The organism is Priestia koreensis (assembly GCF_001274935.1).
GTDB classification, from domain to species: Bacteria; Bacillota; Bacilli; order Bacillales; family Bacillaceae_H; genus Bacillus_AG; species Bacillus_AG koreensis.
The window spans coordinates 748,064-805,734 of the sequence record NZ_LILC01000002.1; the positions used below are offsets into that span (position 1 = coordinate 748,064).

The window sequence follows — 57,671 nt, forward strand, 5'->3', positions numbered from 1 at the left end:
ACTATTATCTTGCAAAGTTTTCTACGTACACGACAAGAAAACATGGAAGAATGATTGCAGCCCTAATAGGATTCACGCATGGATTGTTCGCAAGTGTTTGCCTTTCCTATTTATGGGACCAGCCATATCAATATGCTGCTTCAATTGGAATTATTGTTGGTGTAGGAACGGGATGGTATACGGGCATCTATTCAACCTCTACAGCCATTGTAAACGGCGTTATAGCTGGTGTAGTTGGCGGGGGAATAGGAGCATATATAATGGGAAACATTCATCCTTTTTTTGCGCCGCTTCTTTATATGAGTGCATCAATTTTTCTATTTGTCATTTTTTTTCTTCTTTTAGCCTATGTGCTCTATAAAATTCCGGTGGATCAATCTGTTTTCGTCAAACGGATCATTCAGCATCCCTTTTTAGTAGGACCTCTTCTAGTTATCGTATTTTATGGCTATCAGTGGATAGAAAATCGCTGGAATAACAACAAGTAAGTGCCATATATTTCGTGGTTATTCAAACGAATTTTCAAGAAGACGATGAAAGTATTTGACGTCTATCAAAATATATGAAATAATAAGTTTCGAAATCGAGATAACTCAATTGAGGATATATGTTAACTAACTATTATCTCGAACCAAGACTATTTTACAACAAGAACTAGGAGATGAATATAATGGCAAACGTATTATATGTAAAAGCAAATCCAAAAGCAGACGAAGCATCTTTTTCAGCACGTCTTGCAAACCAATTTTTAGATGCTTATTCAACAGAGCATCCAGCAGATAAAGTAGAAATGCTTGATCTTTACTCTACTAATCTTCCATTAATCGATGCTGACGTATTAGGCGCATGGGGCAAACTTGCTGAAGGTGCTGAATTATCAGCTGAAGAAGCGGCTAAAGTAAGTCGTTTAGGTGAGCTTGTGGATCAATTTGTAGCAGCTGATAAAGTTGTTTTTTCTGCTCCAATGTGGAACTTTGGTTTCCCACCGTTATTAAAAGCATACATTGATGCTGTAGCGGTATCAGGGAAAACATTCCAATATACAGAGCAAGGACCTGTTGGTTTAGTAGGAGACAAAAAAGTAGTTCTTCTTGAAGCACGCGGAGGCATCTATTCTGAAGGCCCTGCTGCTGAATTAGAGCATACACAAAGCTTCTTTAAAACGGTAATGGGATTCTTCGGTATTACAGACGTAACGGTTATTGCAACGGAAGGTATGGCTGCTGCTCCTGAACAAGCGGAAGCGATCTTTGAAAAAGCTGTTACAGAAGCAAAAGCAGTTGCAAGCAAATTTTAATTTCTCAACTATCCATTGACAAAGGCGGCCTTTTAGAAGGTCGTCTTTTTTTTATGTGCGCGTGGAAAAAAATCCTTAATTGAAAAAAGGCTGACTTTTTAAAAGAGAAAAACGATTGAAAAAATAGCTCTATTTCATCTATTAAAGATAAGCAAAAAGGTGTAAAATGCTATTGAAAAGTCTGTTCGTTTCAAAATGCATATTTAAAAGCAGCATTGCTATGAATAGCACTTACACAGGTTAATTATTTTATTGAAGAAAAGGTGAGAACATGATGCTTCGATATGGACCTGACCATAAAACCGAAATGTTCTTTTCGTTGTTACGATGGATTTTCCTTACTATAGCAGCTATTATTTTTTATATTCCCTCGTTCCGTCACATGCTGTCACTCGAATTGAGAGCGTTCTCATATTTATTTTGGATGGGTCTTATTTATATGAGCATTACGCAAGTGTGTTTGCGGTGGTATAAGCAAAAGGGACGAATTTTTACCACGATTACATATGGGGGCGTATTGTTTGATTTTGTAGCAGCGATCTGGCTTATGATTCTAACAGGTGGGGTTACGAGCTTTTTCTTCCCCGTTGCTTACTTAATTGTGATGCATGCAACCATTTATTGGGGGAAAAGAGGTAGTTTTATAAGCGTTACAGGCATTATCTGTGGATACGTATTTATTTATTTTTACCTTGAACAATATCAATATGACGATAAAACATTTTTCTTATGTTTAAATCTCAGTTTTTTGGTTTTACTCGGCTTGTTGGGAAGTATGCTAGTGGCAAGAGAAAGACAGCATCATAGCGAGAAAATGTGGTTTCAAGAAGCAGCTCTTCATGATTATTTAAGCGGGTTGCCCAATCACCGTGCATTTCAGGAGGAGCTTCAAGACTCTATTTATGCTAAAAAGCCATTTCTGCTCGTTATGTGTGACTTAGACCATTTCAAAGCAATTAATGATCAATATGGGCATGTTGTAGGTGATGAGGTTATTAAACGCGCGGCTGCTGTGTTAAAAGATTGTGGGCACCTAGCAAAAGGTCAAGCCTTTCGCTACGGGGGAGAAGAGTTTTCGCTTTTACTACCTCTCAAATGCAAAGATAGATTAAGAGAGCTTTTAAAAGAAGCGGGAAGCAGCTTGCAAAATATAACGATACTGGATCATACCTTCACTGTCACCATGAGCTTCGGCGTTGCAATCGGAACGGTGAATCAAACGGCTCAGGAAATTGTGAAGGAAGCGGACGATTTATTATATGAAGCAAAGGAAGCTGGGCGAAATTGCATGGTCATTCAAAATCCAAAAAACTATGAAGTGGTTGGTTTTTAAACCATTACGAGCGTTCGCGGGGGCTTTTCGTTGCGAGGCGACATGAATCGTGGTTAAATTTAACATGTAAATATTTTATGAACTTTCAAAAACATCAGGTCAATCTAGGAGGAATAGAGATGTTCAAAAAACTATTTGGAAAAGAAAAAAAGAAAGAAGACACGTTGATTGCGCCGCTAACGGGCAAAATTGTTTCATTAGAAGAGGTTCCAGATCCAGTTTTTGCACAAAAAATGATGGGGGACGGATTTGCGATTGAACCAGCAGAAGGAGATGTTGTTTCTCCTGTAGACGGTGAAGTTGTTCAATTGTTTCACACGAAGCATGCCATTGGTCTTAAAACAGAGGCAGGAACAGAAATTTTAATCCATATTGGTCTTGAAACAGTCGCAATGGAAGGTGAAGGGTTTCAAGCCTACATTAAGCAGGGCGATCATGTAAAAGTGGGAGATCCACTTGTATCTTTTGATTTGGACTTAGTGAAACAAAAGGCCAAAAGCACCATTACACCAGTAGTCATTACGAATAGTGAGGTTGTAACTTCTTTTGACGTCATTGCTAGTGGGAACGTAGCAAAAGGAAAAACGGAAAGCGCAACTGTAGTACTAAAGTAAACATTTAGACGCGAAGAGTGTGGATATATTACTATTCACGCTCTTTTTTTATTTTTACTTGGAACACTCACAAATTTTATTGGGGTACGTAGGAGTGAACTTTGCATTGTAAATATTCGTTTGGTACAATTCGAACAGGAATTAATGATGTCAATAGCGAATGTTTTTACATAAGTAAGGCGAAATAATGAAAACGTTATGAAAAAATTTCATTATTCTATCGAAAATGTGAAGTGATATGGTACAATGATAGACGATATTGTCAGTGAAAGCGAGTTGTGACATGGAATTGACACATGATTTAATTTTATATATCCCATATATTACGATGATCTTGATCTTTGTAATGGGTTATTACCTCTACGATGGTTCTCGTCGTTCTTTTGTCCACTCTCAGTGTGTACAAGTTCGGCAAGAAGCCTTGGCACATAACTGTACAACACTTATTTTGCAACGTTTATCGCGAATTTCATATATTTTTATCAAGAAACCCGTGAAAGAGCGAAGCAAGTCTAACGGTGATGAGGAAGATCCTTTCCTTCTCTTATACATCTAAATTTAACTGAACTATTTTACCTGGAGGAAAGAGAATGAAGAAAAAGTTATTTTTATTAGTAGGTATGCTGTTGCTAGTCCTGACGGGCTGTAACATGAAAGAACCAATTACACCAGACAGCACAGGTGTATGGAACGAATACTTCGTTTATCCAATGTCTGTCGCGTTACAAAAAGTAGCAGAATTTGCGGGTGGAAACTTCGGTCTTTCCATTATTATCGTTACAATTATTATTCGTCTCGTTCTTTTACCGCTGATCATTAGACAGCAACGAAGCACAATGGCGATGCAAGCGTTACGTCCAGAAATGGAAAAACTTCGTGAGAAATATCCATCTAAAGACATGGAATCACAACAAAAGCTACAAAAAGAAATGATGGAGCTTTATAAAACATATAAAATCAATCCAGTGGCTGGTTGTTTACCAATTTTCATTCAAATGCCAATTATCATGGCGTTCTATTATGCGATTGGTCGTACAAAGGTTATTGCAACGCATGACTTCTTATGGTTCAGTCTTGGTCACCCAGACCCTTATTATATCTTACCGGTCGTTGCAGCTATTACGACGTTCTTACAAATCCGTGTCAGCATGACGGATGAAATGCCGCCACAAATGAAGATTACGATGTATATTATGCCACTCTTCGTTTTAATTGCCGGACTTTCTTTACCATCCGCTCTAGCTCTTTACTGGGTAGTAGGTAACTGCTTCGGTATGGCACAAGGTTTATACTTGAAAAAACGTATGACGCTTTTAAAAGCAAAAGATGCAAACAAAACATCTTAATGAAAAAAGCATTGGGGAACTTTCTCCAATGCTTTTTTCATAACCAGTACGTGATCAGTTGGATAAGCATATGCTGAGAGGATGGAGAGATCATGAATTTTTATGACGGTGCGTTAAGCGTAATGAAAAAGGATAAGAGCGATGAGCAATGGATAGAACAAGTGCTTGAGGAGTACTGGGGTGGGACGACAATGGTCACGAGGGGTGTCTCCCACCATTTACTCCAATATCCTGCTTGGATAGCTAAAAAAGGAGATCAGCCCTCTGGTGTCCTCATTTACCGAATGGAACAGAATGAATGTGAGATTTTATTGCTTCAATCGTTTGATAAGTATAAAGGAGTTGGAACGCAGCTGTTAAGCACGTTCTTGCAAAGCGTTCAGCACGAGGCCGAGCGGATATGGCTCATCACATCCAATGATAATCTGGATGCCCTCCGCTTTTATCAAAAGCGTCATTTTTCATTAACACATGTTAATGTAGGTGCCATTACACGAGCAAGAGAAACAAAGTCTTCCATCCCGCTTACGGGGTATTATGGAATTCCAATTAAAGATGAACTTCAATTAACGTATGATAAACAATAAAACGAACGCCCTTTATCTCAACGGATGAAGGGCGTTTTTCGTTTCAACGGGATAAAATGAACGCTTCTTTTTCACACTAATGAAAAAGAGAAGGGAGCGCGCATATGATACTGAAAAAGTTAAGCGATGAAGATATAGAGTGTTATTGGGAGCTGCGTCTTCGCGCTTTAGATGAAGAAGAAATAAGTTTTGTACAAAGCTACTATGAAGCGAAGAAGCTGGATTTAACAACTGTAAGAGCGGAATTCCCAAAAGACGATGATCACTTTATTATAGGTGCATGTAATGATCACGGGGTTCTTCAAGGGTTTGTAGGATTTAATCGAGAGACTGGAGAGAAAACACGGCACAAAGGGTCCATATGGGGCGTGTACGTTGCACCTGAAGCGCGAGGAAACGGACTAGCGGAGCAGTTAATGAGAGTGATTTTAAGTGAGGCGAAGAGCATTCGAGTCGAGCAAGTACAGCTCGTTGTAGCAGCTTCAAATGAAAAAGCGAAGTCTTTGTATGAGCGTCTCGGTTTTTCAGTTTTTGGCTATGAAAAAAATGCCTTAAAAGTTCACGGTAAATATGTGGATGAAGAGCATATGGTGTTGTTTTTTACGTGAAACCTGCATTATGATTGTGAAAAATAGGGTATGGATAAGAAAAATGTTCCAAAACAAGCATTGACAATGACAAGAGATTGTTGAGACAATAAAAAGATGCGTGATAAGCGTGCTATAGTAGAAAAAAACTGAATAAGAGAGACGGTTTTTGTGATTTTTAGGACGGAGAGGAACTGAGGTAGTAAGTTATGATTTTCTCAGATAATACAAGTGCAATGGATCATAAAGAAGCGTACGAGATGATTCCATTACCTATTATTTTTATTGACTTGTCTGGGCGTATTTTGCATAAAAATCAATATGCAAAAGAAGCTTTACAAACAAGTACATATACGTCTTACGAGACATTATATGACTATATTCATCCCAAGGATCGAGAAGCGTTTCAGCAAATACTCGAACTGCCCCACCGAAAAAAACCGCAGCAAATTTTGATACGATCGGTGCATTTAGAAAGTAAATTGAAGTGGATTGACACGAAGGTCCAGCCTATTCACGTACCCGGTGAGGAGGCTTGTTTCCTTGTTACACTACACGACATCACATCGCGTAAAAATCGCGAATCACTTTTACATATTAAGCAACGCACCGCCAGAAAGATTGTAAATGGAAAGTTATTTAAAACCATTTTAAGCGAACTTTCAATGGAAATAGAGGAGCTATTAGATTGTGGGGTTCACTGCTCCGTTCTCTTATATGACGAGATTCGTCAGAATCTTGTTATGCAGGCTGCTCCAACTCTTCCGGCTTCCTTTATTCAAGCCATCAATGGTCTACAAATTGGTTCTTCTGTAGGGTCTTGCGGTGCCTCTATTGCTCGAAACGACATCGTCATTTGTTCAAATATCCAAGAAGATCATGAACTATGGAGAGGCCCTCAGCGGAAAATAGCGCTTGATCACCACATTCATGCATCATGGTCTGCTCCTATTAAAATTGATCATCAGCCCGTTGGGACATTTTCCATGTACTACGAGCATCCATATGAGCCCGATGAGTTTGAATTAGAGGTCATTGATACGTGTAGCTATTTGGTTAGTCTAGCTGTTGAGCGGGATAAATCAAAGCTATTTTTAGACGAACTCGTCGAGAAGCGCTTCAAAACGTTAATTAACTCCATGACTGATCTTGTTATTGTAGAAGATCAGGAAGGAAACTGGTTAGATGTCAATCATTCGCTTGAGACACTTTTGCGAATGGAGCAACAGTTTTATAAAGGAAAAACAAATGAAGATCTCTCCGCTTTATATCCGAAATATAAGGATCTTCTAGAAAGTTTAACGAGACAAAATGAACGTGCCCGTGTAACAGGAGAACCGATTCAAGCTGAGCATATTATTGAAGTGAACGGAGAACAGTATATATTTGATATCATTAGTTCCGCTTTGTTTTCAGAAAACGGTGACCAGCAAGGAACAGTCATTATTGGACGAGACATTACGTCCCGTAAAGAGATGGAAATGAAGTTAGCGGAGAGTGAGCAGCGCTATAAATCACTCGTGAATTATCACCCAGAAGGCATCTATATGCTAGATCTTAACGGTCATATTTTAGAAATTAACCCCGCTACTGAAAAACTGAGTGGGCTTACAAAAAAAGAGATCGTCAAGCATCACTTTTATGATTTCATACAGCCAGAGAATTATCGTAATACGACGCGTCATTTTCAGAAAGCATTAAGCGGTGAGACGAGTTCATATGAAACCTTTGTTATTTCTAAAAGCGGTGAAAAGCTCATTTTAATTATTACGAACGTGCCTATTGTGGTAGATGGCGCGATCAAAGGCGTATTTGGAATTGCAAAAGACGTGACGAAAAAGCGTCATATGGAAGTCGAGCTCATAGAAACAAAAGAAATTTTAGAATCATTTTTTGAAAATACGTCCGATACGATTGCATTAGCGAAAAAGGACGGAACCATCCTTCGAGTAAACGAAGCGTTTCAGCATGTCTACGGCTGGACGAAGGATGAAATTGTAGGACAAAATATTGCGCTTCTTCAAGGAGACAAGAATTACGAGCTCGTCACATTCATGAATGAATTAGAAACGGGTGCCGTCATTAACGGATATGAAACGACGAGATATCGAAAAGACGGCTCCTCATTTGATGCAAGTATTACGATGAGCCCTATTCGCGACGAAAGTGGGAAAGCAGTCGGATTCTCTGCCACAACGCGAGACATCACGGCACGCAAAAAAACAGAGGATGTGCTGCGAAAATCAAAGCAACTCGCGCTCATTGGTCAGCTAGCAGCGGGGGTAGCTCATGAAATTCGAAATCCTCTTACATCGTTAAAAGGCTTTTTACAGCTGTTAAACGAACAAGGCGAACCGTTCCCGTTTTATCACATTATGTTAGAAGAACTGAGCCGAATTGAGTTTATTACGAATGAGTTTTTAGCGTTAGCAAGACCACAGGCCATCATTTTTGAGAAAAAAGATGCGATTAAAATTATTAAAAGCATCGTGGCGGTGGCGGAAATTGAAGGCGTGCTCACCAACGTTCACATACATACAGATTTCCAAATACAGTCTGCACCGATTTATGCAGATGAAAACCAGCTGAAGCAGGTTTTTCTCAATATTATTAAAAACTCCATTGAATCAATGGAGAGTGGGGGAACGGTGACGATTCAGCTAGCACAACATCAAAATAGAGTGCATATTATCTTTATTGATGAAGGGGTGGGCATTTCCCCTGAGAGAATTAAACATTTAGGCGAGCCTTTTTATAGCACAAAAGAAAAGGGAACAGGGTTAGGTTTAATGATTAGCCAGAAGATTCTAAAAGAACATCACGGAGATATGACGATCAAAAGCAAGCTTCACATCGGAACAAAGGTAGAGATCACGCTTCCTCTGCATTCGTAGGGAAAGAAGCGTACTCATAAGAAGGTTTTTAATAAAATAGGTTACACTAAGTGAGAGAAGGCTTTTTCTTCTCAACAGCTGTTGGTGAATCCTTTGAATAGGGTGATAAATGAATGGAAACAGAACGAGTAGCAAGGAAAGGGTTAACTTTTCAGAAGATAGCAAGTATATTTGCTGTGGCTGTGATCGTTTTGGCCCTTGTTGCATCCGTTGTTTTTTTCGTCTGGTCACACTTTACGTATGAACCATCGTCAAAGCTATATTCACATGTTACTGAAAAGAATATTGTGCAGCGGGACGATTATGTGGCCTTTTTGCCTCAGGGAGATGCGAAGGCGGGTATTATTTTTTATCCTGGGGCAAAAGTAGAAGCGATGTCATACGGATACTATGCGCAGGAACTTGCAAAAAAAGGATATCTTGTGACCATTGCTAAATTTCCGCTTCATATTTCTTTTCTCGGGACGAATATAGCCAGTGATATACAGGCTGATTATTCAGATGTAGGTACGTGGTTTATTGGAGGACATTCGCTAGGTGGAGTTTCAGCAGCAAAATATACCTATAATCATCAAAAGGACCTATCAGGGCTCTTTTTGTTTGCGTCCTATCCAATGAACAAAAATGATTTTTCGCGCGTTGATCTACCGGTACTATCCGTTTTTGCAGAAAAAGACGGTGTGATCAATCGATCAAAATGGAAGCATGGAAAGTCGTTACTTCCAGCAGATACGGAGTATCAAACGATAAAAGGTGGAAATCATGGGCAGTTCGGGTGGTACGGAGAGCAAAAGGGTGATCGCAAGGCGACCATCTCAACGAAACAGCAGCAGGACGAATTAGTTCGCCTAACAGATTCCTGGATGAAGACAGTAGGGAGCAAGTAAAAGGGAGGAATGTCATATTCCTCCCTTTTGCCGTCTTTTATTTTTAGTCATTACAGACAACATTTTCGATCATATTGTGAACGCGTATCGTAATCAAGAATCCAGTCCTGATAATTTTTATATAAGGGGTCCAATGACTGCTCATTATTGGAGACGATGTCTAGTTTTCGATCATCATAGAGATGATAGATCGTTTTCTTTTCCAAGTTAATAAAATAGCAATCCCCTTCAATGAACGGACGGATTTGTAAGTCTCGATTTGCGATCGCTTTTAGCAAGGATTCATGTTTCATATCCGCTAATTGGCACGTAACAAGAAGACGAAGAGACTTTCGCTCCTGATCCTGCTGTTTATCAATCATTATTTCAGTTGAATGTCCAATGGATTTCTTGCGTAAAAAACGTTTCAACGTATGGAGAGCTTTTTTCATATTGTGGGGCTTTTCTGCACGGTTTAAGTGGATAATAAGCATCACATGATCACGACTAGAATGAAGAGCCTCAAATAGAGCAATGGCACGTTTGTACACCCTTGACATATATTCTTGATCCCAAGCTTGATCGGTGTCCCCAAGTTGAAAACGAATGCCATTTGGAGCATGATAAAATAATGGTTTTTCAATATGGATATCCGGAAATGTTTCTTCTAAAAATGATGAACAGTTCATTGTTTTCATTTCAAACATCCCTTTATTTTGTAATTGAGCGAGTAATTATCTTATTACTATCCTACCAAATTATTCGATTACATAACGTCGCTTTTTTTTGAAGTTTTCACTACAATCTTTGCAAAGGTGTAACAATCATTGATGAAATGTAAGAAATGCATCAAAAACACCTATAACTAGATATAGGAGCAAAATACTACAATGAAATCCCCCTTTGGGTCATTCAATCTCTTTCAAAGAAGTGGTATAATATTGAATTATCAAAAAAGAATGACTCTAGGGGGAAGCTTCATGGATATTCGCTTGTTGCAGCCAGATGATGCATCAGCATTTGTTTCATTACTGAAAAAAGTGGATGAAACAGGTTTTATGCTATATGAAGGTGGAGAAAGAGAAACAACGGAGACGAAGCAAAGAGAAAGTATTGAGCGCATTGTCAAAGATGAGCTTTCCACAGCTTTTGTAGCCGAGGAAAATGGGGAGCTAATTGGATACATATTCGGAATGGGGAATCAGTTAAAAAGAAAGCGTCACTGTGCCTACATCGTAATTGGGGTAGTAGACGATCATCAGGGGAAAAAGATTGGCACGAAACTTTTTGAGACGATTATTCATTGGGCAGAAGCCAAAGACTTAAAACGCTTGGAATTAACGGTGATGAAACACAATGAGCGTGCACTAAGACTCTATCAAAATATGGGGTTTGAAATTGAAGGAGAGAAGGTTGCCTCTCTTTTAATTAACGGAGAATTTGTGGACGAGTATTGCATGTACAAGCTTTTATAAAATAGCACAGAAAGAAAACCTTCATTTTTAGTAAAATAGAAGGTTTTTTTTATTTTAGTTCGAACATAACTAGAGAAGGAAACTTTTACTAGGAGGCGCGTATGAAAAAGCAAATTACGCTCGTTGTAGGATTAGTGCTGATTGTGTTTTTTATCTTTTTCGGTCGTCAATTATTTCAAGAGGGTAACCCGCTTCCATATTTAATTGGAATGGTAAAAATAGAAGCTGGAGACCATTCGGTTGTTCAAGTGAAAAATAAGCCTATTTCGTATCTGATGAAGGGAAAAGACTATTTTACCTTTATTGAAGAAATGAAAAAGAAGGGGTGGACGTTCAATCAACAAATGGGTTCGGCCTTTCTATTTGAGAAAAAAGAGCAAGGCATTGCTTTTTTGAGTAAGACGTATTCGGGTAAATACGTAATCATGGAGCAGAAAAAAAAGAAATAACAAGCATTCCATTATTTACATATTAAATTTTGAAACTATTGAAACCCCTTGCAAATAAAGGGGTTTTTAGTCATGGGTCAAAAGAGACCGTTAAAATGGGATAATTTTCACATTGAGAGTTTAAAAGAATTTATGGATTATATAAGTGGGGGTCGTAAAAACAGGAGGTCATGACACATGAAAAAACTAGGAGTTATCTTAGCAGGTGCCACTCTTGCAACAACGACAATGTTTGCGGGCGGACAAGCTGATGCAGCAACACAAACACAACCGACAGTAAAGAAGTATGTGTATACATACAATGCGACAAACATGGATGATTTAGAGAAATGGCTAAATCAATTTTATGGAACATATTCTGTCCCGCAAAAAATAACGCCACAACCAACGCAACCGGTTAAACAAACACAAACACAGCCGGTCAAGCAAACGCAGCCTACTGCACAAGCAACAAACGTAAGTGAATTCGAAAAGCAAGTTGCTACTCTAGTAAACCAAGAGCGCAAAAAGGCAGGACTTTCACCGCTACAACTAGATACAAAATTAAGTGACGTAGCGCGTACAAAATCAAAGGACATGATGACAAAGGGTTACTTTGATCATCAATCTCCAACATACGGTTCACCATTTGATATGATGAAGCAGTTTGGGATTACGTACCGTGCAGCAGGCGAAAACATCGCTAAAGGTCAACAAACGCCTGAAGAGGTAATGAATAGCTGGATGAACAGCTCAGGTCACCGTGCTAACATTTTAAGTGCAAACTTCACTGCTATTGGAGTAGGTTTTGTTAAGGGTAGTAATGGTACAACGTACTGGACACAGATGTTTATCGGCAAATAAAGCAAAAAAAGAATCCGTTTGGATTCTTTTTTTATTCCCAGGGCTTTTGAATGCCAATTTTTTTCGCTAAGCTTTGGCTGCGTTTTTTACGCGCTTTTCGTTCAATTGCACGCTCTTCCCCAGAAGCATGAAGCATAAATTCTTCTTCCGTCTCTGGGACGACACGTGGCACTCGTACAGGCTTGCCATCGTCATCTAATGCGACAAACGTTAAAAAAGCAGTTGCGGCAAGCTCTCGTTTCCCTGTGCGCAACTCCTCTGAAATAACTTTCACAAACACTTCCATTGAAGACGTTCCTGCCCACGTTACGTAAGATTCTAGGCACACGGAATGCTGTTGCCCGATTGGGCGCAGAAAATCCACTGAGTCTGTAGAAGCCGTCACGGTTTCAAAGCGTCCGTGGCGTGCGGCAGAAATTGAAGCCACATCATCAATATAACTCATCAATTTTCCGCCAAATAATGTATCATGATTGTTTGTATCCATTGGAAACACACGGCTTGTTTTTACGACAAGCGATTCGCGACAAAAACGTGCCTGCTGTTCACTCATTCTGTTCACTCCTTAAGCAAGAGGTTCATGCTGTTATTCGTCGTTAGTATGTAAAACCTCTATCAATCCATTTCAACTAGAGTTTATCACAAATTTGTCACAAATTATCTCTTTATGCTCATAAATAGTATATGTAATTTTGTTAAAAAATTCCCTTTGTATAAGGGTTTTCTGATAACTTAAAAAAGAAAACCCTTACATTTTTAGACGGAATGAAACCACAAATTGGCGGGATGGAAGATGAAATGACGAAAGTAGATGACGTCACTTTGGAAAAAATGATATGATAGGACACATAGCTGAAGGAGAGAAAAGAAAATTCAGTTATTTAACGGTTTGCCAAATCATTAGATTGTTTTCAATAGGAGCGAGAGATTGAATGAAAAATAAAGTGATATTTGATTTGCTATTTTACATTGCGTTGCCTTATCTAATTTGGAATCAAGGCCGACACTTTTTAGGTGACTATTATGCCATCCTACTATCGACTGCTCCAGCCTTTATCTACACGATCTACACATTCGTGAAGGAAAAGCAGTTTAACGTAACGGGGCTATTTTTAGTCATTACTCTTTTAATTCGTACGATCGTTGACATTATCTCAGGAAAAGCCGATACGATGCTCGTAAACCAAGCCTACTTTATGTTTGGACTAGGAGTCGTATTGTTTATTACCATGCTAATCAAAAAGCCGCTTGGCCTATACTTTTTCGTGGATACTGCTTATCTCATGGGGTACAAAAGAGAAGAAAGCCTACCACTATTTAAAGAAAAACCGTTGTTCTCAATGTTTCAATGGCTCACACTCCTTTTTGCACTGCGTTATATTCTGCTAGGCATTGTTAAACTATACCTGCTGCAAAAATTTGGAGTGGAAGGCTACGGAAATATGATTGTCATTCGACAAGTCATCACGTGGGTATTCAGCATCTTTATTGCCATCTACACATTCTTTATTATTAAAAAAGTGCAAGAAAAAATGGGCTCAACAGACGACATGGACATCAAATCATCTTAATAACACTAAAAAAGCACGGCACCACGTTCATGGCGTCGTGCTTTTTTAAACCCATTACTCCCTTCACAAGTAGAAAAGAAAATGCTTCGTGAATTATTTTTTAAAAGGAATTTCAAACTAAAACTCGAACTAACTAAATAAACACCGTTAACTAATAAAAACCCATTATTCATACTACGTAAAGGTTTACCTATCCAACCAAAGTCAACCCACCAGGGAGGTTGACCAAGAATATCGTTCTCAAAGCCCGCACCAGTAAGGTTTCATGAAAAACGGCTACACTCGAAAGGGACCAAGCCATTACCCAATTGAGCAGTCTCTACCAAAAGGATGTCCCACAAAAAAAGAATGCTTCACAAAACAAAAAGCCCCCCTCCCAAATAAGGCCCACCCAGACCTCCCCGAACCAACCCAACAAGACCTACATATGCGGATGGCGTCAGCCCGTAAGGGAAGGCGACAGACGCTTATGCTTCCCACATCCCCTCTAACAGACCTTCCGTTAGGGGGGATGTGGGAAGTGAATCCAAAATAATCACATAATTTCACACAATGTTTTGATGATTCGACCTCAAATAGAGGTTAAGATTAGAAAAAATAAGGGAACAGAAACTTAGGAGTGATGATAGATGAGTATGAAAGCAAAATGGATTGCTGGAGGTATCGCCTTCACATTAGCTTTTCCACATATCACAATTATGGCAGCTTCTCAACAAAAACAAATAGACCAAGATCAGGCACCTTTATCAAACGGCGGTTCATCAGAAGACGATGATCCTCGTTATGGAACTGACTTAAAATCATTAGAAGATAAATTCAAAAAGCTTCAGCAAACAGATAGCGGTCAAAAACCTGAGTGGAAGGACGACCTTGAAAAGCTAACAGGGGATACAAAGACAACTCAACAAATCGATGCATCACGTGAAGAGCTTACGGAAATCAATGGAAAACGAACAGGAGCGATGAACGTGGAGAGAATTCAGCGAGTTACATGGAAAAAAGAACGCCGTGAACAGCTAAAACAATTAGACACAGCGATTGAAAAACGAGATTCTGGTGCAATTACTCATATCCTTGATGAAATGCTCGGAGACTTTTATAATCAAGAGAAGCGGTCTTAAATGACAAACCGCTCGTATGTCCAAATGCAACGAAAAGCATTTGGACAAAGTTCTCATAAAATGAATAAAACGGTTAAAGATAAGAACGTACATACAATGATAGAACATGGATAGTAGAGGGGGCGGTTACGTAACGTCCCCTCTATACGTGGGGGATTTAAAATGACATACACGGTGTATTTAGTGGAAGATGAACAAAATTTAAATCAGGTCTTAAAAACCTATCTAGAAAACGAAGGATGGAACGTGTCTGCCTTTTTAGATGGTTTAAGTGCCAAGGCTCAAATAGGTAATCGTCCACATCTTTGGATTTTAGATATTATGCTTCCCGATATTGATGGCTATGAGCTTATTAAAGAAATTAAACAGGCAGATGAAAATATTCCGGTTATTTTTATTTCGGCGCGCGACGAAGACTTGGATCGCATCATTGGCTTAGAGATGGGGAGCGATGACTACTTAGCCAAGCCGTTTTTACCGAAAGAGCTTGTGGTACGAGCTAAAAAACTCCTAGAGCGAGTGTACGGGAAGTCAGGTGGAATGACGATTCAATTTGGAACGTACTTGATTAACGAACAAAGAAGAACCATTCAGGCAGGAAATGAAGAGGTCGTGCTTTCTTCAAAAGAGTTTGATTTGCTTTGCTTATTTGCTAAAAATACGGGAAGAGCCTATTCGAGAGAGCAGATTTTACAGCAAATATGGGGAGATGATTACTTTGGGTCCGATCGTGTCGTTGACGATACGATTCGTCGGATTCGAAAAAAGCTTCCAGATTTACTCGTAGAAACGATTTATGGATTCGGATATAGGTCTGTTGAGCAATGAAAAACAGGCCATTATTTGCTCAAATCTTACTTGTTTTTTCGTTGCTTATTGTTATTATCGGCATTACACTGATTTTTCTAATCAAGGGAACGCTTCATACGTTTTTCAAAAACGAAATTTATTCAAATATTGAAGCGTCTCAGCAATTGTTTACGTACGGTGATCGATCACTGCAGTCAACGCGCAGTCAAAAGCAAATTCAAAATTTGCGCTCCGTTCAGCATCTTTTTATTAATGAAAAAGGACAGCTTTATCAAAAAAGCGAGCTTCCCAACTGGGCAGTGAAGCGTTTCTATAAAGAGGCTCTTCTTCAAGAGGTGAATGAAAAACGTTACACCCTCACCGTAAAAGGGGACGTGATGTTTTACATTATTCGTAAGGTGAAGATTGGCGAAGAAAACTATTATCATGTGTCATATATGTGGGATTCGTACCGCCAAGAACTCGTTAAAACGTTATTGAGTCGTCTAATGGTACTCATTATTCTTGTATTGCTTTGCGGAATTGGGATTGTACTGCTATTTTCAAAATGGCTTGCAAAGCCCATTGTTGAAATGAAAAAACATGTACAGCGCATTGCTAAGCGACAGTGGGACGAACCGATTATGATGGACCGAAAAGATGAGATTGGCGTCCTTGCAGCATCCATTGATTCAATGCGAATACAGCTAAAGGCACAGGATGAGGCGCAGCAATCTATGCTACAGCATATTTCTCATGATCTTAAAACGCCCATCATGGTCATTCAAAGTTACACTGAAGCTCTGAGGGACGGCATCTACCCAAATGGTACATTTGAGACGTCACTAGATACCATTCAAAAAGAAGCGGATCGTCTACAACTAAAAATAAAAGATCTTCTCTACTTAACGAAGCTTGATTATATGGCACAGCAAAATCTTCGTGCTGATTCTGTCGATTTTAGACAGTTGATTGAAGAAGTGAAAATGAGACTTCACACGCGCAAGTCGGAAGTTAATGTGACAATTAACGTAGAGGAAGTTCCTTTTTATAGTGACGAGGAGCAGTGGAAAGTCGTATTTGAGAATTTGTTTGATAATGCCCTAAAATATGCAAAAGAGCAAATTGATATTTCCATTAAATCCGTAGACGGAGACATTCTTATTTGTTTTGCAAACGATGGTCCACCAATTGAAGAAGCGCTGCTTGCTCATTTATTTGAGCCGTTCCAAAAAGGAAAAAAAGGTCAATACGGTCTAGGACTAGCAATCGTAAAGCGGATTGCCTCATTATATCGTGCGAATGTCTATGCACGAAATACAGCAGATGGCGTGGCTTTTTATATTCGGATTCCGGGGAAGTACACGGGAAATCAGGCGTTGAAAAAGGGATGAACCAATGGTTCATCCCTTTTTTTGTTAATGAGCAAAGCGCTGCATACGTTTTATTTGATTGAGCTGTCTTAAATATGTTTTTGACGAAAGCATTTCTTCCATGCGAATAAAAAAGTGCTCAGCATGTTGTAGGAGAACAGAGAAAAACTCTTTTTTGGAAAATGTCCATTTCCGCTGATTTAAGCAAAATTCAATCTGCTGACTAGAAAGCTGCTGAATGGTCATAGATGATTGATCAGGAACGAACCCTTCGACGATTTTTTTCTCATCTAGTATTTCAAGAGCGTTCAAAAAGAAGGACCACAGCTGTTCGAGCCCATCACATTGTTCAAAACCAATTAATACTTCATCACCATATCGAAGCACAATCGCTCCTTTCAAGTCGGTCAATACTAATGAATCCAACATAAAGTGAACACGTTTGTCGTCTAGATGAATAAAATAGCGGTATGGATTTTGACTAACGGCAGAAACATCATCAATGGTCGCATCCGGTCTGCATAAATACATATCTACCGTCAGCATATTTCGTTCCCACTTTTCTCATCACTAAATTTCCAGTTTCTCATTCAAATGCCTCCTCGCTCCGTATTGCTTCTAGTATATAAAGGAGCACATCGTGCGAATAGGCGCAATGGTACTAGTTATGATTACAGATATTTTACAAATTATTCTGAAAAATAAAAACTAGTTATTCGCAATAAATCGAATTTTTCGACAAAAAATGTGTGATTTTGATGAAGTTGGTGTAACAGTAGATAGGTCTATCGAAGTAGCTTTTACTCTTCTTTTGCTGTCACAGAAATATGTTCGTGTAAATCAATGGAAACGGTGAGTTCTTGAAAACGTGATATACCGTATTCGTCAGGCTCGCATTGAATAGATGCCTCACAGTTGGCCGCATGAAGCTGAAAGTCTAATAAGGTCCCCTCTGGTGCATAAAGCATAAACGTTTCAATTTTTTGAAAAGAAATGGGTGGCGTTGTAAACGAGCCACGTTCAGACTGAACTTTGATTACAACATATCCTTTGATTAAAACGGGGATTTTATGGATTAAAGAGGGGATATCCGTATATAGTCGACTATAAATAGGAATTCGTGGACCTATTTCTAGAAAAGTAATACCGCTCGCGGTTCTTAAGTCTACTAGTTCTCCTTGCTTATTAGTTAAATAACATTCTACATCGTAAATATGACCGAGATGGTAAGGGTCAATAAAAAGCGGATGAAGACCTAGTTCAACATTGCCTAATCGATCACTGCGAGAAATTTCAACAGTAATGGTTTCGTAATCTGAGGCTGTAACGGTTATAGTAGGTGTGACGTCAGATAGAGGAGATTCGATAATAAAATAGCCTTGTTCATTTGTATAGGCGATAAAAGAAGTAAGTACACGATCGGATACGAATAATTCTACTTTTGCATTAGAGATAGGTTGATTTGTAAAAATGTCTTTAACCAGTCCATGTAAGTCTATGGATTTCTCATTTGTCATCACTATCTCACCTCGTATTTCTGCTTTAGTTTATGTTGTATGTGATAAGAGGGTGTATGAAACAGCTATAGATAGAGAAACGGCCTATTATGGACAAGTTTTTTGGGCGTTTGTGGATATTTTCCCTTTCATTTGTCCTTGAACAAACCTGTACGCGTGCTAAACTAAATACATTCTTTTTCTATTCATTTACGAGGGAGATGGGAAGATGATGACACTCAGCAGACTGCTCGTTGTAGCACTATTTTCAAGCGCTGCGCTTTCAGTGGTATGTTATCAATCCGTTGAGATTATACACGCTATTATGGATATGTTTTTTACTCACAAAGATTTATAAAGGACTTTTATGGCCTCATAACAAAAGGGAGCGAATGGTATCATTCGTTCCCTTTTTGCGTGTTCACATAGTCATCTACCCATTTTTCAAATTGAAGCCAGTCGCTCACATGCGGAACATCCACATCCTGGTTATATGGATAGCTCATAGCCACTGCTTGACGGCCTGTTGCATGAAAAGCTTCTAAGTTATGAGGCGCATCATCAAATAAGACATCACCGTACACTTTATCTTTTCGATGAGTAAAAATGATATTCTTTGCACCGATAAACGGCAAATGCTCATTTACCCACTGCTCCTTTTCGGTAAACGCGAACGTGCGACTACTCGTTACGATCAGAATCTCCATTTTCTTATTCAGGCGTTCAAGCACCTCAATTGCATGGGGAAGTGGTTCTAAATGACGAAAAAGGCCAGGTTCGTCTAGATAATCATAAATTTTTATCCCGCATTCTTGCTTTACATACTTTTCCGATTGCCAGCAGGCGAGTCGCTCAACTGATAAATCGTCATCAAAGTCTTCGTTGTATCTTTTATGCCATGGAGTCATCAAATCACAAATGACAGAATCCATATCAATGAGTAATGTTGTCATGCTTTTGCACCTCTCATCCTTTTTCTATCGTTATATATACCACGATAGGAGACGTGTAAGCAAAGATTAGTTACGGTGAATGCGATTCTTTAAGGTACTTAAAAATAGCTGCGGGTCATCTACTCTTAAAAATACGGTGGAAACCTCTTTTTTCATTCCGTATAGATAATGTGCACGTACTGGCTCTTTTAGCCCAATTTCCATGTGAGGCGGTTCGTCAATAAAATCAGCAATACGTCCGTCAAATGCTGTCTTGAGGCGCTGCTTATCAGGAAGCTCCTTATTTGCATACAGCGCTATGCCTTCAATAAGATCATAAGGAATCGTCATATGTGAAGTAAGACCGTACGTCAAAATGAGCTCATCTTTGTTTAACAAAATCGGATTATGGCGAATCGCCTGAATATGACCAATGAAAAAGAAAACGGTATACACATTAAGCGCCAATAAAATATAAGAAAGCGTCGAACTAAATTGGTGAAGAAAGTAGTGAATGCCAATCGTCTCAATTAATACTGCGTGAATGAGCATAATGTAAATAGCAATGCCACTCGTTTTTTGGTGATACGTATAAGCATCGTCCCTTTTTATGGGGCGTTTTTTCCATGAGAGGAAGGCATGATAAAACATGTTGATTTCGGTTGTGAATACGTCAATTAATTTATTAGGAGGCAGGGAGTCTTTTAGAGCCTTTTTTAGCGCATATGAGAATAATGGTACTCGAGCATAGTACACACGATAGGCGCTTACAATTGTTGGAATTGTACGGAGTATTTTATAAGCGATATAAAATTCAACGACGATAAACAACACTTCGGCTCCTATCACAATGTAGCCTAATGAGGTGATGGTATGTACATAATCGTTCGGAATAATAACAAAACGAGCAACAAAATAACCAGCTGCCATAACCGGAAAAATATATGTTAAGGAATAGCGTTTATGGATAAAATAAAAATAGGTGAGAAGTGGGATGACAAGCATAAAGTCAAACAATGATCCCCAAATCATTTCAGGTGGATGAGATGAAACAATATCTAGGCGATAGATCAGCCAATTTGATGAAACGATAAGAAGAAGTAGGAAAAAAAAGCTTATTCTTTTATGGAGTGCCAGTTTAAAAACCTCCCTTTTTATTCCATCTTAACATATGAGCATACGTATGAACGGCTGTTCACGAAATTGCCAAACAATAATGTAGAAGAAAAAAATTCCCTTCCTTGTGCGATTTTTATGAAAAAAAATTCATTTTTCTGTGGAGTGAGTATAGAGTTATCGAACATTTCATGATAAAATATGTCTTTGTGAGCAGACCATAATTACAGGTAATTGTTTCTTTTAATGAATAATAGAATGATAGCGAAATGTACACTTGAAAAAATTGTTTGTTAAAGAATGCACAAAAGCAATTGAAGTTCGTTATGAACTAAAATTATAATGTAAAATATATTTGTTATAATCGTATAATGAGGTGACTTATTAATGAAGCGTATTGCAGTTTTAACAAGTGGTGGAGATGCACCAGGAATGAACGCAGCTGTTCGTGCAGTTGTTCGTAAAGGAATTCATAGTGGTCTTGAAGTGTTTGGTGTATACCAAGGCTACCAAGGACTAATTGCAGGAAACATTAAAAAATTAGATGTTGGTTCTGTGGGAGATATCGTTCAACGTGGCGGAACAATGCTATATTCTGCACGTTGTCCTGAATTCAAAACAGAAGAAGGACGTCAAAAAGGGATTGAAAACCTTAAAAAGCACGGTATTGAAGGATTAGTAGTTGTTGGTGGAGACGGTTCTTACATGGGTGCCGTAAAATTAACAGAAGCTGGGTTCCCTTGTATCGGTATTCCAGGGACAATTGATAATGATATCCCAGGAACTGACTTCACATTAGGATTTGATACAGCGTTAAATACCGTTATCGATGCAATCGATAAAATCCGTGATACGGCTACTTCTCATGAGCGTACGTTCATTATTGAAGTAATGGGTCGCGATGCGGGTGATATTGCGCTATGGTCAGGTCTTGCTGGTGGAGCGGAAACAATCCTAATTCCAGAATCAAAAGAAGACTTCCAAGACGTATTAGATCGCTTAAAGAGCGGTTTAGCACGTGGTAAAAAACACAGTATCCTTGTAGTAGCAGAAGGAGTAGCGACAGGTGACGAAGTGGCTCATGCTTTGCAGGAAGAAGGAATTGATAACCGCGTAACAGTGCTTGGTCACATCCAACGTGGTGGTTCACCAACAGCGATGGATCGCGTCCTAGGAAGCCGTTTCGGTGGTCATGCTGTGGATCTTCTACTAGCTGGTCACGGTGGTCGTGCAGTCGGAATTCGCAAAAACGAAATCGTTGACTACGATATCATGGAAATTTTAAAAGAAAAGCATGAAATTGATATGAACATGTATCAACTATCAAAAGAGCTTTCTATTTAATATTGTAAGGAAAAAGGGCCTGACAGTAATGCTGTTAGGCTTTTTTCTTTAAATGAGTAAATGTTCGTATTTTTGTGAAAAAGGATCACGTGTTATACTAGTAAAAATCGTATTTGAAGTTTTGTGAAGGAGATACGTACATTGGAAGAACAAGTGAAAACGCTTCAGTCATGGATTGACCGGGCACAGTCTATTTGCTTTTTTACGGGCGCCGGAGTAAGCACGGAGTCAGGTATTCCTGATTTTCGCTCTCAAAATGGTTTATATAAGAAAAATCTAAGCTTTGTTGATGTGGTTTCTAGACCTTATTTTGAACGTGATCCGAACCAGTTTTGGCCATTGTTCAAAGAGATCTTTCGAATTAAGCTTTTACATGAGTACAAGCCTAACAAAGGACACGAGTTTATCGCAGAGCTTGAAAGTCGTGGTAAACAGGTGAGGGTCATTACGCAAAATATTGATGGTCTTCATCAAGAGGCAGGGAACAAGTACGTGTATGAAATTCATGGCACGATAAAGTATGCCCACTGCCCAAAATGTAAAACAAGATATGACGCAGCGCACATGAACGCCAATGCTGTCCCGAAATGTCAAATAATTTCGAAAAATAAACAGCCATGTGATACGATTCTAAAACCGAATGTCGTATTGTTTGGGGATTCTATTCATCAATTTGAAGAAGCTATTCAGTCAGCGTTAAGCAGTGATTTGTTTATCGTATTAGGTTCGTCACTGGAGGTAACCCCAATCAATCAGATTCCTCTTTTGGTGCAAAGAAAGGGAACCATTCCAATGGTGATCATTAATTTAAGCGCTACTTATTATGACGATATGTTTGATCTGGTTATTCGCGAACCGATCGGAGCAACACTTTCTTCCCTATAAGTAAACTTTTCAGAACAATCACGTATAACGTGATTGTTTGCTACATACCCTGTAAAAAACAAGAAAGGAAGTTGTGTCGTGTATGTTTTGACTCGACTTGTTCTTTTTTTCATTGGGATTTTGTTAAAAGTTATCGGTGCGATCTTGTTCATTCTTGAACTTAGTTTGCTTCATGCGAATGAACATTATCGTATGCTGTTAACGACACCGCTGGTTTTGTTTTTATCGGGATTTTTATTAACAATGGCAAGCTTCTACATGCCTTTTGCTCTAAGCTTGCGGAAGAGGAAAAATACCCCTAATTATCTTAAAAATAAGTGAAACGTTTGACTGTACAGTTTAATAGTTTATAATAAAACTATTAAAGGTTGATTGAATGGGGTGATACGATGGGGCAGTGTATAAAATTGGCGAACTAGCAGTTGCTGCGAACGTCTCAAAGCGAACGATTGATTACTATACGAATTTAGGCTTGTTGCATGCTCAGCGCTCTGCTTCCAATTATCGCTATTATTCGGAAGAGTCGTTAGAAGATTTAAAGTTTATTGAAAATTGTAAGCAGCTTCATATCCCATTAGACGAAATTAAGCAAAAGCTTTTGTTACGGAAAACGACACACATCGAAAAGGATGAGCTTCAAAAGCAAACAGAGCAGATTGCCAAGCGTGTGGAACAGTTGAATAAAGAGCTTTGTGGTATCCTGCCTATTTTCAATCAGCTAGATGAAGCGGAGAAACGTACCATTTCAACCCATTTATCAGATGAAGGAAAACGACTTATACAGTCTCTTCAGGGGCTGATTGTGTAATGCAAATAGACAGTGTCCACAGCAGTTTATTTATATAAATAATTTTTCTATACTTAGGAGGTGACTCCTTACTCGCATTTTGCGAGATAAGGAACGTTTTTGGACATATTTAACTTGGTTTTAGTAGCCATCTTGATTGCTTTAACAGCCTTTTTCGTTGCAACTGAGTTTGCAATTGTAAAAGTGCGCAGTTCTCGTATTGATCAGTTGATAGCAGAAGGTAGCAGGAATGCACGCGCAGCAAAGCGCATCATTTCTAATCTTGATGAATACTTATCCGCATGTCAGTTAGGAATTACGATTACAGCACTCGCATTAGGTTGGATAGCAGAACCGGCAGTGAAGAGGTTACTTGATCCATTATTTGACAGCCTGCCGCTAAGTGAATCAGTATCGGATGTAATCGCATTTATTATTGCGTTTAGTATCGTGACATTTATTCACGTTGTGGTAGGGGAGTTGGCACCGAAAACTTTTGCCATTCAAAAGGCTGAAGCACTTACTTTATTAACAGCTAGACCGATTATTTTGTTTTATAAAGTAATGTATCCATTTATTTGGATTCTAAATGGATCAGCGCGTGTCATCACAGGCATGTTCGGGTTAAAACCAGTAGCAGAACATGAATTAGCTCACTCTGAAGAAGAGCTTCGCATTATTCTTTCAGAAAGCTATAAAAGCGGTGAAATTAATCAATCTGAGTTTAAATATGTGAACAAGATTTTCGAATTTGATGATCGTGTTGCAAAAGAAATTATGGTACCAAGGACGGAAATTGTGTCCTTCGACCAGGAAGATGCACTTGATTACATTTTGGAAGTCGTAAAAGAAGAAAAGTTTACCCGTTATCCAGTTGTAGACGGTGACAAGGACCACATCATAGGTGTGGTAAACATGAAAGAAATTTTTACAGACTATGTGTTTGATAAAGAAAAAACAAACATTAATCTTCGTGAATACGTTCGTCCTGTGATTCAAGTAATTGAGTCCATTCCGATTCATGATTTGCTGCTGAAAATGCAGAAGGAGCGCATTCATATGGCGATCCTAATTGATGAGTATGGTGGAACAGCAGGGCTTGTAACGGTAGAGGACATTCTAGAAGAAATCGTTGGTGAAATTCGTGATGAGTTTGATGCGGATGAGCGCCCATCAATTCAGAAGGTAACAGACGATCATTATATTATCGACGGAAAAGTACTTGTTGGAGAAGTAAATGATCTACTTGGGACAGAAATTGATGACAAAGACGTCGATACAATTGGTGGATGGGTCTTAACCGAGAAATACGATATTGAGCAAGGGCAGATTATTCCGTTTGGTTACTATGAGTTCATGGTAAGAGAGATGGAAGGACACCACATTCAATATCTTGAAGTAACGCGTAGTGAGCCACTACTAAATGAAGATGAAGAGATGAAAGAAGCAGAAGATGTTTATTTAGCTCCTCCACAAAAGGAAGCATTAATGTAAGCAAAAAGCATTCGGGTTTATCGCCCGAATGCTTTTTTGTTAGTTTTTAGCTTTCTCTAAAATATTCTCTTCACGAATGGCTTCGTGTGATTCATCCTGTTGGATTACGAGAGAACGAGTTGGAAAGGCAAGACTGACGCCTTCTTCCTCAAGTACTTCTAAAATTTTAAAGTTGACCTGCTCCTTTACTTTTAAATATTCAGCAAAGGCAGTCGTGTTTGTGAAGAAATATAGATACACATCGAAACTAGATTCGTTAAAGCGATCAAAGTTCACTAAAATCGTTTCGTTATGTATGTCTCGGTCATCGATTAGCATTTGCTTAATACGATAGACGACGCTCTCAAGGTGAGCTCGTTTCGTTGAGTAGGATACACCGATATGAAACGCTACCTGACGTTTCCCCATCTTAGACCAGTTAATAACCGGTTCGTTGGAAAGCGTAGCGTTTGGAACCGTTACAACAGCTTGGGCGAACGTGCGAATTTTCGTACTTCTAAACGTAATGTCCTCAACCGTACCCTCGACGCTAGGCGTTTTGATCCAATCACCTATTGTGAAAGGCTTCTCGGTAATGATCACGATTCCCCCAAACAAGTTGCTAATCGTATCTTTCGCTGCTAGTGCAAATGCAAGACCTCCAAGGCCGAGCCCTGCCACAAACCCGTTTACATTAAAGCCCCATTCTTCAGCAATAACAGATACTGCTAATACAACGATTATAATTCGAACGGCTTTTTCAATGAAAGGAATAACAATGCGATCAACCTGAAAGTCAAAGTTTTTCGAAAACGTGGCAAAAAACAATGATGTTGATCCTGCTAAGCTATATCCTCCCCACGCCGCTAGCGCGATAAAAAGCGAACGAATGATGCGGTGTTCTGTTTCCACTGTCAGCAAATCAAACGGCAGATAAGGGAATGCAAGCTGCAATCCAATAATGACAAATATCCAGCGCATTGGCTTTTCAAATGATTCTAAAATAGTCGTAATCAGATGATTTTTGTTTTTTACAAAACGAATAATAAACTTGAATAAATAAGTCGTAAACAATTTACGAAGTATGAGAAACACGACAAAAATTCCAATGGCTATTCCAAAATTCAGCCATTCATCCATTGATAAATACTTATCCAAGCAAAGTCCCTCCTAATTATCATACAGCCTATATTAAAATAGCATAAACACTGCGTTTCTTCTAGAAAAAAGTGAGCCGATAGAATAAGAAGTTACTAATGTGTGTACCCTCTCTAAAAGATAATTATCGTAAAATAAGAAATTTATGACAAAAATCTATTAATATTCGCTTTTTGTAGAGAACAGCTAACATACTAATTCGGTTACGGGAGCGCTTTTTTGTCGCCCCTACTTTTACAGGGATTAAGCCCATGTAATGAATGACAACGAGTAATAGTGCTTCACAAGTGCACAGGGCAACTGCTCTGAACTGGTGAAAGTTTGATAAACGAGTGGAAATGGTCGATAGATTAGGAAAAGTGATTGATAGACGAGTGAAAATGATCGATAGGGTCAAACAAGTGAAGAGGCAGAGTGAATGAGCTTATAAAAAGTCGATAACTGGAGTAAAGTGACCGATAAAAAGGCGAAAACGAGCGATAGACCAGTAAAAATGACCGATAGACGAGTGAAAACGATCGATAGGGTCAAACAAGTGAAGAGGCAGAGTGAATGAGCTTATAAAAAGCCGATAACTGGAGTAAAGTGACCGATAGAAAGGCGAAAACGATCGATAGACCAGTAAAAGTGAACGATAGAAAGGTGAAAGTGACCGATAAACTAGTAAAAACGACCGATACCCGAGCAAAGTGAACAAAAAAAGAAGAGGACAGCGCCTCTTCTTTGTGGATAGGTGTATAGAGTTAGACCAGAAATTAGGCTTGTACAGCTACGTGGCGCTGTTCAAACACTTTTTTCGCCACGCGTAGTGCGTTTAGGATACGTGGGAACCCTGTGTATGGGATTAGCTGTGTGAACGTTTCAACAATTTCTTTTGGTGTTAAGCCAGCTGTTAATGCTGTATTGATGTGTAGCTCAAGCTGTGGCTCCGTTCCTTGTGTTGCAAGTGATGAGATAACGGCTAGAGCACGCTGCTTGTTGTCGAGACCTTCACGTGTATAAATTTCACCGTATGCAAATTCAATAATGAATTTTGCCACGTCCGGTGCTAGATCTTTTAAGTCATCCACAATTTTTAAATGAGTGGATACGTCTTTGTTGTCCTCAGTTGTAAATTCCATTAATTTGTCTAAGCCTTCTTGATAACGATTATCTTCCATGATGTATGCCTCCTGTATGTGTTTTACACATTTCATGCTACTCCTCATTTTGTCATGTGTAAAATACATAAAAATTATCAATTCGATTCCAAATGGTTATAGCGAATTGGGTTAACTTCTTCAAGATAGCGAATCATTTCACGTGTGGCATAGGAAAGGTAGTGTTCTTTTTTATAAATAATGCCGCCTTTCCATGGAATAACAGGGTTATGCAAAGACACAACGGACACTTTGCTCGAAGGGAACCTTGTACAAATCGATTTAGGTAAAATAGAGATGCCGATTTTAGCTCCTACCATTTCACCAATAAAATCCCACTGCGAGCTCTCGAAAGCAATGTGCGGATCAAATCCTTGTTCGCGACATGCCTCGATAGTTATATCATGAACGGAAAAATGTTTATTAAACGTAATAAATGCTTCCTCTTTCAAATCCTTTAACGAAACGGCTTCTTCATCAGCTAGGTGATGGGACTGAGACACAAGAAGCGCCATTTCTTCTTCAATAAAAGGAATCATATGGAGGGAAGGCTCATGGACCGGTAATACGGCTACCCCTAAATCTAACTGGCCGTCTAGTACTTGTTTTTCCACGATATGTGTACCTTGCTCGTACAAATCAATTGTAATGTCTGGATAGCGTTCCCGAAAACCAGCGATAATTTCAGCGAAAAAGACGGTTCCAACGACTGGAGGAATTCCAATGCGTATTTTTCCTTTTTTCATATGCACAATATTATAAAGAGACGAAGAAATTTCTGCTCGAAGACCAATCATCTTTTCCGCTTTTTGTAACAAAATTTCTCCCGCATCTGTCAGCGCCATTTCCTTTGCGTTTCGGTCAAGTAAGATGACGTCGAGTTCCTCTTCAAGGTTTTTGATCATTTTACTAAGGCCAGGTTGTGAGACGTGCATGGCTTGTGCAGCCTTGGTAAAGCTTTTATGATGTGCAACAGCCATGAAATATTCTAGATGTTTAATGTCCAATGTAAGTACCCCCATAACGAATGGTTATAGAACCAATAAATATTATCTATTTTATTTATACACAATCGAAGCGTAAAATAAAAGTGTGGTTAATTTAGATGGAGGTAATGATAATGAATCAACTATTAAATCAAAAAGTAGCGCTCGTAACAGGAGCAGCGAGCGGTATCGGTCTAGAAGTAGCTCGTGAATTCGCAAAAGAGGGCGCAAAAGTCGTTATTTCTGACTTAAATGAACAAGCAATCGAAAGCGCTGTTGCAGAACTTAAAAATGCAGGGTTTGATGCAACGGGAATTAAATGTGATGTAACAAAAGAAGAGGAAATTAAACAAGCGATTGAACATAGCGTCAGCACATACGGACGTTTAGATATATTAATTAACAATGCAGGTATGCAATATGTATCTGAAATCGAGAAGTTTCCAACTGAAAAATTTGAATTACTCGTTAAAATTATGCTAACAGCACCATTTGTAGCAACAAAGCATGCGTTCCCAATTATGAAAAAGCAAGGATTTGGTCGCATCATTAACATGGCATCAATCAACGGACTAATTGGCTTTGCTGGTAAAGCGGCTTACAACAGCTCAAAACATGGTGTGATTGGGTTAACAAAAGTAGCGGCACTTGAAGGAGCAGCTCACGGCATTACCGTTAATGCGCTTTGTCCTGGTTATGTAGATACACCACTTGTAAGAAATCAGCTTCAAGGTATTGCTGATACTCGCCATGTAGCGCTTGAAAAAGTATTAGAAGAAGTAATTTTCCCATTAGTACCGCAAAAACGTTTAATTAGCGTTCAGGAAATTGCTGATTATGCGGTATTCCTAGCAAGTGACAAAGCAAAAGGTGTGACTGGACAAGCTGCCGTTCTTGATGGAGGATATACGGCTCAGTAAGACAGTTTTGTACATGAATTTTAATAGGGTAGCAAAAGCTAGAGCTATGGCAATCAGTGTGCCATAGCTCTATTTGTATGTCATAAATGGTTTGCGCGAAAAAATAACGGGTAACGAACGTATAGAAAAAACAAGCAGGAGGTCTCAGCTATGGAAAAGACAAAAATCGGTACATCAGACGTCGAAGCATCGCGAATTGGTCTCGGAACGTGGGCCATCGGAGGATGGATGTGGGGAGGATCTGATGAAAGAGAATCAATTAAAACGATCCACTCTGCACTTGATAAAGGCATTACGTTTATTGACACAGCTGCTGTATATGGCTTTGGAAATTCAGAAGAGATTGTTGGAAAAGCGATTAAAGAGTATGGTAATCGAGATAACATCGTAATTGCGACCAAAACCGCGCTTGATTGGACGAAGGGTGATCAGCCAGAACCATTTCGTAATGCTTCCAAAGAGCGTATTTATAAAGAAATTAAGGATTCTCTTCATCGTTTGCAAACGAACTATATTGATCTGTATCAGGTGCACTGGCCAGATCCACATACGCCAATTTCTGAAACCGCTGCTGCGATGAAAGAACTATATGATGAAGGATTAATTCGCGCCATTGGTGTGAGTAATTTTTCAACGGAACAGATGGAGGAATTTAAGCAGGTGGCTCCGCTTCATTCCGTACAGCCACCTTACAACCTGTTTGAACGTGACATTGAGAAAGATATTTTACCTTACGCCCATAAAAATAATATTGCTACGATTCTTTATGGAAGCTTATGCCGAGGCCTGCTATCAGGAAAAATGAGCGCTGACCGTCAATTTGACGGAGATGATTTACGTAACAATGATCCGAAATTTCAGCAACCGAATTTTGATCATTATCTCGCAGCCGTCCATGACCTTGATCAGCTAGCGAAAGATCGCTACGGAAAAACGGTTTTACATTTAGCCGTACGTTGGATTTTAGATCAGCCAGGAGCAAGTGTCGCACTATGGGGAGCGCGCCGACCTGATCAAGTAGACGTAGTAGGAGAAATGGTTGATTTTCATGTTGACGACGAAACGAAAAAGGATATTGATCAAATCTTAAACAAGCATGTTCCAAACCCAATTGGTCCTGAATTTATGGCTCCTCCTTCAAAAGAGGAAATAGAAGGATAACAAATAGGAATAGAAAGAAAAGTCCAATTTTTATTATTGGGCTTTTTTTTTGTATTGGTTCACATCTGGTTTAGTTATTTTTTACCATTTTGTATTTGGAGATCGGAAAAACTCGAACGATTTATAGGAATGTTCTACTAGAGAAAAAATATAGGAGAAGGATTTTTAAATTCCAGAAGATATAGGAGCTTGTTCCTATTTGTAAAAACGTGGAATTTATTAATTATCAGAAAATAAAAAATATATTGACTTATATTGGTAAGCTGATTAAGATGAAATTGAGTACCAGATATGAACCAGAACATCCAGGAGTTGTTAAAAAAGAGACAAAAAGGGGAGGAACAATGAAATGCTGAGGAAAAAAGTAGGGATATGGTTCTGTTTGCTTGTATTGGTGTTTTCTCTGGCAGCATGTTCGAGTGACAAAAAAGCATCTGGCGATAACAAGGTAAATGAAAAGGCCACATTAACTGTCTGGATTCATCCGTATGTTGGAAAAGATTTAAAGGATCAGCAAACAAAAGTCTTTGATAACATTGCAAAGGATTTTAAAAAGAAACATCCGAAAGTAACAGTGAAGTTTCAAGAAATTCCGTGGGCAAATCGCGAGCAAAAGATTTTAACGGCGCTATCTGCGAATCAAGGACCAGACGTATTCTATCTGATTCCTGATATGATGGCACAATTTGCCGATAAAAAGCTCTTAACGCCACTCGATCAATATTTAGGAAAAGACTGGGGGAAAGATGATTTCTCTCAAACAGCTTTAGAAGCTGTGACGTATGATAAGAAAATCTACGGTTTACCAATGCTTCGTGAGTCAATGGCAAACTTTTATAATACGAAAATCCTAAAAGAAATTGGCGGCGATCCAAATAATCTGCCGAAGACGTGGGATGAGTTTGATGAGCTCGGTCAAAAAGCAGTTGATAAAGGGTACTTTGCACGTAATTTTGAAGGGTCAAATACGCCAAACGCAACGCTTTATCCATTCATTTGGCAAGCGGGTGGAGACATTCTTGATAAAGACGGAAAAGTTATTATCAATAATGAAGCAGGTGTAAAAGCATTTACAAAAATTAACGACTGGTACAAAAAAGGCTTTATCCCGAAAGATTCCATTAGCGCAGCTGATCATTTCACACCGTTCGTTGAAGGGAAGCTGTTAGCTGTATTTGGCTCTGGAGCAACTCTTTCTGCGCTACGTGCAAAAGGAATGAATGACTTCGTTGTCGGTCCTCCTTTAAAAGACAAAGAAGAAGCGACGTTTGGAACGACAGGAATGTTTGTTATTCCAGCAAACTCTGAAAATAAGAAGCTAGCAGCTGAATTTATTGAAACAATGACGAGCAAGGAAAACTCAATGGAGTTTAATAAACTAACGAAATACATTCCAGCTCGCGAATCAGCATCTAGTATCTTTGATGAAGATCCAGCAATGAAACAGCTTGCAAGCTATACGGATATTACAAAGCCAGGCGTAATGAGTCCTGTTGCTCGTACAATTATTCCGAAGGTTCAAGCTGAAATGCAAGCAATGCTTGAAGGAAACAAAACGCCTAAAGAAGCGGCTGATGCAGCAGCGAAGGCAATTGAAAGTGAACTGAAAAAGTAATCGTTCATTGAGTACAATGAATGACCTGTCACCCGAGATGTTAGGACGCTCGGGTGATGCTATTAAAAAGGATGTATTGAACTCTTTTGTGTAAAACCACTTTTTACATAAAGGAGTTCAATACAACTACTACAAAAGGGGGATCAGGCATGGGTCAACCGAATCCAAGCTATGATACGGCAACTGTAAAAACATCCACTCCAACGCAGAGTAAATGGAAAAAGCACTGGAGCCAGTATGGGATCGTTTATATTTTTTTAGTACCTATTTTAATTCACTTTATGATCTTTCAAATTTTCCCCATCCTTTTTAGTTTTTACATTACGTTTATGGACTGGCCGATTATTGGGGAAGCAGAGTTTGTGGGGCTGAAAAACTGGCTGAATTTTTTCTCGGATGAATTAGCGTGGAAAGCAATCGGAAATACGCTTTTATTCTCGTTATACTATATTATTCCAACGATGGCACTAGGGTTGTTTCTTGCCCTATTAATTAACAGTGGAAAAAAAGGAACGGGATTTTTTAAAGGGGTCTTTTTCCTTCCGGTTGTTACATCATTTGTCGTCATCTCGGGGATCTGGTCGTGGCTATTTAATGGAACAGATAGCGGAATGGTGAACTCATTTCTTCATTTATTAGGCATTCCTCCGCAGCTGTTCTTCTCAAGCTCGAAGCAAGCGCTTGTTGTGCTAGCAGGATTAAGCGTATTTAAAGTGTGCGGCAGTACGATGATTTACTACTATGCAGGTCTTCAGTCAATTCCTGCGGAGCTATACGAGGCGGGCAGAATCGACGGGGCTTCCTCCTGGAACTTATTTTGGAAAATTACGTTTCCGCTTTTATTACCCGTTCATTTTTACGTGGCGATTATTACAACGATTGGTTCGTTTCAAATTTTTGATTCGGCCTTCCTATTAACATCAGGTGGCCCAGATTATTCGACGACTACCATTGTGTATTACTTGTATCAAGAAGGCTTTACATCACTTCGATTAGGCTATGCAAGTGTACTCGCGTATATTTTATTCTTCATCATTTTTATCATTTCGTTGATTCAGCGAAAATTCGTGGGAAAAGAAGTTACCTACAAATAATGGAGGGGATTTTATGGTTCGAGCATCGAAATGGGTATATGTCCCACTGGCTATATTTGGTATTCTGTTTTTAATCCCGTTTCTCATTATGATTGTGGGTGCACTAGTAAATATGCAGATCCCGATTGGGAATCCACTGCTTTGGTTGAAGGAACAGGCGCTTACAATTGGAAATTTCATTTACATTTTAGATAATGCACAATTTCTAAGGTGGATTTTTAACTCACTTGTCATCACCATTATCCCGGTTTTTTCACAAATGTTTTTCGCAGCTATACTAGGCTATATTTTTGCGAAAAAGAAATTTCCTGGGCGTGAGGCAATTTTCTGGATCATGATGGCTGTCGTGATGCTTCCAAGTCAGCTGCTTATTATTCCGCGTTACATCATGTTTAGTGAATTTGGCTGGATTAACACGTACTGGCCGCTTATCGTTCCAGAGATATGGGGAATTCTAGGCGTATTTTTCGTCAGGCAGTTTATGATGACGCTACCGAAGGATTTAGAAGAGGCGGCTTATATGGATGGTGCAAGCGACTTTACCGTATTTTTTCGCATCTTATTGCCGCTAGCAAAGCCCGTCATTGCAACAGTCGGGACGTTCGCTTTCATTGGGAACTGGAATGATTTGTTAACGCCACTCATTTTTACCACAAGCGAAAATATGTATCCAGTCACAGTCGGACTCGCATCCCTTTTAACGAAAGAAGGAAACTTTGGTGTAGAGATGGCGGGATCGGTGCTATCCTTTGTTCCAACATTCTTGATCTTCATTTTCTTCCAACGTTATTTTGTAAAAGGAATTGCGCTTTCCGGTCTAAAGTAGAAATTTATTAATAGAGGTGTCACAACAATGGGTGAGAAAAAAAGTCGTGAGCAGTTTAAACAATTGCTTGATCATTTTGTAACAAGTATTCGAGAACAAATTTTAAACGGAGAACTTGAGGTTGGCGAGTATTTACCGTCTGAGCTTATTTTAGCGGAGCGTTTTTCTCTCAGTAAAAATTCCGTACGCAAAGGGCTTGATGAGCTTGTGAATGAAGGGCTCATCATGAAAAAGTCACGAGTAGGAAATATTGTGGCATCAAGTCAGCTTATTGAAAAGGTCGTGCTTCGAGTAGGATACTATCCATCTCTTGAAAAAGAAGCCTCTTTTTTAACATTGGTGGAGAAGTTTGAAAAGAAGCACGCTCATATAAAAGTACAGCCGATTGCCTTACCGTATGATCACTATCATCAAACGGTACGAGATTTCTTTAAAAATGATTTAGTAGACGTAGTGACGATTAACTATAACGATTTCCGAGAATTTAAAAGTGGACCAAAGGAGTTATTCGAACCGTTTGATTGGAATGATGACGTCTATCCCTTTTTGCAAGAAGGGTTTCGTCAGGATCACTTATACGTGATGCCGTTTATCTTCTCACCAATTGTGCTGTGCTACAACCAACAGCACTTTAGAGAGAGGGGTCTTTCCTTCCCAGATAGCAGCTGGACATGGGATGATTTATTGAGAGCAGCCAATCAATTAACGGCAGGTAGTGGACATCAGCACGGGTTTTATTTTCATCCGCTGTCTGTTAACAGATGGCCCATTTTCTTGCTGCAAAACCAAGTGTACTTTTCTCGTGATGCAGACGGGGAAGTGCAGTTTGATGAAAAAAAATTAATTGAAAGCATTCACGTCTGCCGTAATATTTTTGAAGAGCAGGGCATGATGCAGAATTTCTTGTCTGACAGTGATACGGATGCAGAGCAGCTTTTTGCTGAACAAAACGTTTCAATGATCCTTGCGTCCTATTTTAGTCTCAATGAAATGAAAGAGCATCTCATTCAGTATGATATTGCACCACTTCCTTATTTTTCAGACGCACGTACGTTGCTATTAGCGATCGGTTTTGCGGTCAATAAAACGTCATTGAAACGAGACATTGCCAAGCAATTCGTTGAGTATATGACGTCTGAAGAAGCGCAGGATACGATTCGACGCGAAACGCTGAGCCTTCCAAGTATGAAGAAAGTAGCCGAAATGAGCGGGGGGGAACGGGTGTTTCATCCGTCTCGTTATTCACTATTTCGTGAAATTATCCCGACGTACCGCTGGTATACCGATTTGGGCGTTCGGTTTCACGAGCTTCGTGAAATGAAAAATGAGCTTCGTCTCTATTGGTCTGGTTTGACAAACGAAGAGCTTTTTTGCAAACGCTTAAGGGCAAAGCTATCTCCATCTCAAAAGGAATGGACACAAATAGGAAGAGGGTGAAGCATTGAAAACAATCATTGCCAATAACCGACAAGTTCAAATTGTAGACGAGAACATTCCGAAAGTGGTTGCGGACTACGTACTGATTAAAACTGTTTTTTCAGTCATCAGCCCAGGGACTGAAATCAGTATGCTTACTCAGAGTGAAGGCCAGCGCTTCGCTTTGGGGTATAGTGCTCTAGGAAAAATAATAGAATGTGGAGATGGAACGGAGCCCTTCCAAAAGGGAGATTTAATCGCCTGCTACGGAGCCCCTTATGTGCGTCACTCTGAATATTTGCTTGTACCGAAAACGCTGTGCCGAAAAATTCCGGCTTCGGTAGATCCAAAAGAAGGAGCTCTTGGTGGTCTAGGTGCGATTGCCATTCACGCGCTTCGCATTGCGAATCTACAGTTTGGGGAGACAGCTATTGTAGCGGGTTTAGGGATTTTAGGGCAGCTTCTTGCTCAAATTGCACACGCCGCATCTTATCAAGTCATTCCGTACGACATCTCACCAGAGCGCGCATCACAGTTTCAAAGCATTACCGGAATTAAAAGTATGACGACAGCAGAACAGTTAGAGGATCAGATTCAGCGTCAAACGGAGGGCCAAGGAGCAGATGCCGTATTCCTATGTGCAGGTGGAAAGAAATCTTCGTTAACAACCGACAGCTTGAAGTGGATACGTGATAAAGGAAAGGTCATTATTGTAGGTGACATTGAGCCTCTGTTTCCACGAAATCTAATGTTCTCGAAAGAAGCACAAATTTTAATTTCACGTGCCGGAGGGCCGGGAAGGTACGATCCGATTTACGAAAAGAATGCCGTTGATTATCCGTACGGATTTGTACGCTGGACAGAAGGACGAAACGTAGGTGAATATTTAAGGCTTCTTGCGCAAAAAAAAATAAACGTCACGCCATACGTTCAAGAAGTCACGCTGCTAGAGAAGGTGGAAGAGGCATTTCAGTCGCTCATGACGAATCATCAGTCTCTTACCAAGGTCATTCAGTATGAGGAAGGAGTAGATGTATGACAACTACTCGCGTTGGAGTCATTGGAGCAGGCTCAATTGCTGCAGACGCCCACATTCCCTTTTTGCTTAACATTCCTCACGTAACGATTGCCGCAATTGCTGACTTGCAGAGGAAGCGAGCAGAAGAGGTTGCAGCTCAGTTTAACATCCCCTCCTTTTACAGGGATGCGGTCGAAATGCTAGAGAGTGAGAAGCTAGACGGGGTGTTCATTTGTACATCCAACCATTCTCATATTCCACTCGCATTAGAGGCTGCCAAACGGGGTGTACATGTATTTATCGAAAAACCAATTGGAGTTTCGCTGCTAGAAGTAGAGCATTATCTTCAAGTGGCGAAAACGAATCACGTACTGACAATGGTCGGAATGACACACCGGTTCCGCCGTGATGTTCAAATTGCGAAAGAATTAATTGAGCGTGGTGATTTGGGCGATATTTACCACGTGAATGCAAGGTTTCTGAGAAGACGAGGAACGCCAAAGGGCTGGTTTACACAACATGCACTTTCTGGTGGAGGAGCTATGATGGATACTGGCGTTCACGTATTAGATTTAGCATGGTATTTGCTTGGAGAGCCAAAACCCTTATCAGTTAGCGCTTCTTCCCAAAAAGGAGTAGGTGACTACAAAACACGCTATAACACAAGCTGGTCTTCGAGTGAGAAAGACCAATCTCACTTATTTGACGTTGAGGATTTTACGTCTGCTTATATTCGCTTTCACAATAAAGCGAATGTAAACATACAGGTTTCATGGGCCGTGAATGGACCTCAAGATGAGGATATTGTCCTTGAATTGTTTGGAACCAAGGGAGGCCTTCAATTAACACCGCTTACGCTTTTTAAAGAAGAAAATCATTTATTTGTGGAGACAAAGCCTACCTACGAAAAAAATATACCGTTTGCGGATGAGCTTCAGCACTTTATTAGCTGTATTCGCACCAATGAACCACCGCTTATAAGTGGAACGCAAGGATTAGCCGTACTAAAAATGATTCAGGCAATCTATGAATCTTCGCGCACGTCATCAGAGCAAGTAATGAAGTGAAGGAGGAAGAGAGATGTTAAAGATTGGGATTGTTGGGTTAGGGAGTATTTCAGAGCATCATATTAAACCGTACTTAACGAATAGTGATGTTGAGGTTGTCGCGCTTTGTGATTTAAACGAGGTACGCTTAAGGGAAAAAGGAAAGCTGTACGGAATTAATCATTTATACACAAGCTATGAAGAGATGCTAAAGGAAAGCGAAGTAGAAGCCATTAGCATTTGTACATGGAATAATTCACATGCTGAAATTGCTATTAAGGCACTTGAAGCGGATAAGCATGTGCTCGTAGAAAAACCGCTTTGTAAAACGGTTGAAGAAGCGCTCCGAGTAGAAGAAGCAGTCAAAAAGTCAGGGAAAGTTCTGCAAGTTGGATTTGTCCGACGTTTTGGAGAGAATACAACGATTTTACAGAAGTTTTTAGATGGTGGCGACTTAGGGGAGATCTATTATGCCAAAGCTTCTTGTATACGTCGACTTGGAAACCCAGGAGGTTGGTTTTCAGACCGCGAGCGATCAGGCGGAGGACCGCTTATTGATTTAGGCGTTCATATGATTGATATTTGCTGGTATCTTATGGGGAAACCGAAACCAGTAGCGATTAGCGGTCATACATATCATAAGCTTGGCAATCGCTCTCATATTGAAAATTTATCATTCTATCAAGCTGCTGATTACGATCCAACCCATAACACGGTAGAGGATTTGGCAACGGCGCTGATCCGTTTTGAGAACGGAGCCTCGTTATACGTAGATGTAAGCTTTACCCTACATGCAAAAAAGGATGAAATTTTTGTGAAGCTATTTGGTGACAAAGGCGGAGCAGAGTTTGAACCTGAGCTGCAAATTATTACCGAAAAATACAACACGATTTTAAATGCAACGCCACAAATTGATCATTTAAGCTTTGCATTTGAGAAAGCGTTTCACAATGAAATTAATCATTTCGTTGATTGCTGCAAACATAACAAAAAGCCAATTAGCTCTGTTGAGGACGGGGTAACGGTGATGAAAATGCTTTGCGGTGTCTATGAGTCTGCTCAAAAAGGGAAAGAAATTCGCCTATAGTTGCTGACAGAAGGAGGACAGAACATGGCCATTGATTTATTGATTATCGGAGGAGGAATGGGAGGCTGTGCCGCCGCACTTTCCGCCTGTTCTCAAGGTCTAAAAGTCGTGATGACAGAGGAGACAGATTGGATTGGCGGTCAAGTAACTGCGCAAGGCGTGCCACCTGATGAACATCCGTGGATTGAAGAAGCCGGATGCACAGAATCATATCGAATGTACCGTGAAAAGGTACGGCAGTATTATCAGGATCACTTTTTAATTAAAGGTGCAACGGATCAGCTGTTTAATCCAGGTAAAGGACTCGTAAGTAAAATCTGTCACGATCCGCGCGTATCGCTACATGTCCTATATGACATGCTTGGACCTTATCTCTTAACAAACCAACTTACTATTCTACCCCATACCATCATCAAGAATGTTACGATGCAGCAACGAGAGCTCAAACACGTAACGATTCAACATCTTCACACTCACCATGAACACACAATCAAAGCACGCTATTATATTGATGCAACAGAAGCTGGAGACGTTCTACCATTAGCAGAAATCCCCTACGTGACGGGGGCAGAAGCGAAGGATGACACGAAGGAAGATCATGCCCGTGAAAAAGCAGATCAGCGTGATATTCAAGCATTTACCTCTGTGCTTGCAATGGAATATCGTCCAGGCGAAGAGCACATCATTGAAGAGCCGGCGATGTATACCTTTTTTCGAGATTATCAGCCACACTTTTGGCCAGATAAAATGCTGAGCTTTTACGCCCCTCATCCAATTACACATGAGAAAAGGGAATACGATCTATTTCCTGGTGGAGCGGGCTTTCCATTATGGACATATCGGAGAATATTTGCTGCAGAACAGTTTCCGCGCTCAAAGTCGTTTGATGTAAGCCTTATGAACTGGCCGCAAAATGATTATTTGCTAGGAAATATTTATGACGTGTCTGAAGATGAAAAAACAAAGCATCTGTACCAGTCAAAGCAACTAAGTCTATCGCTTTTTTATTACTTGCAAACGGAAGCTATTCGTCCAGATGGCGGGATAGGTTATCCGGGGCTAATACTCCGATCAGATGTGTTTCAAACAAAAGATGGCTGTGCAAAAGCACCGTATATTCGAGAATCTAGGCGTATTCATGCAGAATATCGTGTAACAGAGCATGATGTATCACCTGCTTATCACAAAGAAGGTACAGGAAAATGTCATGAGGATCGTATTGGGATCGGATCCTATAGTATTGATCTTCATCCGAGCTTATCGGGACAAAATTACCTGGACATTCCGGCACTTCCGTTTCACATTCCACTTGGAGCGCTCATCCCACAGCAGGTCGATAATCTTTTAGCTGGGTGTAAGAATATCGGAACGACCCACATTACAAACGGGTGCTTCCGATTACATCCGGTGGAATGGAATATTGGAGAAGCGGCGGGCATGCTTGTTGCATTTTGTTTGCAGCAAAAAAAGCAGCCAACAGAAGTACGAAATTCAGCTGTTCTTTTACGAGAGTTTCAGCTGTTATTGCGTAAAAAAGGATTTGAGTTAGAATGGCCCGACCACTTTTACAACGAGCGATTGGAGAAGGACAATGCCGAGACAAGTCAATGATTTGCCGTTACAGGAGTTACATGTCTACAAACCTGATTTGTCGCTACCTCATGATTTTAATTCATTTTGGGAAAAGCAAAAGGAAATGATTCGTCAAAAATCAAACGATGTTTGGTTAACATGGACCAATTATCCCGTTGAAAAAGTAGAGGTGGCAGACGTTGTCTTAAGAAGTTTTGATGAGACCCCTTTGCACGGATGGTACATCAGACCAAAGGGCGTAACAGAGGGCCCTGTTTTAATTCATTATCATGGTTATACAGAAGGTCGAAACGTGCCAACTAAATACTTAGTGTGGGCACTATTAGGATTTACGGTCGTTTCGTTTGATCAACGAGGGCAGGGGAAGTCTCCGGACTTTGCTCTCTATGAGAATGGTTCGCGTATACCTGGGTGGATGCTAAGCGGCATTTATCAGCCGGAAAACTATTATTATACGAACGTATACCGTGACTCATTAGCGGTGCTGAAATGGCTAAAAGAAGAAGCGCCCGTCAAGCCAACGAAATTGGGTACATTTGGTGCCTCACAAGGAGGAGGTCTCGCTCTCGTTTCAGCAGGTCTCGATGCTGACATCTCATTTGTAGCAGCAGACTACCCGTTCATGACGCACATCGAGCGCGCGCTAAACGTGGCCTTAAAAGGGCCTTATATGGAAGTCGTGAACTATTTAAAACTGAATGACCCTCAATATGAGCAGTTTGATCAGATGCTCCGAACGTTCTCATACGTAGATGCACTGCACTTTTGTCCGCGTATACAGGTTCCTCTCTTAATAGGGATTGGGTTAGAGGATGCGGTTGCTCCACCTTCATCGGCGTTTGCCGCGTTCAATCATGCGAATACGTCAGAGAAAAAGATCGAAGTGTATCCGCAGTTTAGTCACGAATTTAACCCGTTTCAAGAAGAAAAACGGCTGCATTTTATTGTAAAGCAGCTGCAGAAATTAAATAAGTAGATGGTGAAAGGTGGGAGTGACGTGAAGGTTAGCGTTAGCATGTATAGCCTAAGCTCAACGATTAAAAAAGAAAAGTGGAGCATTCTTGATTTTTGCCACTTTGCCCATAGCATTGGACTTGAAAGCGTAGAACTTCTTGATTTTTACTGGACAGATGAGCAAAAGGAACGTCCAGAAGTGATGAAGTGCTTGGACGAGCTAGGAATGACCGTCTGCTGCTACGACGTATCCAATGATTTTGTGAAGGAAACACAACAAGAGCGCGATGTTCAAATCAGAAAAGTGAAGAATGCGATTGATACGGCAGTAGCGTTAAAAACAAACGTAGTGCGCGTATTCTGTGGGGATGTGAAAGACGGCATTAGCTTTGAGGACGGTAAGAGTTGGATTATTGAAGGGCTAGCCGAGAGTGCGGTCTATGCGGAACAGCAAGGGGTTATATTAGCGATTGAAAATCATGGGCTGCTTGCTGGGAAAAGCGATCAGGTAAAAGAAATTTTAACAGCCGTTCAAAGTCCGAACGTAAAATCAACCTTTGATACAGGTAATTTCCTACTAGTAGAGGATGAACCGTTGAACGGTCTACGAAAGTTGATCAATCAGGTAGGTCACGTTCACTTTAAAGACTTTCGCAAAAAGCAGCCTGGCGAACAAAATAAAGGATTTACGTCCATTACAGGACAAGAGTGGATTGGCGTGGTTCCAGGCGATGGTGAAGTGGATGTGAAGGGAATTATTCAGGAGCTTAAAAAAAGTGGATATGACGGGTGGCTGTCGGTTGAGTACGAAGGTTTCGATGATGCAAAAAGTTCAGTGAAAGAAGCTGTTTCAAGACTTCATCATTACGTGAACGAGCAGGAGGTAAAGGGATGAACATCATTCAAATTCACGATCACGCAGTCATAAAAGGGAAACAGGAATTCCCCTCTATTTCTTTAGCTCTACACGTAGCTCAATCACCTGAAACCATACTCTACTTGCAAACCGAAGACAGAGAGAAATGGAAAGAGGCGCTTAATACGACGTATCCCGTTTGCTTGGACGCCTCAATCGTAATGAAAAATCTTTTCGATGCCTCATTTGTCGAAGAGTTGATCGGAAGTAGCATATCCGTTTCCTTCCCACTAGGTTCGCATCAGGCGTTTCAAAAGCTTGTAAGCACAATGAGTGAATGGAGTAAGCAAGGTGTTTTACGCGTAAGAAGAAAAGAAAAAGAACGGAAACAACCCCTTCATGAACTGCTCGTGAGTGATTTATTCAATCTGTCCCTTGCGGTTGGCGAAATGGATCGTTTGTGCATTCGACATTCATCCATTCAAGACACTGAGCATGTGATTGTGATGATTCGCTTTAAAAATGAAGCAATGGGCCACTATGAATTCACCATTTCCCGAGAGGCTAAGCCACAATTATATGCAGAGTGGAGCGGTCGAGAAGGCGTAGTGGAGTATAACAGTGAAGACGCTACACCGTTCACAATAGAAGGTGACGTCACGACCTCGCTTTCTTCTCCAGTAGCCATTGCTCCGGTGCCGTTTACGGATACGCATCTGAAAACGCTACGATCGGTTCATCAGCTGTTTGACACATCTTTTAATTTAGTAAATGGGGTGAAATGATGAAAGTTGGAATAATGAGTTTCGCTCATATGCATGCGTATAGCTATGCCGATTGTTTAAAGCAAGTCGATGGCGTAGAGCTTATTGGGATTAGTGATGAGAACGAAGAACGAGGAAGTCAGGCGGCTAAACAGTATAGCACGACCTTTTACCGAACGGATGCGGAGCTTTTAGCGCAGGATTTGGATGCGGTTATTATTTGCAGTGAAAACGTTAAGCACAAAGATATGGTCATTCAAGCCGCAAGAGCGAAAAAACATGTTTTGTGTGAAAAGCCCATTGCGACGTCTGTAGAAGATGCGACGGAAATGATTCGGGTTTGTGAAGAGGAAGGCGTCATTTTACAAACCGCTTTTCCGGTGCGTTTTAGTGAGCCGATGCAGCAACTGAAAAAGGCAGTTGAAAAAGCACTGATTGGGGAAATTGTTGCGATCCGCTCAACAAATCGTGGCCAAAATCCCGGCGGCTGGTTTATCGAAAAAGACCGATCTGGCGGAGGTGCGGTTCTAGATCACACCGTTCATATGGTGGATATTATGCGCTGGCTGTTAAATGAAGAGATCAGCGAGGTTACGGCAGAAGTTGATCGCTTTTTTCAAGATCATGATATTGATGATGCAGGCCTACTTACGCTTGTTTTTGAAAATGGTGTCATTGCTTCTCATGATGCAAGCTGGTCACGATCCAAAAATAATCCAACTTGGGGAGACGTTACGATTGAACTAATTGGAACAAAAGGAACGCTCCGGGCAGATGCTTTTAAAGAACACATTAAAATTTTCTCTTCCACAGGGAAAGCATATCAGCATACGCTGTACGCAAAAGACATGGATCTCGGCTTAATCGAGGACTTTATTCAAACAGTGCGGGAGAAGAGAACGCCGTCCATTACAGGCTTTGATGGCTTAAAGGCGATGGAAGTAGCACTTGCAGCTTATGCGTCAGGTGAGAAAAAGCAGCCGATCAAATTAGGATAAGGAGGGAGTTTTATGAGAACCATTTCAGAGTTAGAGGAGCAGCTTACACGTCCTACACAGCGCTTAGTGGAGGATATAAAAAAGATTGACGGTGACATTATGATCTTAGGCGTTGGAGGGAAAATGGGACCGAGCCTTGCGAAGCTAGCAAAAAGAGCAATCGATGCGGCGGGTATGACGAAGAGAATTATAGGGGTTTCTCGCTTTTCAAATCGTGAACACCAAAAGGATTTAGAGGATGCGGGCGTAGAGACGATTGCAGCTGATTTAATGAATGAGCAGGATCTTGAAAAGCTCCCACTTTGTCAAAACGTAATTTATATGGCAGGAACCAAGTTTGGAACACATGGAAATGAACATTACACATGGGCAATGAATACTTACTTACCAGGACGAGTAGCGGAGAAATACCGTAATTCAAACATCGTCGTGTTTTCAACGGGGAATGTTTATCCGCTTACACCCGTAAACAAAGGTGGATCTCTTGAAACAGAAAAACCAAATCCGGTCGGGGAATATGCACAGTCATGTTTAGGGCGGGAGCGAATCTTTGAACATTTTTCCACAAAGTATCGAACGCCACTATGCATCTACCGCTTAAACTATGCGATCGATATGCGCTACGGGGTGCTTCTCGAAATAGCAAAGCAGGTGTATGCCAAACAACCGGTTGATGTGAGAATGGGGCATGTGAACGTCATTTGGCAAGGAGATGCTAATGAGTATGCCATTCGTTCCTTGCTGCATTGCAGTGCGCCTACGACGGTTTTTAACATTACGGGTCCTGAAACAGCATCTGTAAAATTTATTGCCCAAGAATTTGGTCGCTTGTTTAAAATGGATGTTGCATTTGTTCACGATGAACAGGATACCGCGCTTCTTAGTAACGCAGCGAAAAGCTTTGAAGCATTTGGCTATCCGAGTGTGTCACTGCGAAAAATGATGACATGGATGGCAGAATGGGTAGAACAGGACCAGCCAACCATTCAAAAGCCAACGCACTTTCAGCAGCGTGAGGGGGTCTTTTAAGATGGGACTATCACAAGAGCTGTTGCATTTTTTGCATGATGGAACGGTAATACCTGCACATCCTCTTGCACTCACAGAAGACCGTAGGTTTGATGAACGTCAGCACAAGCTTTTAACGAATTATTATATCTCCTCAGGTGCAGGAGGTGTAGCGATTGGTGTGCATACGACGCAATTTGAAATACGTGACCCAAAACACAACTTATACGAGCGCGTTCTGAAAGTCACGATGGATGCTATTAACGAGGGGAATGTATCTAGGCCCTTTTTAAAGATTGCTGGGGTATGCGGGCCAACACAGCAGGCAGAGAGCGAAGCAACGATAGCTAAAAACCTGGGATATGATCTTGCACTTGTGAGTGTAGGCGGGCTAGGGGACTATTCGGAAAAAGAGCTTTTAGAGCACGTTCGATCCGTTGCAGTCATCATGCCTGTTTTTGGTTTTTATCTGCAACCGTCCGTTGGTGGAAGAGTACTAAGCTTCGAGTTTTGGAGAGAGTTTGCTGACATTGAAGGCGTGCTCGCGATTAAGATGGCTCCGTTTAATCGCTACCAAACGCTCGACGTCGTAAGAGCGGTGTGTGAATCCAAAAGAAGAGATGAGGTCGCGTTGTATACGGGAAATGACGATCAAATCGTGCTTGATTTACTAAGCAGCTATCGATTTGATGTGAACGGTCAACACGTCGAAAAACGAATCGTGGGCGGACTGCTCGGACATTGGGCTGTTTGGACAGCCAAGGCAGTAGCGCTTTTAGAAGAAATAAAAGCCGTGCGAAATGATTCATCGCTTTCTAAAGAATGGTTTCAGCGAGCCCACGAAGTAACAGACAGCAATGCGGCATTCTTTGATGCGAAAAATCAATTTGCAGGCTGTATTGCAGGAATTCATGAAGTACTTCGGATGCAGGGGCTGTTAAAAAATCGACTCTGCTTGAATCCGCATGAGGAGCTGTCAGAAGGACAGCTCGAAGAAATTCAACGTGTTTATTCGGCATACCCTCATCTGCACGACGACCACTTTGTTCAAACCTTTTTAGAAAAGCAGCACGTAAAATAAGAAAAGGGCCTCCTAAACGTGGGGCCCTTTAATGAAATTGGAGGGGTCACATGCGTATCGCACTCATTGGACCTGACACGTCTCATGCTACAGCATTCACAAAGCTATTAAACGATGAAAGTCATCCATTTCACGTAAAAGGTGGAAAAGTGACGGTGATGTATCCTTTTTTTTCTTCGCATATCCCGATTAGTAAGAACCGGGTCAAAGGATTCGCTCAAACTTTAACAGAGGAATACAACGTTGCGGTTGCAGATAGCTTGGCAGATGTCATGAAAGAAGCAGATGTTGCATGCATAACAGCTGTCGACGGCGATAGCCACCTACCTTTGTTCAAGGAGCTATCAGCCTATCAAAAGCCCGTATTCATTGATAAACCGTTCGCTCATTCGTTAGCAGATGCAAAAGCCATTTTAAAACGTAGCGAGGAGACGAACACACCCGTGATGAGCTGTTCCGGCCTAAGATTTGCGGAATCCCTGCAAGCTAGTCATGAAGCCATTCAATCACCTCTTACAGGTGTTTATATTCGCGGTCCGCTTGACTTCGAAGAAGGGATTCCAGGTTATTTTTGGTACGGTATTCACTGTGTGGAAATGCTTGTGTCCATGATAGGGAGGAGCCACGACAAAGTAAGCGTGCATAAAACTTCTTCAGGGGAGATGCTTACCTTTCATTATCAAGGTGGTCAAACCGCCATCGTTCATCTTGAGCAGGATGCGCCGTTTGAAGCTGTCATCCATACAAAAGAGGGCTCTTACTATGCGCCAATCTACAAGGATCAGACGCCATTTTATTCACTTCTTCTTCAGGAAATGATCAATTTTTTTCAAACGGGTCATAGTCCGGTGTCAAAGGAAGAAATGCTCTGTGTCATTGAATGTCTAGAAGAAGCGAATGCTTTGAGAGAAGAAAAAAAGTAGATTTTTTCGTCAAAAGCCCTTGCGGAAATAGAGAAGTTTTCATATAATAAAAAACAGCCGTTAGTAATTAGCAAATTATTCTATGTTCTAACGCACAATCTATTTCGCTGGTGTAGCTCAGTCGGTAGTAGCGCATCCATGGTAAGGATGAGGTCGCAGGTTCGATTCCTGTCACCAGCATAAACTCAACAATAGCAAGTGTTCGTATACGTTATTAACGACACTGTATTACAAACTAGTGTTGCGGACTAATTACAATTAGAGAAAGAGTCTCCTGTATCGTAAAGGAGGCTCTTTTTTTCATGAATTGAAATGCTAAATTGTTTAGAACACGTTTTAATCAAAATAATTCCTCATCTAAAAAGGAACTCATTTCTGTCTCTTATACATGGGATGAGCTATTAAATTTTTATCTCTACGCAAAGGAATCTGAAGGTTTATCCAAAGTAACGTTATCTAATAAGAAAGAAGCAATGAAGTTGTTAAATAAATTCTTTAAACATGAAAACCATATGATTCCCACTTAGGAATTAACTCCTAACGATATTAGGAGATTTATCCATTATCTACGCAATGAGCATATTCAATTTAAAAACAACAAGCACTTAAGTAAACTTTTAACTTATTTCACGTAGCAGAATAGAGCAGAACTAGCCATTCATGCATTCAAACAGATGATCCCCAATATTAAAATAGGATACAAAGTTAAGAAATTAATTTTCACTTATTTTATGGTATTTTAAATGGGCTACTGGATAGAGAATACGAGAAAATTGTAAGTTTAGGAGAATGTTTATGTTCTGAAGCAATAACTAGGTAATTTGTAACAATTTACTATTTTAGTGTCAAAACTGTGGAATGAAAAAGAGTATCTAGATAATTAGATACTCTTGCTTTATTTATGCTGTTGCTACTGGTTGATTAGTTTGTTGATTCATCCGCAATGATTCTCTATAATGTTCAGCCTCAGCTAACTTGGTAAACTCTACAACCTTATTAAAATTTTTTTTCACTTCTAATTCAATTTCATCTAATGATACATGAAAGAATTCTTTACGTTCATTTATCTTATTGACTCGTTTGTGATGAAAAGCTTTGTGCAATGCATTCTCAAGTGACGGAGCATCTTCGCTGAATATCATAGCATGAACATCAAACGTGAATGGAACGGAAGCATCTCCTAATTCCTTTACACGATCCATTGGCTCTAACCGTCTAGTCATACCAATCTTATAGACATTCTCACCAAATGAGCCAATATTAGAGATAATATATACATAGCCTGCTCGTGTGTTACGCTCTCTATTCTCTACATCTTCCTTCTGAACTTGAACCTCAGCTAACTTAGCTTCTAGTTCCCTAACCTTTTCTTCAAGGTCTAATTTCTCCTGATCCTTCGCATTCTGCAATTGTCTATAGGCAACAATGATTGCTTGGTTGAAATGCTTTTCTTCCTTCTCAATCTTTTCACGTTGCTTTTTAATCTCCTGTATAACTCGTTGTTCTTCCTTTATTTGTTCTCTAATTTGACGTTGTTCTTCTCGTTCTTCCTCTTTCTTCTGCTCGTATTCATAAGCTAAGTGCAATTCTTCAAGTTTAAGGTTTAGGTACTCATTTGTGATGGATATTTTATTAGTCTTGTAGAGTTTATTAAGTGTCTTGTGAGCAGAAGTAATTCGATTCTCAATTGACTCTATATTGTTAAACTTTACCTTAAACACAGCAACTTCACATTCGTTATTAAAGGCTCTAATAATCATTTTAATGTTGTCGTAAGTTAATTTCTTACCTTCTTTTTCAGATCCATTAACTGTCCAAATCATGTGATCAGTAGCCTTGTATTCAGATACTAATTGCTTTTGTTTATCTCTAATTTTATTTAATCTTTTCTTATATGCCTCTGAATCAATTAAATTGTATCTTGGAGTATAAAGTCCAAAATCCTGTAAACTCGATTCGTTTTCTACACTGGACAGTTGATTTTTTAATTCTGTGATAACAACGTTTGTTTCTTTAATCGTTGATTCGTTTTGTGCTTTTTGTTGCAGTAACGCACTCTTTTCAATTTTCAATTCTTCGATCACAGTATTTAACTTTTCTTTATGGATTTCTACGTCCAATATTTCTTCTAATCTAAGATCATTAAATAGATAATTGTTAATTCGTTTTGATTCCTGATGATGTTTGACTAAAAGAATGACGGCAACAATTAATGGAATAATAGTTATAGAGAAGACTAGTAATAAGGAGATAAACCAAATTGACAAATACCATTTTCTTTTCAACATTTCTTTAGGACTTGTATTATTCATTGCATCCCAACCCTTTTGTGAAATTTCACCAATTGTAATTATATGTTAATTTATGATAAGTGTAAAACGATTATTTGTTCATGTGATGGAATTGATAATTTAAATAGATGTTATTGATCCAGCATAATGTTAATGAAATGGTGAGTAATATAATAGCAGCTTTTGTTAATGCTGTTTTAATTAAGAAAGGATAATTTGAAGAGGGTCTTGTTCATCATGAAATTATTTAGAAAACTTGCTCAAAAACAATTAAAGAAAAAGAATTAACAGAGCAACAGGTTAGAGCTTCGCTTGGTAATAAACGCTATAAAATTTAAAAATATCCTCACATATAAGCATAAATAGTTATTATATGTCATTCGTGTTTGAAAATTGTATTAATTTGGTATAAACTTTATATATACAGTGAACCCTAAACCTGTTTAACATAAAGTTAAAGAGGTGATGATATGAGTTCAAAGGAGGAAAAGGATATGGCAGTTACAGAAGAAAAGATTCTAAAAACGCAATCTGAAGCTTTCTTGAGTATTAGAAAAAGAGTACAATCTCATATGAAGAAAAATAATATCTCCTATTCGCAAGTTCTAGAGTCAATTGAAGAAAACGAAAGAAATGGTAAATAAAATTGTAATTGATACATGCGTTTTTGTTGAAGCAATATTTGGGGATGAGGGGAACCCAAGTGCAGTGCTTATGGAAAATTTAGAAACGCTTGGTGTAAGATTAGCTTTTTCACAGGATACTATTGGAGAACTTTTATATATACTTAAAAGAGAATGTAATGGTTGCGGAATGGATGCCACTGAAATAGTTGAAACACTAACTGATGTTGTAATCTTGTTCCAAAAAGGTAGGTCAGTAAATACTTTACGCCTTAAAAGAGACAAGAAAAGAAAGAAAATAGCAGATCCAAATGATCAGATGTTTGTAGATACGGCTTTTGAGTCAGAAGCAACCCATTTAATCACACTGGATAAGAAAAGTGGAATTTTGAAATTAGATTCTGTTCCGTTTGAATGTTGTACTCCATCAGGATATTTCGCTTTAAAAGAAAAAGAAGATAGTGAAAAAAGTGAAGAATAATCTTTTAACACCTTAATCCTGAGGTGTTTTTTATTTGCTAAAATTTAAATTGAAGAGGATTACCAATAAGGTATTCCTCTACATGTGTTATTTAAGATCCTCCAAAACTTTTCTATATTCGTTAAATTTATCTTCAGATAAGTCACCATTCACCTGAATTAATATGTTATTAGTAGCCGCAGTCCAAGAAAATAGCATAGCACTTTCTTTTCCTAATTTATCGTAAAATTCTTTTGTTTGTTCTAAATCTTTTTTGTCATCAAAAATGAAGATACGTCCACCGTTATCTTCTCCTAATGATGGGATAAGGAAACGTTTAGCTTCTTTTGCTTTCATTGGAGCCATTCCATAATCATCCTTTGTCATTTTCTTTGCATTTTCAGCCTCTAATCCAGCCTTTTGAAAGGATTTCAGTGCATCATCTATAGTAGGTGATTCTTTACTGCTCGTTGATTGATTACATGCTACTAAAGCTAATGAGGGCAACAGAGTAAAAAGTAATACATAAACTTTTTTCATTATCTAAACCCCTTCACTTTTATAATTTGTATCTACTAACCTTGTTTTAATTGTTTACTTGCAGATAAGAAACCAATTCCTGATAAGACGGCTGTTATACTTTCAATTGCTGCAGCGATGCCAATATCACCAAACATAGCCATGGACAATAACAGACCAATTAGACCAAATATAATAAGAATAATTCCTACAACTTTCATTTTAACATCTCCTTTTGAGTCTATTTTCCTTCTCCTATTCTACTTATGTATAAGTTTAATTACCATATATTTCTTATTTGTATTGTAGAAGTTGAAGCAGAAATACAAAAAAAGGTATTGCTTTAAAAAAATCATTGATTTTAGGATTTTCTTCGTATAGGTATTTAAAATGTAATGGTTAAATCTTAGGTGCAAGGTGGCCTTTTCGTTTTAATAAAAATGATTAGGGTCAACCATTTACAATGAGGTACCATCGATCAGCACGATTAACAGAAATAGTCATAAGAGATACTTTATAATCCCTCCACCACAAAATAGTGTACATATCACCGCAATCTTATAAATAAATTAAACTAATCGATTGTGAGGAGCTGGTGCGAATGAGTAGTGAATTTAGTTGTTTAGTGTGCAAAGGAGCCTATTTCAAAAAAGGTTATTATGATTTGGATTTAGACACAAGTATCTATTCAACGGCTTACAACAATGCGACAATCACTGGAGAAGGAAACGTTAGCGTTCACACGGATATCTATAATGATGTGCATACAACGGGAGATCTAGATTTTAGAGTCTATCATCCTGAAAAAAACGACTCCTCATACTCATGTGTGTACAAATATGCGTGTGAGGATTGTGGGTACATCATGTCATTTACAAAAGAAAAGAAGGTAGAATGTAAGCATGAAGAAAAGAAACGAGAAGAAAAAGAGAATGCTTTTGACTGGAGTGCATTTGGACCGAAAAAATGAGTATGGCCATTCAGAGGAATGGCTTTTTTATTTGCCATCTTCAGCGTGATTTTTAACCTTCTACCACCAGTCATTGAAACAATTACAATCGATGGATAAATAATTGATGTGCTGTAAAATTTTTCTTGAATGGAATCGTTTTTATCGATAAAATAATTCGACAGCTAATTATACTCATGGAAAAAAACGAAATGAATGTTCAAAATCCAGTAGGCGTTTCGGCTTGAGTGTGTGCTACAGTGTTGAATCGTATTCGTATTTGCTTATCAATATTTATCTAAGAATTCAAACGGATTTAATCAACAAAGGAAGTAGACGTGTAGAGTATGTTTCTTTTTATCTACTATTAAAATGTGTTTTAAACGGAGGAATAGAACGAATGTCATCTAACGAAATAGGACTCCTCATTTTCTTCGGAATACTGGATATCCTTCTTTTTGTACTAGCTTTTACATATAAAAGAAAGGTATCGAATGAGAGTGGAAGTTTTGGGTCACCTGACAATTCAGGAGCATTTTACATGAACGTATTATCAATGACACCTTATGTTGTTCAAAAGTTATGGAGGTTTCTGCTAGCTTTTGGGTTGTTAGCACTAATTGTGTTTGTAGAATTAAAAGGGCATCATGTTTTGTAAAGAAAAGCGATTAAAGAAAGCATGTCATTAAAGTTCGTTTTTAAAAGAAGAAGTCGGCTTTTGGCTTAGATAAATAAAAAAGACTTTTTCCGTTTCGTGAAGCTGTTTTTTTAGAAATTGGTTATAAAACTGATACGATTTTAGAAAACAAGGAGTGTTTTCATTGCGTAAAGAGAAAGTTCCTACCCACGGATTGATCGAAAAAGAGCTTCAAAGAAAAGAGATCGCCATAACGTGGAAAAGCAGACTCGTGCTAATTGGGTTTGTAGCAATCTTTGAACTACTAGCAGTTGCGGTTGTAATGCCGCAAATACCCGCTTCACACTATGAAGTTATCTTTGATAGTTTAGCAGCGGGTATGTTTGGTGCAATTGGCCTTTCGATCGGTACACGGACGCTGAAGTGGTTTCAACGATCACAGCGATAGACGTAGAACGATCATAAATAAAACCATGTTGAAAATATAACAGTGTTAACAACAGGCTTATTTAATAGTGATAAAAAGTATGAGAATTGATGGATGACTGAGAAAAAACGAATAAGTTTGTTTATTAAAGCAGGAATTTTTATCAAGGCTTTGAATAGTAATGGAGAAGTTCACTAAATGGAGTGATTACTATGATTCATAAAATTGGACAAGTTATGCTGTATGTAGAGAATCAGGATCAGGCTGTTCGATTTTGGGAGGACAAAGTAGGATTTAGCATCCTGTCCATTGAGGAAAATGGACAGGGAATGAAATGGGTTGAAATGGCTCCGACAAAGGACGCCGAAACGTCCATTATTATTCATGATAAAGAAATTATTGCTAAAATGTCTCCTGAGGTCAACCTTGGTACGCCTTCGTTGCTGTTTTTTTCCGATGATGTAGAGAAACTACGTCAGGACCTAGTCGCAAAGAATGTGAAAGTAGGAGAGATCGTTGATATGCCTTCTGGTAAAGTATTTAATTTTGCAGACGATGGAGGCCAATATTTTGCGGTTATGGAGAAGAGGTAGGATAGCGGACAGCAACAATAACAAAACGAGTGGCTTGGAGGCTGCTCGTTTTGTTATTGTGAAGCGTTTAGTTCACCCGTCTATAAACGGCAAGAAAAAAGCAAAGGTGTATTCAGTGGGTAAAATATTTGAAAACGCCTACACAAATAGCTGATAATAATAGAGCGTACAGTGTATTAATACGCTTATAAAATTAGGAGTTGTACATAACTGAGGAGGAATCAGCGATGAAAAAAATTATGAATCAGCCTGAAAATCTTATTTTAGAAATGTGTAACGGATTCGTTATGGCACACCCTGAACTTCAATTGTTAAAAAAATACAAAGTTATTAAAAAGCGAGATGTAAACGTAGAAAAGGTAAGCCTTATTAGCGGAGGTGGCAGTGGGCACGAGCCGGCACACGCGGGATTTGTTGGGAAAGGGATGCTTGATGCAGCCATTTGCGGAGATGTTTTTGCCTCACCGTCTCAAATTCAGGTATATCAAGGCATCAAATCTGTTGCGAGTGATCAAGGCGTATTAATGATTATTAAAAACTACAGCGGAGATATGATGAACTTTAAAAACGGAGCTGCGCTTGCAGAGGAAGACGGAATTAAAGTGGATTATGTTCGGGTGACGGATGATATCGCGGTGGAGGACAGCTTGTACTCTGTTGGACGTCGCGGTGTTGCGGGAACGGTATTTGTACATAAAATTGCTGGAGCAGCGGCGGAAGAAGGCCGTGATCTAGAAGGCGTAAAAGCAGCGGCCGAGAAAGCAGCCGCAAACGTCCGTAGTATCGGTGTAGCATTAACGTCTTGTACGGTTCCGGCAAAAGGAACACCGACATTTTCACTAGCCGACAATGAAATCGAATATGGCGTTGGTATTCACGGAGAGCCTGGAATAAAAAGAGACGTTATGATGACCGCAGATGAGCTAGCATCGCGTATGACAAGTGACTTGTTAAAGGAATTAGATTGCACAAGCGGTGAAGATGTTGCGGTATTGGTCAATGGATTCGGCGGAACGCCTCTTCAAGAGCTCTATGTGTTGAATCATTCGCTTCAGCGTGAGTTGAAAAATCAAAACGTAACGGTGCATCGTACGTTTGTTGGAAACTACATGACGAGTATTGATATGGCAGGTGCTTCTGTCACACTCATGAAGCTAGATGATGACTTGAAGCAATTGTTATCAAAAGAATCGAGTACCCCTGCTTTTCGAGTAGACGGCCCTGTTGAACAAGTAGAATATCATGATCTTTTAGAAGAAGACGAGCCCAAAATCGTATCTTTTACAGCAGAGACTAGTGAGGAGCACGCCCATGTGCGTGGTGATAAGCTTTCACTAAACAACATGATATATCTCGTTGATAAAATGAGTGAAGTCATTATCGAAAATGAAGTTCCGTTTTGTGAGTTAGATTCGCATGCTGGAGACGGCGATTTTGGAATGAGCGTTGCGAAAGGATTTAAACAGCTGAAAAGAGAATGGCAGGATATTATCGAGCAAGAATCCCTTACGATTGGTTCATTTTTAGATGCAAGTTCAATGGTTATTATGGAACATTGCGGAGGAGCATCCGGTCCAATCTGGGGATCTGCGTTTCGTGCAGCTGGAAAAGCAACAGAAGGAAAAACAGAATTATCGGTAGCAGAATTTGCGGACATGCTACAGGAAGCGGTAAAAGGTATTCAAACGACAGGTGAGCGTTCCTTTGGAAGAGGTGCCGTTGTAGGCGATAAAACGTTGATTGATGCACTCGTTCCGTGTGCAGATACGTGGAGTGAGAGTGCAAAAAATGACGTTTCGTTCAAAGAAGCTTTTGAGAACGGTGCAAAAGCAGCGGTTGAAGGCGCAGAAAAAACAAAAGACATCGTAGCTCGCATGGGACGAGCTGGAGCCGTTGGGGAAAGAAGCCTTGGGTATCCAGATGCAGGTGCTTACGGTCTAGGCGTGATTTTCACAGAATTAGCACGTTCTCTAAAATAATAAAATTTTGTCAAACGATGAGAAGGGAACCGAACACTTGATCGCGAATATATGAATCGAAAGCATATATTAAAAAAAGAGGTGCCTGTATGATCGTCGGAATGAATCCATATCTTGTGTTAAATGGCAACGGCCAACAAGCAGTAAAGTTTTACGAAGACGTGTTAGGAGCGAAAGTGGAAAGTGTTCAGACATTTGGTGACATGCCTGCTCATCCTGATCACCCTGTACCGGATGAGGCGAAAGACCGCGTCTTGCACGCACATTTAAAAGTAGCAAACGCAGATTTGATGATTTCGGATACGTTTCCTGGACAGCCTTATGATGCAGGTTCACACGTAAATTTAAGCATTGGAACGAATGATCCAGAAACGACGAAAGTGATTTTCGACAAGCTCAGTGAAAATGGTCACGTCATCATGCCGCTTCAAGAAACGTTTTGGAGCCCTCTATATGGACAAGTAAAAGATCAATTTGACGTTAGCTGGCAAATATCAACGAATATCGAACAATAAATAAAAGCCCTCGCATCTGTGCGAGGGCTTTTGCTATGTGTTGCTAGAGCGTTTTTAACGAAAGAAAAAAGTGACCATAAGCAACTTTCCACACAACTTGTATAATCTTTCTTTTAAATGCCACTCTAAAAAGAAGAAATGTTTGTAGTGGAAGATAGGTGATTACATATGGAGTCAAGCTGGGTTTCAATCATTCCGTTTCTGGTCGTCATTCCAGTCGCGATTATAACGAAGCAGGTACTTCCAGGTCTTTTACTAGGGTTACTTGTTGGGTCTTACTTGCATGCACCATCACTCGTAGGTGGTATGCATGCGATGGTGCACTATATTGTAAAAGCACTCATTGATAAAAGCAACATTGAAATTGTGGTGTTTCTTTACATGTTTTCGGGCTTAATTGGCATGATCAAAACAACAGGAGGAATTAAAGGCTTTGTCGAAACCGCCGCAGAGCGCATCAATACGAGACGAGAGGCAATTATTCTGACATACGTTTCAACGATCGGAACGTTCAGCGCTCCAACCTTTCGTTTTGTCACGATTGCTCCCATTATGAGAGCACTACTAAAAGAAGTGAAAATGACAACAAAAGAGCTTGGATTTATTATTGAAACGACCGCGACGCCAATTATCGTATTGATTCCTGTTGCAACAGCGTTCGTCGGATATATGGTATCGATTATTCAAATGGCTACCCAAAACCAAGGCATTACTTCTGATCCTTATACGCTCTTTTTGAAAAGTATTCCGTATAACTTTTTTGCCTTTGTTATTATTCTGTTAGGCGTTTATTTAAGCTTTTTTCATCATTCTTCCTCTAATGCTCCAACAGGAGAAGAAAATGTAGAAGATGATGATTGGCATAACTGTCATCCTTCTGTTTCAAAGGACCTGCCTTCAAAGCCGTGGAACCTGCTAATCCCGCTCATGTTGGTTATCGTCCTTACACTTGTTCTTACGTGGTGGAGCGGTCATCAAAAGGCAAATAGCTTTTTGCAATCATTCATTCAAGCGGATGTGTTGGAGGCGATGGTCGTATCCTTAATGTTTACGGTGCTCGTGACGATCATTTTGTTTATCGTTCAAAAGTTTCCGCTTCAGGACATTATGAACAGCTTTGTTTCAGGTGGAAATGATCTGATGTCCGTTATTGTTCTCCTATCAGTTGTTTGGGGACTATCGTCTGTTGCCGATGATTTAGGTTTTTCAAGCTTCGTTACGGCTCATACGAACTGGATTCCTGCTATGTTCGTGACCCCGCTTATGTTTGTCTTTGGAGCTGCCATCTCTTATTTTATTGGCTCTGCGTGGGGTACATGGGGAATATTAATGCCGCTTGGAATTTCTATTGCGACTCACGCAGGCGTATCGCTTCCATTAATTATCGGTGCTGTATTTGCGAGTGGTTCATTCGGCGCTTTTGCATCTCCACTCAGCGATGATACCAACACCATTGCTAAAATTTTAAATCTATCGGTTATTGATTATGCAAGATATAAGCTAAAGCCAGCGCTTATTGCAGCGGGTATTACAACCGTCTTGTATGGAATTACCACTTTTTTCTTTTGATCATTAATAAATAAGCTGTTTTTCTAGGCGATGTAGCTTATAATGAAAGCATGAGGTTTTATGATCGCAGCAAAAAGGAGTGAAAAGACAAATGGATGAGAAAGTTCCGGTTCACTTCCCTAAAGAAATGCTTCGCGAAATGGAACGATTACTTCAAGATGGCGAAACGTTAGAGAAATTTTTTGAACAAGCACTGAACGAGTATATGGTTAGTCGAAAGCCAATCAATTTAACTCAATACAAAAAGCAAAAAGAAAGCAAGTAGCACTCAGCCAATGAGTGCTACTT

60 protein-coding genes and 1 tRNA gene (1 of these 61 cut by a window edge) are annotated in these 57,671 nt (G+C 39.6%); 49 read left to right on the plus strand and 12 right to left on the minus strand.

Translation table 11 applies throughout. The features are described 5' to 3' along the window. The 9 genes from AMD01_RS03585 to AMD01_RS03625 all read left to right on the plus strand — a co-directional run. Window positions 1-488, plus strand: the 3' portion of a protein-coding gene (locus AMD01_RS03585; protein WP_053400002.1) for a hypothetical protein. It extends 58 nt beyond the left edge of the window; 488 of the gene's 546 nt are visible here — the last part of the coding sequence; its start codon lies beyond the left edge, outside the window; it ends in the stop codon at window positions 486-488. A gap of 182 nt (window positions 489-670) precedes the next feature. Further along, window positions 671-1,297 carry an FMN-dependent NADH-azoreductase gene (locus tag AMD01_RS03590; protein WP_053400003.1) on the plus strand — a complete coding sequence of 209 codons (627 nt, stop codon included), beginning with the start codon at window positions 671-673 and terminating at the stop codon, window positions 1,295-1,297. A 271-nt stretch (window positions 1,298-1,568) separates the two neighbouring features. Next, window positions 1,569-2,630 (plus strand): GGDEF domain-containing protein, encoded by a 1,062-nt coding sequence (locus tag AMD01_RS03595; protein ID WP_083446403.1) that lies wholly within the window; start codon window positions 1,569-1,571, stop codon window positions 2,628-2,630. A 119-nt stretch (window positions 2,631-2,749) separates the two neighbouring features. Then, window positions 2,750-3,244: a PTS sugar transporter subunit IIA gene (locus tag AMD01_RS03600; RefSeq protein ID WP_053400005.1), complete on the plus strand. Its 495-nt coding sequence runs from the start codon at window positions 2,750-2,752 to the stop codon at window positions 3,242-3,244. Between the two features lie 590 nt (window positions 3,245-3,834). Further along, the gene (gene yidC / locus AMD01_RS03605) at window positions 3,835-4,590 is read left to right on the plus strand and encodes a membrane protein insertase YidC (protein WP_053400006.1); all 756 of its coding nucleotides are present in this window, start codon (window positions 3,835-3,837) and stop codon (window positions 4,588-4,590) included. A gap of 92 nt (window positions 4,591-4,682) precedes the next feature. After that, complete coding sequence (locus AMD01_RS03610; RefSeq protein ID WP_053400007.1) at window positions 4,683-5,177, plus strand: GNAT family N-acetyltransferase; 495 nt, start codon at window positions 4,683-4,685, stop codon at window positions 5,175-5,177. Between the two features lie 104 nt (window positions 5,178-5,281). Beyond that, window positions 5,282-5,785 carry a GNAT family N-acetyltransferase gene (locus AMD01_RS03615; protein WP_053400008.1) on the plus strand — a complete coding sequence of 168 codons (504 nt, stop codon included), beginning with the start codon at window positions 5,282-5,284 and terminating at the stop codon, window positions 5,783-5,785. Between the two features lie 188 nt (window positions 5,786-5,973). After that, window positions 5,974-8,658 (plus strand): PAS domain S-box protein, encoded by a 2,685-nt coding sequence (locus tag AMD01_RS03620; protein WP_053400009.1) that lies wholly within the window; start codon window positions 5,974-5,976, stop codon window positions 8,656-8,658. Between the two features lie 113 nt (window positions 8,659-8,771). Next, complete coding sequence (locus AMD01_RS03625) at window positions 8,772-9,545, plus strand: alpha/beta hydrolase (protein WP_157052592.1); 774 nt, start codon at window positions 8,772-8,774, stop codon at window positions 9,543-9,545. A gap of 50 nt (window positions 9,546-9,595) precedes the next feature. On the opposite strand, the gene AMD01_RS03630 is transcribed toward AMD01_RS03625, so the two are convergent. After that, window positions 9,596-10,222, minus strand: a complete 627-nt coding sequence (locus tag AMD01_RS03630) for a DUF3885 domain-containing protein (RefSeq protein ID WP_053400010.1) — start codon at window positions 10,220-10,222, stop codon at window positions 9,596-9,598. Window positions 10,223-10,504: 282 nt separating this feature from the next. Here AMD01_RS03630 and AMD01_RS03635 point away from each other — a divergent pair, with 282 nt between their 5' ends. The 3 genes from AMD01_RS03635 to AMD01_RS03645 all read left to right on the plus strand — a co-directional run bounded on the left by AMD01_RS03635 (window position 10,505) and on the right by AMD01_RS03645 (window position 12,291). After that, window positions 10,505-10,999: a GNAT family N-acetyltransferase gene (locus AMD01_RS03635; RefSeq protein WP_053400011.1), complete on the plus strand. Its 495-nt coding sequence runs from the start codon at window positions 10,505-10,507 to the stop codon at window positions 10,997-10,999. Window positions 11,000-11,100: 101 nt separating this feature from the next. Next, entirely contained in the window at window positions 11,101-11,448 is a 348-nt protein-coding gene (locus tag AMD01_RS03640) for a hypothetical protein (protein ID WP_053400012.1), read from the plus strand. A 177-nt stretch (window positions 11,449-11,625) separates the two neighbouring features. Then, on the plus strand, window positions 11,626-12,291 hold the full coding sequence (locus AMD01_RS03645) for a CAP domain-containing protein (RefSeq protein ID WP_053400013.1): 666 nt from the start codon (window positions 11,626-11,628) through the stop codon (window positions 12,289-12,291). A gap of 31 nt (window positions 12,292-12,322) precedes the next feature. On the opposite strand, the gene AMD01_RS03650 is transcribed toward AMD01_RS03645, so the two are convergent. Continuing rightward, window positions 12,323-12,844 carry an acyl-CoA thioesterase gene (locus AMD01_RS03650; protein ID WP_053400014.1) on the minus strand — a complete coding sequence of 174 codons (522 nt, stop codon included), beginning with the start codon at window positions 12,842-12,844 and terminating at the stop codon, window positions 12,323-12,325. A gap of 379 nt (window positions 12,845-13,223) precedes the next feature. On the opposite strand from AMD01_RS03650, the gene AMD01_RS03655 reads away from it, so the two are divergent. The 4 genes from AMD01_RS03655 (at window position 13,224) to AMD01_RS03670 (ending at window position 17,166) form a co-directional block, all read left to right on the plus strand. Then, complete coding sequence (locus tag AMD01_RS03655) at window positions 13,224-13,862, plus strand: VC0807 family protein (RefSeq protein WP_053400015.1); 639 nt, start codon at window positions 13,224-13,226, stop codon at window positions 13,860-13,862. A gap of 629 nt (window positions 13,863-14,491) precedes the next feature. Continuing rightward, window positions 14,492-14,983: a hypothetical protein gene (locus AMD01_RS03660; RefSeq protein WP_053400016.1), complete on the plus strand. Its 492-nt coding sequence runs from the start codon at window positions 14,492-14,494 to the stop codon at window positions 14,981-14,983. Between the two features lie 162 nt (window positions 14,984-15,145). Beyond that, entirely contained in the window at window positions 15,146-15,811 is a 666-nt protein-coding gene (locus tag AMD01_RS03665; protein WP_053400017.1) for a response regulator transcription factor, read from the plus strand. After that, the gene (locus AMD01_RS03670) at window positions 15,808-17,166 is read left to right on the plus strand and encodes a sensor histidine kinase (RefSeq protein WP_053400018.1); all 1,359 of its coding nucleotides are present in this window, start codon (window positions 15,808-15,810) and stop codon (window positions 17,164-17,166) included. Before AMD01_RS03665 ends, AMD01_RS03670 begins: the two co-directional genes overlap by 4 nt. Before the next feature lie 24 nt (window positions 17,167-17,190). Here the strand turns inward: AMD01_RS03670 and AMD01_RS03675 are convergent, their stop codons facing one another. Beyond that, the gene (locus AMD01_RS03675) at window positions 17,191-17,676 is read right to left on the minus strand and encodes a hypothetical protein (RefSeq protein ID WP_169775928.1); all 486 of its coding nucleotides are present in this window, start codon (window positions 17,674-17,676) and stop codon (window positions 17,191-17,193) included. A 269-nt stretch (window positions 17,677-17,945) separates the two neighbouring features. Further along, a complete protein-coding gene (locus tag AMD01_RS03680; RefSeq protein ID WP_053400020.1) occupies window positions 17,946-18,662 on the minus strand; it encodes a carboxypeptidase-like regulatory domain-containing protein in 717 nt (238 codons plus the stop codon). A gap of 208 nt (window positions 18,663-18,870) precedes the next feature. Here AMD01_RS03680 and AMD01_RS24875 point away from each other — a divergent pair, with 208 nt between their 5' ends. Continuing rightward, on the plus strand, window positions 18,871-18,999 hold the full coding sequence (locus tag AMD01_RS24875; protein WP_277933956.1) for a hypothetical protein: 129 nt from the start codon (window positions 18,871-18,873) through the stop codon (window positions 18,997-18,999). Window positions 19,000-19,039: 40 nt separating this feature from the next. Here the strand turns inward: AMD01_RS24875 and AMD01_RS03685 are convergent, their stop codons facing one another. Together AMD01_RS03685 and AMD01_RS03690 are read right to left on the minus strand one after the other, a co-directional pair. Continuing rightward, complete coding sequence (locus AMD01_RS03685; protein ID WP_053400021.1) at window positions 19,040-19,594, minus strand: 5' nucleotidase, NT5C type; 555 nt, start codon at window positions 19,592-19,594, stop codon at window positions 19,040-19,042. A 66-nt stretch (window positions 19,595-19,660) separates the two neighbouring features. After that, the gene (locus AMD01_RS03690) at window positions 19,661-20,605 is read right to left on the minus strand and encodes a hypothetical protein (RefSeq protein ID WP_157052593.1); all 945 of its coding nucleotides are present in this window, start codon (window positions 20,603-20,605) and stop codon (window positions 19,661-19,663) included. A 471-nt stretch (window positions 20,606-21,076) separates the two neighbouring features. On the opposite strand from AMD01_RS03690, the gene pfkA reads away from it, so the two are divergent. The 5 genes from pfkA to AMD01_RS03715 all read left to right on the plus strand — a co-directional run bounded on the left by pfkA (window position 21,077) and on the right by AMD01_RS03715 (window position 25,199). Next, window positions 21,077-22,033 carry a 6-phosphofructokinase gene (pfkA, locus tag AMD01_RS03695; protein ID WP_053400023.1) on the plus strand — a complete coding sequence of 319 codons (957 nt, stop codon included), beginning with the start codon at window positions 21,077-21,079 and terminating at the stop codon, window positions 22,031-22,033. A gap of 141 nt (window positions 22,034-22,174) precedes the next feature. Beyond that, the gene (locus tag AMD01_RS03700) at window positions 22,175-22,918 is read left to right on the plus strand and encodes an NAD-dependent protein deacylase (RefSeq protein WP_053400024.1); all 744 of its coding nucleotides are present in this window, start codon (window positions 22,175-22,177) and stop codon (window positions 22,916-22,918) included. A gap of 78 nt (window positions 22,919-22,996) precedes the next feature. Next, window positions 22,997-23,239 carry a hypothetical protein gene (locus tag AMD01_RS03705; RefSeq protein WP_053400025.1) on the plus strand — a complete coding sequence of 81 codons (243 nt, stop codon included), beginning with the start codon at window positions 22,997-22,999 and terminating at the stop codon, window positions 23,237-23,239. Window positions 23,240-23,315: 76 nt separating this feature from the next. Beyond that, window positions 23,316-23,726 carry a MerR family transcriptional regulator gene (locus tag AMD01_RS03710; RefSeq protein WP_083446405.1) on the plus strand — a complete coding sequence of 137 codons (411 nt, stop codon included), beginning with the start codon at window positions 23,316-23,318 and terminating at the stop codon, window positions 23,724-23,726. Window positions 23,727-23,825: 99 nt separating this feature from the next. Continuing rightward, window positions 23,826-25,199 (plus strand): hemolysin family protein, encoded by a 1,374-nt coding sequence (locus AMD01_RS03715; RefSeq protein ID WP_053400026.1) that lies wholly within the window; start codon window positions 23,826-23,828, stop codon window positions 25,197-25,199. A gap of 39 nt (window positions 25,200-25,238) precedes the next feature. On the opposite strand, the gene AMD01_RS03720 is transcribed toward AMD01_RS03715, so the two are convergent. The 3 genes from AMD01_RS03720 to AMD01_RS03730 all read right to left on the minus strand — a co-directional run bounded on the left by AMD01_RS03720 (window position 25,239) and on the right by AMD01_RS03730 (window position 28,482). After that, a complete protein-coding gene (locus tag AMD01_RS03720; RefSeq protein ID WP_053400117.1) occupies window positions 25,239-26,318 on the minus strand; it encodes a mechanosensitive ion channel family protein in 1,080 nt (359 codons plus the stop codon). A 773-nt stretch (window positions 26,319-27,091) separates the two neighbouring features. Then, a complete protein-coding gene (locus AMD01_RS03725) occupies window positions 27,092-27,496 on the minus strand; it encodes a carboxymuconolactone decarboxylase family protein (RefSeq protein WP_053400027.1) in 405 nt (134 codons plus the stop codon). Window positions 27,497-27,573: 77 nt separating this feature from the next. Further along, a complete protein-coding gene (locus AMD01_RS03730) occupies window positions 27,574-28,482 on the minus strand; it encodes a LysR family transcriptional regulator (RefSeq protein ID WP_053400028.1) in 909 nt (302 codons plus the stop codon). 113 nt (window positions 28,483-28,595) lie between these two features. On the opposite strand from AMD01_RS03730, the gene AMD01_RS03735 reads away from it, so the two are divergent. The 18 genes from AMD01_RS03735 (at window position 28,596) to AMD01_RS03820 (ending at window position 47,001) form a co-directional block, all read left to right on the plus strand. After that, entirely contained in the window at window positions 28,596-29,381 is a 786-nt protein-coding gene (locus tag AMD01_RS03735; protein WP_053400029.1) for a 3-hydroxybutyrate dehydrogenase, read from the plus strand. 150 nt (window positions 29,382-29,531) lie between these two features. After that, window positions 29,532-30,542, plus strand: a complete 1,011-nt coding sequence (locus AMD01_RS03740; protein ID WP_053400030.1) for an aldo/keto reductase — start codon at window positions 29,532-29,534, stop codon at window positions 30,540-30,542. A gap of 349 nt (window positions 30,543-30,891) precedes the next feature. Beyond that, entirely contained in the window at window positions 30,892-32,157 is a 1,266-nt protein-coding gene (locus AMD01_RS03745) for a sugar ABC transporter substrate-binding protein (protein ID WP_053400031.1), read from the plus strand. Window positions 32,158-32,306: 149 nt separating this feature from the next. Next, window positions 32,307-33,251, plus strand: coding sequence for a carbohydrate ABC transporter permease (locus AMD01_RS03750; protein WP_053400032.1), 945 nt, complete (start codon window positions 32,307-32,309; stop codon window positions 33,249-33,251). A gap of 13 nt (window positions 33,252-33,264) precedes the next feature. Further along, the gene (locus tag AMD01_RS03755; protein WP_053400033.1) at window positions 33,265-34,077 is read left to right on the plus strand and encodes a carbohydrate ABC transporter permease; all 813 of its coding nucleotides are present in this window, start codon (window positions 33,265-33,267) and stop codon (window positions 34,075-34,077) included. 27 nt (window positions 34,078-34,104) lie between these two features. Beyond that, entirely contained in the window at window positions 34,105-35,514 is a 1,410-nt protein-coding gene (locus tag AMD01_RS03760; protein ID WP_053400034.1) for an extracellular solute-binding protein, read from the plus strand. A gap of 4 nt (window positions 35,515-35,518) precedes the next feature. After that, window positions 35,519-36,532, plus strand: a complete 1,014-nt coding sequence (locus tag AMD01_RS03765) for a zinc-dependent alcohol dehydrogenase (protein WP_053400035.1) — start codon at window positions 35,519-35,521, stop codon at window positions 36,530-36,532. Beyond that, window positions 36,529-37,578 (plus strand): Gfo/Idh/MocA family protein, encoded by a 1,050-nt coding sequence (locus AMD01_RS03770; protein ID WP_053400036.1) that lies wholly within the window; start codon window positions 36,529-36,531, stop codon window positions 37,576-37,578. The genes AMD01_RS03765 and AMD01_RS03770 overlap by 4 nt, the downstream gene beginning before the upstream one ends. 13 nt (window positions 37,579-37,591) lie before the next feature. Next, the gene (locus AMD01_RS03775; protein WP_053400037.1) at window positions 37,592-38,644 is read left to right on the plus strand and encodes a Gfo/Idh/MocA family protein; all 1,053 of its coding nucleotides are present in this window, start codon (window positions 37,592-37,594) and stop codon (window positions 38,642-38,644) included. 24 nt (window positions 38,645-38,668) lie between these two features. Further along, on the plus strand, window positions 38,669-40,255 hold the full coding sequence (locus AMD01_RS03780; RefSeq protein WP_053400038.1) for an FAD-dependent oxidoreductase: 1,587 nt from the start codon (window positions 38,669-38,671) through the stop codon (window positions 40,253-40,255). Continuing rightward, entirely contained in the window at window positions 40,236-41,213 is a 978-nt protein-coding gene (locus AMD01_RS03785; protein ID WP_053400039.1) for an acetylxylan esterase, read from the plus strand. Before AMD01_RS03780 ends, AMD01_RS03785 begins: the two co-directional genes overlap by 20 nt. Before the next feature lie 21 nt (window positions 41,214-41,234). Next, window positions 41,235-42,086 carry a sugar phosphate isomerase/epimerase family protein gene (locus tag AMD01_RS03790; protein ID WP_053400040.1) on the plus strand — a complete coding sequence of 284 codons (852 nt, stop codon included), beginning with the start codon at window positions 41,235-41,237 and terminating at the stop codon, window positions 42,084-42,086. Further along, entirely contained in the window at window positions 42,083-42,832 is a 750-nt protein-coding gene (locus AMD01_RS03795; RefSeq protein WP_053400041.1) for a hypothetical protein, read from the plus strand. Before AMD01_RS03790 ends, AMD01_RS03795 begins: the two co-directional genes overlap by 4 nt. Beyond that, a complete protein-coding gene (locus tag AMD01_RS03800) occupies window positions 42,832-43,809 on the plus strand; it encodes a Gfo/Idh/MocA family protein (RefSeq protein ID WP_053400042.1) in 978 nt (325 codons plus the stop codon). Before AMD01_RS03795 ends, AMD01_RS03800 begins: the two co-directional genes overlap by 1 nt. Before the next feature lie 12 nt (window positions 43,810-43,821). After that, entirely contained in the window at window positions 43,822-44,838 is a 1,017-nt protein-coding gene (locus tag AMD01_RS03805) for an NAD-dependent epimerase/dehydratase family protein (RefSeq protein WP_053400043.1), read from the plus strand. Between the two features lies 1 nt (window position 44,839). Then, on the plus strand, window positions 44,840-45,898 hold the full coding sequence (locus AMD01_RS03810) for a dihydrodipicolinate synthase family protein (protein ID WP_053400044.1): 1,059 nt from the start codon (window positions 44,840-44,842) through the stop codon (window positions 45,896-45,898). A gap of 50 nt (window positions 45,899-45,948) precedes the next feature. Beyond that, the gene (locus tag AMD01_RS03815) at window positions 45,949-46,821 is read left to right on the plus strand and encodes a Gfo/Idh/MocA family protein (RefSeq protein WP_053400045.1); all 873 of its coding nucleotides are present in this window, start codon (window positions 45,949-45,951) and stop codon (window positions 46,819-46,821) included. 106 nt (window positions 46,822-46,927) lie between these two features. Then, window positions 46,928-47,001: transfer RNA gene (locus AMD01_RS03820), tRNA-Thr, on the plus strand. A 719-nt stretch (window positions 47,002-47,720) separates the two neighbouring features. On the opposite strand, the gene AMD01_RS03830 is transcribed toward AMD01_RS03820, so the two are convergent. Further along, window positions 47,721-49,133: an SNIPE associated domain-containing protein gene (locus AMD01_RS03830; protein ID WP_245638872.1), complete on the minus strand. Its 1,413-nt coding sequence runs from the start codon at window positions 49,131-49,133 to the stop codon at window positions 47,721-47,723. 473 nt (window positions 49,134-49,606) lie between these two features. Between AMD01_RS03830 and AMD01_RS23885 the strand changes: the two genes are divergently transcribed. Both AMD01_RS23885 and AMD01_RS03835 read left to right on the plus strand, forming a co-directional pair. Then, a complete protein-coding gene (locus AMD01_RS23885; RefSeq protein WP_157052594.1) occupies window positions 49,607-49,756 on the plus strand; it encodes a hypothetical protein in 150 nt (49 codons plus the stop codon). After that, the gene (locus AMD01_RS03835; RefSeq protein WP_053400047.1) at window positions 49,746-50,216 is read left to right on the plus strand and encodes a putative toxin-antitoxin system toxin component, PIN family; all 471 of its coding nucleotides are present in this window, start codon (window positions 49,746-49,748) and stop codon (window positions 50,214-50,216) included. Before AMD01_RS23885 ends, AMD01_RS03835 begins: the two co-directional genes overlap by 11 nt. Window positions 50,217-50,303: 87 nt before the next feature. Here AMD01_RS03835 and AMD01_RS03840 read toward each other — a convergent pair whose 3' ends face one another. Both AMD01_RS03840 and AMD01_RS24420 read right to left on the minus strand, forming a co-directional pair. Then, window positions 50,304-50,735, minus strand: coding sequence for a hypothetical protein (locus tag AMD01_RS03840; protein ID WP_053400048.1), 432 nt, complete (start codon window positions 50,733-50,735; stop codon window positions 50,304-50,306). A gap of 35 nt (window positions 50,736-50,770) precedes the next feature. Continuing rightward, complete coding sequence (locus AMD01_RS24420; RefSeq protein WP_169775929.1) at window positions 50,771-50,935, minus strand: hypothetical protein; 165 nt, start codon at window positions 50,933-50,935, stop codon at window positions 50,771-50,773. A 380-nt stretch (window positions 50,936-51,315) separates the two neighbouring features. Here AMD01_RS24420 and AMD01_RS03845 point away from each other — a divergent pair, with 380 nt between their 5' ends. The 7 genes from AMD01_RS03845 (at window position 51,316) to AMD01_RS23890 (ending at window position 57,648) form a co-directional block, all read left to right on the plus strand. Continuing rightward, window positions 51,316-51,684, plus strand: coding sequence for a hypothetical protein (locus AMD01_RS03845; RefSeq protein ID WP_053400049.1), 369 nt, complete (start codon window positions 51,316-51,318; stop codon window positions 51,682-51,684). A gap of 800 nt (window positions 51,685-52,484) precedes the next feature. Continuing rightward, the gene (locus AMD01_RS03855; RefSeq protein WP_053400051.1) at window positions 52,485-52,748 is read left to right on the plus strand and encodes a hypothetical protein; all 264 of its coding nucleotides are present in this window, start codon (window positions 52,485-52,487) and stop codon (window positions 52,746-52,748) included. Between the two features lie 191 nt (window positions 52,749-52,939). After that, window positions 52,940-53,320, plus strand: a complete 381-nt coding sequence (locus tag AMD01_RS03860) for a VOC family protein (RefSeq protein ID WP_053400052.1) — start codon at window positions 52,940-52,942, stop codon at window positions 53,318-53,320. Between the two features lie 227 nt (window positions 53,321-53,547). Next, window positions 53,548-55,299: a dihydroxyacetone kinase subunit DhaK gene (dhaK, locus tag AMD01_RS23350; protein WP_083446406.1), complete on the plus strand. Its 1,752-nt coding sequence runs from the start codon at window positions 53,548-53,550 to the stop codon at window positions 55,297-55,299. A gap of 89 nt (window positions 55,300-55,388) precedes the next feature. Further along, on the plus strand, window positions 55,389-55,814 hold the full coding sequence (locus AMD01_RS03870; protein WP_053400053.1) for a VOC family protein: 426 nt from the start codon (window positions 55,389-55,391) through the stop codon (window positions 55,812-55,814). A 168-nt stretch (window positions 55,815-55,982) separates the two neighbouring features. Continuing rightward, on the plus strand, window positions 55,983-57,383 hold the full coding sequence (locus AMD01_RS03875) for a Na+/H+ antiporter NhaC family protein (protein WP_053400054.1): 1,401 nt from the start codon (window positions 55,983-55,985) through the stop codon (window positions 57,381-57,383). A 91-nt stretch (window positions 57,384-57,474) separates the two neighbouring features. Continuing rightward, window positions 57,475-57,648, plus strand: coding sequence for a YlcI/YnfO family protein (locus AMD01_RS23890; protein WP_157052595.1), 174 nt, complete (start codon window positions 57,475-57,477; stop codon window positions 57,646-57,648). Window positions 57,649-57,671: the final 23 nt, after the last annotated feature.

Coding starts and splice junctions, on each gene's coding strand:
- AMD01_RS03590 (WP_053400003.1), top strand. CDS start 671: ATGGCAAACGTATTATATGTAAAAGCAAATCCAAAAGCAGACGAAGCA.
- AMD01_RS03835 (WP_053400047.1), top strand. CDS start 49,746: ATGGTAAATAAAATTGTAATTGATACATGCGTTTTTGTTGAAGCAATA.
- AMD01_RS03840 (WP_053400048.1), bottom strand. CDS start 50,735: ATGAAAAAAGTTTATGTATTACTTTTTACTCTGTTGCCCTCATTAGCT.
- AMD01_RS03675 (WP_169775928.1), bottom strand. CDS start 17,676: ATGTATTTATGCAGACCGGATGCGACCATTGATGATGTTTCTGCCGTT.
- AMD01_RS03775 (WP_053400037.1), top strand. CDS start 37,592: ATGTTAAAGATTGGGATTGTTGGGTTAGGGAGTATTTCAGAGCATCAT.
- AMD01_RS03665 (WP_053400017.1), top strand. CDS start 15,146: ATGACATACACGGTGTATTTAGTGGAAGATGAACAAAATTTAAATCAG.
- AMD01_RS03870 (WP_053400053.1), top strand. CDS start 55,389: ATGATCGTCGGAATGAATCCATATCTTGTGTTAAATGGCAACGGCCAA.
- AMD01_RS24875 (WP_277933956.1), top strand. CDS start 18,871: ATGATGACACTCAGCAGACTGCTCGTTGTAGCACTATTTTCAAGCGCT.
- AMD01_RS03640 (WP_053400012.1), top strand. CDS start 11,101: ATGAAAAAGCAAATTACGCTCGTTGTAGGATTAGTGCTGATTGTGTTT.
- AMD01_RS03680 (WP_053400020.1), bottom strand. CDS start 18,662: ATGACAAATGAGAAATCCATAGACTTACATGGACTGGTTAAAGACATT.
- AMD01_RS03630 (WP_053400010.1), bottom strand. CDS start 10,222: ATGAAAACAATGAACTGTTCATCATTTTTAGAAGAAACATTTCCGGAT.
- AMD01_RS03740 (WP_053400030.1), top strand. CDS start 29,532: ATGGAAAAGACAAAAATCGGTACATCAGACGTCGAAGCATCGCGAATT.
- AMD01_RS03755 (WP_053400033.1), top strand. CDS start 33,265: ATGGTTCGAGCATCGAAATGGGTATATGTCCCACTGGCTATATTTGGT.
- AMD01_RS23890 (WP_157052595.1), top strand. CDS start 57,475: ATGGATGAGAAAGTTCCGGTTCACTTCCCTAAAGAAATGCTTCGCGAA.
- AMD01_RS03760 (WP_053400034.1), top strand. CDS start 34,105: ATGGGTGAGAAAAAAAGTCGTGAGCAGTTTAAACAATTGCTTGATCAT.
- AMD01_RS03645 (WP_053400013.1), top strand. CDS start 11,626: ATGAAAAAACTAGGAGTTATCTTAGCAGGTGCCACTCTTGCAACAACG.
- AMD01_RS03770 (WP_053400036.1), top strand. CDS start 36,529: ATGACAACTACTCGCGTTGGAGTCATTGGAGCAGGCTCAATTGCTGCA.
- AMD01_RS03670 (WP_053400018.1), top strand. CDS start 15,808: ATGAAAAACAGGCCATTATTTGCTCAAATCTTACTTGTTTTTTCGTTG.
- AMD01_RS03725 (WP_053400027.1), bottom strand. CDS start 27,496: ATGGAAGATAATCGTTATCAAGAAGGCTTAGACAAATTAATGGAATTT.
- AMD01_RS24420 (WP_169775929.1), bottom strand. CDS start 50,935: ATGAAAGTTGTAGGAATTATTCTTATTATATTTGGTCTAATTGGTCTG.
- AMD01_RS03650 (WP_053400014.1), bottom strand. CDS start 12,844: ATGAGTGAACAGCAGGCACGTTTTTGTCGCGAATCGCTTGTCGTAAAA.
- AMD01_RS03625 (WP_157052592.1), top strand. CDS start 8,772: ATGGAAACAGAACGAGTAGCAAGGAAAGGGTTAACTTTTCAGAAGATA.
- AMD01_RS03860 (WP_053400052.1), top strand. CDS start 52,940: ATGATTCATAAAATTGGACAAGTTATGCTGTATGTAGAGAATCAGGAT.
- AMD01_RS03750 (WP_053400032.1), top strand. CDS start 32,307: ATGGGTCAACCGAATCCAAGCTATGATACGGCAACTGTAAAAACATCC.
- AMD01_RS03800 (WP_053400042.1), top strand. CDS start 42,832: ATGAAAGTTGGAATAATGAGTTTCGCTCATATGCATGCGTATAGCTAT.
- AMD01_RS03610 (WP_053400007.1), top strand. CDS start 4,683: ATGAATTTTTATGACGGTGCGTTAAGCGTAATGAAAAAGGATAAGAGC.
- AMD01_RS03735 (WP_053400029.1), top strand. CDS start 28,596: ATGAATCAACTATTAAATCAAAAAGTAGCGCTCGTAACAGGAGCAGCG.
- AMD01_RS03600 (WP_053400005.1), top strand. CDS start 2,750: ATGTTCAAAAAACTATTTGGAAAAGAAAAAAAGAAAGAAGACACGTTG.
- AMD01_RS03655 (WP_053400015.1), top strand. CDS start 13,224: ATGAAAAATAAAGTGATATTTGATTTGCTATTTTACATTGCGTTGCCT.
- dhaK (WP_083446406.1), top strand. CDS start 53,548: ATGAAAAAAATTATGAATCAGCCTGAAAATCTTATTTTAGAAATGTGT.
- AMD01_RS03690 (WP_157052593.1), bottom strand. CDS start 20,605: ATGATTTGGGGATCATTGTTTGACTTTATGCTTGTCATCCCACTTCTC.
- AMD01_RS03795 (WP_053400041.1), top strand. CDS start 42,083: ATGAACATCATTCAAATTCACGATCACGCAGTCATAAAAGGGAAACAG.
- AMD01_RS03720 (WP_053400117.1), bottom strand. CDS start 26,318: ATGGATGAATGGCTGAATTTTGGAATAGCCATTGGAATTTTTGTCGTG.
- AMD01_RS03615 (WP_053400008.1), top strand. CDS start 5,282: ATGATACTGAAAAAGTTAAGCGATGAAGATATAGAGTGTTATTGGGAG.
- AMD01_RS03815 (WP_053400045.1), top strand. CDS start 45,949: ATGCGTATCGCACTCATTGGACCTGACACGTCTCATGCTACAGCATTC.
- pfkA (WP_053400023.1), top strand. CDS start 21,077: ATGAAGCGTATTGCAGTTTTAACAAGTGGTGGAGATGCACCAGGAATG.
- AMD01_RS03805 (WP_053400043.1), top strand. CDS start 43,822: ATGAGAACCATTTCAGAGTTAGAGGAGCAGCTTACACGTCCTACACAG.
- AMD01_RS03845 (WP_053400049.1), top strand. CDS start 51,316: ATGAGTAGTGAATTTAGTTGTTTAGTGTGCAAAGGAGCCTATTTCAAA.
- AMD01_RS03660 (WP_053400016.1), top strand. CDS start 14,492: ATGAGTATGAAAGCAAAATGGATTGCTGGAGGTATCGCCTTCACATTA.
- AMD01_RS03785 (WP_053400039.1), top strand. CDS start 40,236: ATGCCGAGACAAGTCAATGATTTGCCGTTACAGGAGTTACATGTCTAC.
- AMD01_RS03685 (WP_053400021.1), bottom strand. CDS start 19,594: ATGACAACATTACTCATTGATATGGATTCTGTCATTTGTGATTTGATG.
- AMD01_RS03810 (WP_053400044.1), top strand. CDS start 44,840: ATGGGACTATCACAAGAGCTGTTGCATTTTTTGCATGATGGAACGGTA.
- AMD01_RS03875 (WP_053400054.1), top strand. CDS start 55,983: ATGGAGTCAAGCTGGGTTTCAATCATTCCGTTTCTGGTCGTCATTCCA.
- AMD01_RS03780 (WP_053400038.1), top strand. CDS start 38,669: ATGGCCATTGATTTATTGATTATCGGAGGAGGAATGGGAGGCTGTGCC.
- AMD01_RS03620 (WP_053400009.1), top strand. CDS start 5,974: ATGATTTTCTCAGATAATACAAGTGCAATGGATCATAAAGAAGCGTAC.
- AMD01_RS03635 (WP_053400011.1), top strand. CDS start 10,505: ATGGATATTCGCTTGTTGCAGCCAGATGATGCATCAGCATTTGTTTCA.
- AMD01_RS03595 (WP_083446403.1), top strand. CDS start 1,569: ATGATGCTTCGATATGGACCTGACCATAAAACCGAAATGTTCTTTTCG.
- yidC (WP_053400006.1), top strand. CDS start 3,835: ATGAAGAAAAAGTTATTTTTATTAGTAGGTATGCTGTTGCTAGTCCTG.
- AMD01_RS03745 (WP_053400031.1), top strand. CDS start 30,892: ATGCTGAGGAAAAAAGTAGGGATATGGTTCTGTTTGCTTGTATTGGTG.
- AMD01_RS23885 (WP_157052594.1), top strand. CDS start 49,607: ATGGCAGTTACAGAAGAAAAGATTCTAAAAACGCAATCTGAAGCTTTC.
- AMD01_RS03830 (WP_245638872.1), bottom strand. CDS start 49,133: ATGAATAATACAAGTCCTAAAGAAATGTTGAAAAGAAAATGGTATTTG.